This window comes from Bradyrhizobium sp. RDI18 (assembly GCF_043203335.1).
Taxonomy (GTDB): Bacteria; Pseudomonadota; Alphaproteobacteria; order Rhizobiales; family Xanthobacteraceae; genus Bradyrhizobium; species Bradyrhizobium retamae.
Map to the genome: position 1 here is coordinate 336,595 of NZ_JBICRN010000008.1, position 55,663 is coordinate 392,257.

53 protein-coding genes and 6 pseudogenes (2 of these 59 running past the window's edge) are annotated in these 55,663 nt (G+C 62.8%); 33 read left to right on the forward strand and 26 right to left on the reverse strand.

The annotated features are described in order from the left end of the window. The 3 genes and pseudogenes from ACFXS9_RS10310 to lptF all read right to left on the reverse strand — a co-directional run. Positions 1–522 (reverse strand): annotated as a pseudogene (locus ACFXS9_RS10310) (LPS-assembly protein LptD) (it extends 1,875 nt beyond the left edge of the window). A gap of 98 nt (positions 523–620) precedes the next feature. Further along, complete coding sequence (gene lptG, locus ACFXS9_RS10315) at positions 621–1,718, reverse strand: LPS export ABC transporter permease LptG (protein WP_392688269.1); 1,098 nt, start codon at positions 1,716–1,718, stop codon at positions 621–623. After that, positions 1,715–2,883 (reverse strand): annotated as a pseudogene (gene lptF, locus ACFXS9_RS10320) (LPS export ABC transporter permease LptF). The gene lptG and the pseudogene lptF overlap by 4 nt, the downstream one beginning before the upstream one ends. Before the next feature lie 360 nt (positions 2,884–3,243). On the opposite strand from lptF, the gene ACFXS9_RS10325 reads away from it, so the two are divergent. From ACFXS9_RS10325 to ACFXS9_RS10335, 3 genes are all read left to right on the forward strand, one after another. Beyond that, a complete protein-coding gene (locus ACFXS9_RS10325) occupies positions 3,244–4,746 on the forward strand; it encodes a leucyl aminopeptidase (RefSeq protein WP_392688272.1) in 1,503 nt (500 codons plus the stop codon). A 14-nt stretch (positions 4,747–4,760) separates the two neighbouring features. Next, on the forward strand, positions 4,761–5,213 hold the full coding sequence (locus tag ACFXS9_RS10330) for a DNA polymerase III subunit chi (protein WP_392688275.1): 453 nt from the start codon (positions 4,761–4,763) through the stop codon (positions 5,211–5,213). Positions 5,214–5,336: 123 nt separating this feature from the next. Next, entirely contained in the window at positions 5,337–5,870 is a 534-nt protein-coding gene (locus tag ACFXS9_RS10335) for a hypothetical protein (RefSeq protein WP_082637716.1), read from the forward strand. A gap of 25 nt (positions 5,871–5,895) precedes the next feature. Here ACFXS9_RS10335 and ACFXS9_RS10340 read toward each other — a convergent pair whose 3' ends face one another. Both ACFXS9_RS10340 and ACFXS9_RS10345 read right to left on the reverse strand, forming a co-directional pair. Beyond that, complete coding sequence (locus ACFXS9_RS10340) at positions 5,896–7,758, reverse strand: ABC-F family ATP-binding cassette domain-containing protein (RefSeq protein ID WP_392688279.1); 1,863 nt, start codon at positions 7,756–7,758, stop codon at positions 5,896–5,898. Positions 7,759–8,210: 452 nt separating this feature from the next. Continuing rightward, positions 8,211–8,489 (reverse strand): sulfur globule protein precursor, encoded by a 279-nt coding sequence (locus ACFXS9_RS10345; protein WP_392688282.1) that lies wholly within the window; start codon positions 8,487–8,489, stop codon positions 8,211–8,213. Between the two features lie 325 nt (positions 8,490–8,814). Between ACFXS9_RS10345 and ndk the strand changes: the two genes are divergently transcribed. The 7 genes from ndk to ACFXS9_RS10380 all read left to right on the forward strand — a co-directional run bounded on the left by ndk (position 8,815) and on the right by ACFXS9_RS10380 (position 14,106). Next, positions 8,815–9,237, forward strand: a complete 423-nt coding sequence (gene ndk, locus ACFXS9_RS10350; protein WP_392688285.1) for a nucleoside-diphosphate kinase — start codon at positions 8,815–8,817, stop codon at positions 9,235–9,237. A gap of 62 nt (positions 9,238–9,299) precedes the next feature. Next, a complete protein-coding gene (locus ACFXS9_RS10355) occupies positions 9,300–10,136 on the forward strand; it encodes a TerC family protein (RefSeq protein ID WP_392688288.1) in 837 nt (278 codons plus the stop codon). A 271-nt stretch (positions 10,137–10,407) separates the two neighbouring features. Then, complete coding sequence (locus ACFXS9_RS10360; RefSeq protein WP_392688291.1) at positions 10,408–10,659, forward strand: hypothetical protein; 252 nt, start codon at positions 10,408–10,410, stop codon at positions 10,657–10,659. Positions 10,660–10,670: 11 nt separating this feature from the next. Next, positions 10,671–12,755, forward strand: a complete 2,085-nt coding sequence (locus tag ACFXS9_RS10365; protein WP_392688293.1) for a xanthine dehydrogenase family protein molybdopterin-binding subunit — start codon at positions 10,671–10,673, stop codon at positions 12,753–12,755. Positions 12,756–12,871: 116 nt separating this feature from the next. Continuing rightward, on the forward strand, positions 12,872–13,186 hold the full coding sequence (locus ACFXS9_RS10370; protein WP_028346460.1) for a helix-turn-helix transcriptional regulator: 315 nt from the start codon (positions 12,872–12,874) through the stop codon (positions 13,184–13,186). A gap of 2 nt (positions 13,187–13,188) precedes the next feature. Continuing rightward, positions 13,189–13,653: an SRPBCC family protein gene (locus ACFXS9_RS10375; RefSeq protein ID WP_392688296.1), complete on the forward strand. Its 465-nt coding sequence runs from the start codon at positions 13,189–13,191 to the stop codon at positions 13,651–13,653. A gap of 36 nt (positions 13,654–13,689) precedes the next feature. Then, positions 13,690–14,106: a GFA family protein gene (locus ACFXS9_RS10380; RefSeq protein ID WP_392688299.1), complete on the forward strand. Its 417-nt coding sequence runs from the start codon at positions 13,690–13,692 to the stop codon at positions 14,104–14,106. Positions 14,107–14,154: 48 nt separating this feature from the next. On the opposite strand, the gene ACFXS9_RS10385 is transcribed toward ACFXS9_RS10380, so the two are convergent. Then, positions 14,155–14,670 carry a hypothetical protein gene (locus ACFXS9_RS10385; RefSeq protein WP_392688302.1) on the reverse strand — a complete coding sequence of 172 codons (516 nt, stop codon included), beginning with the start codon at positions 14,668–14,670 and terminating at the stop codon, positions 14,155–14,157. 148 nt (positions 14,671–14,818) lie between these two features. Between ACFXS9_RS10385 and ACFXS9_RS10390 the strand changes: the two genes are divergently transcribed. Further along, complete coding sequence (locus ACFXS9_RS10390; RefSeq protein ID WP_392688305.1) at positions 14,819–15,049, forward strand: DUF6894 family protein; 231 nt, start codon at positions 14,819–14,821, stop codon at positions 15,047–15,049. Positions 15,050–15,068: 19 nt separating this feature from the next. On the opposite strand, the gene ACFXS9_RS10395 is transcribed toward ACFXS9_RS10390, so the two are convergent. Further along, positions 15,069–15,272 (reverse strand): hypothetical protein, encoded by a 204-nt coding sequence (locus tag ACFXS9_RS10395; protein ID WP_392688308.1) that lies wholly within the window; start codon positions 15,270–15,272, stop codon positions 15,069–15,071. A gap of 134 nt (positions 15,273–15,406) precedes the next feature. Between ACFXS9_RS10395 and ACFXS9_RS10400 the strand changes: the two genes are divergently transcribed. Together ACFXS9_RS10400 and ACFXS9_RS10405 are read left to right on the forward strand one after the other, a co-directional pair. After that, complete coding sequence (locus ACFXS9_RS10400) at positions 15,407–16,141, forward strand: Crp/Fnr family transcriptional regulator (RefSeq protein ID WP_392688311.1); 735 nt, start codon at positions 15,407–15,409, stop codon at positions 16,139–16,141. 199 nt (positions 16,142–16,340) lie between these two features. Next, entirely contained in the window at positions 16,341–16,556 is a 216-nt protein-coding gene (locus tag ACFXS9_RS10405; protein WP_392688322.1) for a hypothetical protein, read from the forward strand. A 20-nt stretch (positions 16,557–16,576) separates the two neighbouring features. Here ACFXS9_RS10405 and ACFXS9_RS10410 read toward each other — a convergent pair whose 3' ends face one another. The 5 genes from ACFXS9_RS10410 to ACFXS9_RS10430 are packed head-to-tail and all read right to left on the reverse strand — an operon-like array spanning position 16,577 to position 18,559. Then, on the reverse strand, positions 16,577–17,035 hold the full coding sequence (locus ACFXS9_RS10410; RefSeq protein ID WP_392688345.1) for a DUF1801 domain-containing protein: 459 nt from the start codon (positions 17,033–17,035) through the stop codon (positions 16,577–16,579). A gap of 16 nt (positions 17,036–17,051) precedes the next feature. Continuing rightward, on the reverse strand, positions 17,052–17,522 hold the full coding sequence (locus tag ACFXS9_RS10415; protein ID WP_392688348.1) for a DUF1801 domain-containing protein: 471 nt from the start codon (positions 17,520–17,522) through the stop codon (positions 17,052–17,054). 25 nt (positions 17,523–17,547) lie between these two features. Continuing rightward, positions 17,548–17,754, reverse strand: coding sequence for a hypothetical protein (locus ACFXS9_RS10420; protein WP_392688350.1), 207 nt, complete (start codon positions 17,752–17,754; stop codon positions 17,548–17,550). A gap of 53 nt (positions 17,755–17,807) precedes the next feature. Beyond that, entirely contained in the window at positions 17,808–18,239 is a 432-nt protein-coding gene (locus tag ACFXS9_RS10425) for an SRPBCC domain-containing protein (protein WP_392688351.1), read from the reverse strand. Further along, complete coding sequence (locus ACFXS9_RS10430) at positions 18,236–18,559, reverse strand: helix-turn-helix transcriptional regulator (RefSeq protein ID WP_028346443.1); 324 nt, start codon at positions 18,557–18,559, stop codon at positions 18,236–18,238. The genes ACFXS9_RS10425 and ACFXS9_RS10430 overlap by 4 nt, the downstream gene beginning before the upstream one ends. A 271-nt stretch (positions 18,560–18,830) precedes the next feature. Between ACFXS9_RS10430 and ACFXS9_RS10435 the strand changes: the two genes are divergently transcribed. Further along, on the forward strand, positions 18,831–19,466 hold the full coding sequence (locus ACFXS9_RS10435) for a class I SAM-dependent methyltransferase (protein ID WP_392688354.1): 636 nt from the start codon (positions 18,831–18,833) through the stop codon (positions 19,464–19,466). Between the two features lie 10 nt (positions 19,467–19,476). On the opposite strand, the gene ACFXS9_RS10440 is transcribed toward ACFXS9_RS10435, so the two are convergent. Beyond that, positions 19,477–19,881 (reverse strand): four-helix bundle copper-binding protein, encoded by a 405-nt coding sequence (locus ACFXS9_RS10440; protein ID WP_392688357.1) that lies wholly within the window; start codon positions 19,879–19,881, stop codon positions 19,477–19,479. 220 nt (positions 19,882–20,101) lie between these two features. On the opposite strand from ACFXS9_RS10440, the gene ACFXS9_RS10445 reads away from it, so the two are divergent. From ACFXS9_RS10445 to ACFXS9_RS10465, 5 genes are all read left to right on the forward strand, one after another. Continuing rightward, positions 20,102–20,473, forward strand: coding sequence for a hypothetical protein (locus tag ACFXS9_RS10445; protein WP_392688359.1), 372 nt, complete (start codon positions 20,102–20,104; stop codon positions 20,471–20,473). A 78-nt stretch (positions 20,474–20,551) separates the two neighbouring features. Continuing rightward, positions 20,552–20,959: a FixH family protein gene (locus tag ACFXS9_RS10450; protein ID WP_392699715.1), complete on the forward strand. Its 408-nt coding sequence runs from the start codon at positions 20,552–20,554 to the stop codon at positions 20,957–20,959. Next, positions 20,956–22,359: an efflux RND transporter periplasmic adaptor subunit gene (locus tag ACFXS9_RS10455; RefSeq protein WP_392688361.1), complete on the forward strand. Its 1,404-nt coding sequence runs from the start codon at positions 20,956–20,958 to the stop codon at positions 22,357–22,359. The genes ACFXS9_RS10450 and ACFXS9_RS10455 overlap by 4 nt, the downstream gene beginning before the upstream one ends. After that, on the forward strand, positions 22,356–25,547 hold the full coding sequence (locus ACFXS9_RS10460) for an efflux RND transporter permease subunit (protein WP_392688363.1): 3,192 nt from the start codon (positions 22,356–22,358) through the stop codon (positions 25,545–25,547). The genes ACFXS9_RS10455 and ACFXS9_RS10460 overlap by 4 nt, the downstream gene beginning before the upstream one ends. Positions 25,548–25,555: 8 nt before the next feature. Then, positions 25,556–26,311, forward strand: coding sequence for a c-type cytochrome (locus ACFXS9_RS10465; protein ID WP_392688365.1), 756 nt, complete (start codon positions 25,556–25,558; stop codon positions 26,309–26,311). 140 nt (positions 26,312–26,451) lie between these two features. Here ACFXS9_RS10465 and ACFXS9_RS10470 read toward each other — a convergent pair. Next, positions 26,452–27,080: pseudogene (locus ACFXS9_RS10470) on the reverse strand (cation transporter). A 200-nt stretch (positions 27,081–27,280) separates the two neighbouring features. On the opposite strand from ACFXS9_RS10470, the gene ACFXS9_RS10475 reads away from it, so the two are divergent. Continuing rightward, positions 27,281–27,892, forward strand: a complete 612-nt coding sequence (locus tag ACFXS9_RS10475; RefSeq protein WP_392688367.1) for a class I SAM-dependent methyltransferase — start codon at positions 27,281–27,283, stop codon at positions 27,890–27,892. A gap of 144 nt (positions 27,893–28,036) precedes the next feature. On the opposite strand, the gene ACFXS9_RS10480 is transcribed toward ACFXS9_RS10475, so the two are convergent. From ACFXS9_RS10480 to ACFXS9_RS10490, 3 genes are all read right to left on the reverse strand, one after another. Then, on the reverse strand, positions 28,037–29,344 hold the full coding sequence (locus ACFXS9_RS10480) for an amidohydrolase family protein (RefSeq protein ID WP_392699717.1): 1,308 nt from the start codon (positions 29,342–29,344) through the stop codon (positions 28,037–28,039). 134 nt (positions 29,345–29,478) lie between these two features. After that, positions 29,479–29,799 (reverse strand): hypothetical protein, encoded by a 321-nt coding sequence (locus tag ACFXS9_RS10485; RefSeq protein WP_392688369.1) that lies wholly within the window; start codon positions 29,797–29,799, stop codon positions 29,479–29,481. Between the two features lie 561 nt (positions 29,800–30,360). Beyond that, on the reverse strand, positions 30,361–32,469 hold the full coding sequence (locus ACFXS9_RS10490) for a methyl-accepting chemotaxis protein (protein ID WP_392688371.1): 2,109 nt from the start codon (positions 32,467–32,469) through the stop codon (positions 30,361–30,363). A 437-nt stretch (positions 32,470–32,906) separates the two neighbouring features. Between ACFXS9_RS10490 and ACFXS9_RS10495 the strand changes: the two genes are divergently transcribed. The 5 genes from ACFXS9_RS10495 (at position 32,907) to ACFXS9_RS10515 (ending at position 38,704) form a co-directional block, all read left to right on the forward strand. Then, positions 32,907–34,202 (forward strand): NAD(P)/FAD-dependent oxidoreductase, encoded by a 1,296-nt coding sequence (locus ACFXS9_RS10495; protein ID WP_392688374.1) that lies wholly within the window; start codon positions 32,907–32,909, stop codon positions 34,200–34,202. A 21-nt stretch (positions 34,203–34,223) separates the two neighbouring features. Next, entirely contained in the window at positions 34,224–35,177 is a 954-nt protein-coding gene (locus tag ACFXS9_RS10500; RefSeq protein ID WP_392688376.1) for an alpha/beta fold hydrolase, read from the forward strand. 332 nt (positions 35,178–35,509) lie between these two features. Next, positions 35,510–36,616 carry a TRAP transporter substrate-binding protein gene (locus ACFXS9_RS10505; protein ID WP_392688378.1) on the forward strand — a complete coding sequence of 369 codons (1,107 nt, stop codon included), beginning with the start codon at positions 35,510–35,512 and terminating at the stop codon, positions 36,614–36,616. A gap of 103 nt (positions 36,617–36,719) precedes the next feature. Further along, positions 36,720–37,283, forward strand: coding sequence for a TRAP transporter small permease subunit (locus ACFXS9_RS10510; protein ID WP_392688380.1), 564 nt, complete (start codon positions 36,720–36,722; stop codon positions 37,281–37,283). After that, positions 37,280–38,704: a TRAP transporter large permease subunit gene (locus ACFXS9_RS10515; protein WP_392688383.1), complete on the forward strand. Its 1,425-nt coding sequence runs from the start codon at positions 37,280–37,282 to the stop codon at positions 38,702–38,704. The genes ACFXS9_RS10510 and ACFXS9_RS10515 overlap by 4 nt, the downstream gene beginning before the upstream one ends. A 21-nt stretch (positions 38,705–38,725) precedes the next feature. On the opposite strand, the pseudogene ppx reads toward ACFXS9_RS10515, so the two are convergent. From ppx to ACFXS9_RS10535, 4 genes and pseudogenes are all read right to left on the reverse strand, one after another. Further along, positions 38,726–40,227, reverse strand: a pseudogene (gene ppx, locus ACFXS9_RS10520) (exopolyphosphatase). A gap of 12 nt (positions 40,228–40,239) precedes the next feature. Continuing rightward, positions 40,240–42,430 (reverse strand): annotated as a pseudogene (locus ACFXS9_RS10525) (RNA degradosome polyphosphate kinase). Positions 42,431–42,576: 146 nt separating this feature from the next. Next, positions 42,577–43,253 (reverse strand): annotated as a pseudogene (locus ACFXS9_RS10530) (chromosomal replication initiator DnaA). 122 nt (positions 43,254–43,375) lie between these two features. Next, positions 43,376–43,918: a CDP-alcohol phosphatidyltransferase family protein gene (locus ACFXS9_RS10535; RefSeq protein ID WP_392688385.1), complete on the reverse strand. Its 543-nt coding sequence runs from the start codon at positions 43,916–43,918 to the stop codon at positions 43,376–43,378. Positions 43,919–44,067: 149 nt separating this feature from the next. On the opposite strand from ACFXS9_RS10535, the gene purM reads away from it, so the two are divergent. From purM to ACFXS9_RS10550, 3 genes are all read left to right on the forward strand, one after another. Then, the gene (gene purM / locus ACFXS9_RS10540) at positions 44,068–45,141 is read left to right on the forward strand and encodes a phosphoribosylformylglycinamidine cyclo-ligase (protein WP_392688388.1); all 1,074 of its coding nucleotides are present in this window, start codon (positions 44,068–44,070) and stop codon (positions 45,139–45,141) included. Further along, complete coding sequence (purN, locus tag ACFXS9_RS10545) at positions 45,138–45,791, forward strand: phosphoribosylglycinamide formyltransferase (protein ID WP_392688391.1); 654 nt, start codon at positions 45,138–45,140, stop codon at positions 45,789–45,791. Before purM ends, purN begins: the two co-directional genes overlap by 4 nt. A gap of 65 nt (positions 45,792–45,856) precedes the next feature. Continuing rightward, on the forward strand, positions 45,857–46,588 hold the full coding sequence (locus tag ACFXS9_RS10550) for a glutathione S-transferase family protein (RefSeq protein WP_392688394.1): 732 nt from the start codon (positions 45,857–45,859) through the stop codon (positions 46,586–46,588). Positions 46,589–46,651: 63 nt separating this feature from the next. Here the strand turns inward: ACFXS9_RS10550 and ACFXS9_RS10555 are convergent, their stop codons facing one another. Continuing rightward, entirely contained in the window at positions 46,652–46,855 is a 204-nt protein-coding gene (locus ACFXS9_RS10555) for a cold-shock protein (RefSeq protein WP_065732889.1), read from the reverse strand. Between the two features lie 358 nt (positions 46,856–47,213). Between ACFXS9_RS10555 and ACFXS9_RS10560 the strand changes: the two genes are divergently transcribed. After that, positions 47,214–48,353, forward strand: a complete 1,140-nt coding sequence (locus ACFXS9_RS10560) for an autotransporter outer membrane beta-barrel domain-containing protein (RefSeq protein WP_392688396.1) — start codon at positions 47,214–47,216, stop codon at positions 48,351–48,353. A 111-nt stretch (positions 48,354–48,464) separates the two neighbouring features. Here ACFXS9_RS10560 and ACFXS9_RS10565 read toward each other — a convergent pair whose 3' ends face one another. Together ACFXS9_RS10565 and ACFXS9_RS10570 are read right to left on the reverse strand one after the other, a co-directional pair. Further along, the gene (locus ACFXS9_RS10565) at positions 48,465–48,860 is read right to left on the reverse strand and encodes a rhodanese-like domain-containing protein (RefSeq protein WP_392688399.1); all 396 of its coding nucleotides are present in this window, start codon (positions 48,858–48,860) and stop codon (positions 48,465–48,467) included. A 54-nt stretch (positions 48,861–48,914) separates the two neighbouring features. Further along, positions 48,915–49,499, reverse strand: a complete 585-nt coding sequence (locus tag ACFXS9_RS10570; protein WP_392688402.1) for a carboxymuconolactone decarboxylase family protein — start codon at positions 49,497–49,499, stop codon at positions 48,915–48,917. A gap of 235 nt (positions 49,500–49,734) precedes the next feature. On the opposite strand from ACFXS9_RS10570, the gene ACFXS9_RS10575 reads away from it, so the two are divergent. Beyond that, positions 49,735–50,766 (forward strand): AraC family transcriptional regulator, encoded by a 1,032-nt coding sequence (locus tag ACFXS9_RS10575; protein WP_392688405.1) that lies wholly within the window; start codon positions 49,735–49,737, stop codon positions 50,764–50,766. Between the two features lie 166 nt (positions 50,767–50,932). Here ACFXS9_RS10575 and rnd read toward each other — a convergent pair whose 3' ends face one another. Beyond that, positions 50,933–52,081, reverse strand: coding sequence for a ribonuclease D (rnd, locus tag ACFXS9_RS10580; RefSeq protein ID WP_392688408.1), 1,149 nt, complete (start codon positions 52,079–52,081; stop codon positions 50,933–50,935). 248 nt (positions 52,082–52,329) lie between these two features. Here rnd and ACFXS9_RS10585 point away from each other — a divergent pair, with 248 nt between their 5' ends. Genes ACFXS9_RS10585 through ACFXS9_RS10595 form a run of 3 tightly spaced genes read left to right on the forward strand, consistent with a single transcriptional unit; the run spans position 52,330 to position 53,502 of the window. Then, positions 52,330–52,572, forward strand: coding sequence for a hypothetical protein (locus ACFXS9_RS10585; protein WP_392688411.1), 243 nt, complete (start codon positions 52,330–52,332; stop codon positions 52,570–52,572). After that, the gene (locus ACFXS9_RS10590) at positions 52,541–53,299 is read left to right on the forward strand and encodes an IS110 family transposase (protein WP_392688414.1); all 759 of its coding nucleotides are present in this window, start codon (positions 52,541–52,543) and stop codon (positions 53,297–53,299) included. Before ACFXS9_RS10585 ends, ACFXS9_RS10590 begins: the two co-directional genes overlap by 32 nt. Next, on the forward strand, positions 53,296–53,502 hold the full coding sequence (locus ACFXS9_RS10595; RefSeq protein WP_392688417.1) for a hypothetical protein: 207 nt from the start codon (positions 53,296–53,298) through the stop codon (positions 53,500–53,502). Before ACFXS9_RS10590 ends, ACFXS9_RS10595 begins: the two co-directional genes overlap by 4 nt. An 811-nt stretch (positions 53,503–54,313) precedes the next feature. Here ACFXS9_RS10595 and ACFXS9_RS10600 read toward each other — a convergent pair. Beyond that, positions 54,314–55,663: the 3' portion of a YdiU family protein gene (locus tag ACFXS9_RS10600; protein WP_392688420.1), read on the reverse strand. It continues 123 nt past the right edge of the window; the window shows 1,350 of its 1,473 coding nt (coding positions 124–1,473); its start codon lies off the right edge, out of view — the gene reads right to left on this strand; it ends in the stop codon at positions 54,314–54,316.

Genomic DNA, 55,663 nt, shown 5'->3' on the forward strand with positions numbered 1-55,663 from the left:
TGCCATAGCGGCGGCTTCTTCGGATTGTCCTTGCACGGCGCGCAGGCGGTATAGACGCCATTTTCGAACACGGTGTAATTGCCGGCAGAACGGTCGGCGCGCGTCGCCGCCATGCGCGTATCGTCAGCCGTATCGACGCGCAGCAGAATCGACGAAACCGTCACGGTAGTCGTCGCTCAGATCCATGATGTTTGCGTAGGTGACTTTGCCTTCCGCATCCGTCAGGCGGATGTTGCCTTCTGCATGCAGCCGCTTGGTCTTCTGGTCGTAGATGACCTTGTCGGCCTCCACGCTGGTGCCGTTGTAGAACATCTGCACGTTGCCGACCGCCGACACGCGCTGGTTGTTGTAGTCGTAGTCCACCTCGACGGCTTGCACGAGCATCCTGCCGTCGTTGTTGACAGGGCGCGGCGGCGGCTTGGGCGGACGCGGATTGTAGGTGAAGCTTTGCGCCGCGGCGGGGGCCGTCAGGACAAGCTCAATCGTGCCGCCGAAAACCAGTCCGGCGAGCAGGGCAAACATAGGTACGCCAACGGCGGCCAAGCGGGCTCGATAGCGGCGCACGGTGGTGCGCCGCCTGAACGCAGGCGACCTCAACTGGCGGGCGGCGACAACGGCCACTACCCGTCCTCCTGGTACAGCAAGGCTAAGAAGCCGGTGAGGCCGCCCACACAGACAGGCAACCACGCCGCAGCGATGGGATGCATCAACTCAGCCTTGCTCAAATCCTCAGTAACTTTCGATAGAACGTAGAGCAGAAACCCTGCGCCCACGCCACTTAAAACCATCTTTTGCACGCCGCCCATCCGGAAGAAGCGAAGGCTGACGGAAGCCGCCAACATCACCATTGCAGCCAGCAAAAATGGCTGTGCGATGAGCTTATGGTACTGCAGACGGTAGCCTGCAGTCGCGAAGCCGGAGCTTTCGGACGAGCGGATATAGCCGGGCAGTTGCCAAAAAGACACGGTTTCGGGGGTGGAGAAACTGTTGCGAACCTGGGCCGGGGTCAGGGTGGTTGAGAGGTAATAGTTCTCCTGATCAACCGGAGGTTTATCCAGGGAGTATCGGCGTACCGATTTGAAGGCCCAGCGGCCCTCTTCGAGGGAAGCTTCGCGCGCCTCGATTCGCTCCTTGAACTGGAGATCGGTATCAGATCGGAACACGGTCAGCCCCGTCAGCCGGACACCCTGCTGCTCGCTGCGGGCCGCATTGATGATCGACTGGCCGTCGCTGTTGATCTGGTTGAGCCAGAAGCCGGATGCATCCTGAATGCCGCCACCGGGCGCCGAGCCGAACAGTTCGGCTTCCATCCGCTTGGACAGTTCGCGCAGGTTCGCCGACATCGGGTTGTAGGCAACCGTCGCCAGGGTGCCGAGAATGATCGAGCTTGCCAGCGCCGGCGAAATGAACTGCCAGGCGGATACGCCGGCAGCACGCGCCACCACCAGCTCCAGCCGCCGCGACAGCGCGAGATAGCAGGTCATCGCGCCGATCAGCACACAGAACGGCATCAGCTTTTCGAGCAGTTGCGGTACCCGGTACAGCGACGTCTGCGCCACTGTTATCGCCGATGCCGATACCAGCCCGGAGGTCTTGCGGACCATTTCGATGTAATCGACCAGCACGAGCAGCACGAAAATGCTCGCAAACACGCCCACCGCCGAGATCAGGAAGCGGCCGGCAAAATATCGCCCGAGCGTGTTGGTCATCATGCTCATGCGGTGGCGGGCCGTCCAAAGAGCCGAGCGAGGCGTGCGTTCGACCTGTTGATGGCCTCCATCAGCGCGGCCGGCGGCTCCACCACGATGCCGCCGATGATCATCCACAGCCCGACGCCAATCGCGCCGAACAGCATCGAATACTGCACGAGAGCCATGCTTGGCGTCTTCACCGTCATTACCGAGCAGGCGATCCCGCCATGCGCAGGCCAAACACCGCCACGATGGAGCCGCCGATCGAAAAATTGCGGCTCTGGCGAGTGGTGCGCGGCGTGCCGAGGAACGCAAAGGTCAGCACTGCGAAGGCGAAGGGATAGACCGGCGCCAGGAAACGGTCATGCAGCTCGGCGTGAAACTGTCCGGACAATTGCTTGAAAACCGGATCGTTCTCCGAGGGCGAGATCAACTCCCAGAGATAGCGTTCGCGGATCCCCAGTGCGACGTCGCGGCCGCGATTGGAGAATTTCGACATGTCGAAAGCGTAACGAACGAACGCCACAAAGGCCGGATCGCGCTTTCCCGCCTCGAAACGTTCGAGATTGCCGTCTTCGAGCACCAGATAGGAGCCGTTCTCGTTCTTCAGCACTGTGCCGTGGTCGGCGATGATGGTGACGCGCTCCTTCGGATCGCGGCGGTCGTCGACGAAAATGCCGGCGAGCACGCCGCCCGGCTGGCGTTCGCGGATCCGAATAGTCAGGTTCTGGTCGAGCTGGGCAGATCGGCCGGGCTGCAGGATATTCGTCAGCACGTCGGCCGTGATTTCGGCATCCCATTGCTTGATCCGGCGCATGCCGTCGGGCGCGAGATAGGAGCCGATGAAGGCAACCATCAGCGCCACCACGCAGGTGGCATAGAAAAATGGGCGGAACAGCCGGAAAGGCGAGAAGCCGGCGGCGTTCATCACGATGATTTCAGAATCGGTGGCGAGCTTGTTCAGCGTGTGGGAGATCGCGATCATCAACGCGATCGGGGCGATGATCAAAACCAGCGCCGGAATCACCAGGCTGGTGATGCCGAGAAAGGTGATGATGGTCTGGCCCTGGCTGGTCATCAGGTCGATGCCGCGCAACGCCTGCGTAATCCAGATCACGCCGGTGAGGCTGACCAGGACCAGCGCAAACGACGCGAGCGTCGTGCGGAAAATGTACCTGTCGATCGACCCCATCGTTACCGTACGATCCCACTCTTGCACGCCCAAAGGGCAGCTTCCGACCAATCCCTGTTTGAGGGTTCCCCATGGTCGGGCCGCCAATCGTCAGCCATCTACATTCTCACTACCATCCCTTTGATCCGTCAACAAAATGGCCGGGCCGTGGCGTCCCCTCGATACGGTTAAGAATTCATCTCATGTGGCGTTTCATGTGGCGTTCCAGCCACGGCAGTGCTTGGCAGTGGTGCGGCAGACAGGCCATAGTGCCGAAAACATCAGGTCCTGAACGATTTGGGCCGTTACCGAAGAGAACATTCCATAATGCGGACCGATTTTGGCCGCGCAAGACAGCCCTGAATTCTGGAGGATTTACCTATGACCGACGCCGTCAAGGTCGGCTTTGTCGCTTTTTCCGCTGCCCCCCGCGCCGTTCTCGTGGTGTTTTGCGACGAGGCATTGAAGTTCGGCGAGACGACGCGGAAGGCGCTGGGAAAGGCAGCCGATACGGTCAAGCGGGCGGCGGCGGCCAATCAGTTCAAGGGCAAGAGCGGATCGACGCTCGACATTCCGGCGCCGGATGGAATCAAGGCAGAGCGCCTGATCGTCGTCGGTGTCGGCAAGACGGCCGATATCAAGGAGAAGGATTTTCTCAAGTTCGGCGGGGTGACGGCGGGCAAGCTCAACTCCGCCAGCACAGCGGTCACCGTGATCGCCGAATTGCCTGAGGGGCCGATGCAGCCCGATTCGGTCGCGGCGATCGCGTCGGGCATCCGGTTGCGCGCCTATAAGTTCGATCGTTACAAGACCAAGAAGAAGGACGGCGAGAACGGCGCGCTGCGCGCCGACGTTTCAATTGCCGTTGACGATGTCGCCGCCGCGCGAAAGGCGCTTGCGCCCGCGTCCCATGTCGTCGACGGCGTGATCATTGCGCGCGAACTCGTCAACGAGCCGCCGAACGTACTCTACCCCGTGGAATTCGCGCGCCGCGCGAGCCAGCTCAAGAAGCTCGGCGTCGATGTCGAGGTGCTCGACGTCAAGGCGATGAAGAAGCTCGGCATGGGCGCCTTGCTCGGCGTCGCACAGGGCTCGACCCAGCCCGGCCGCACCGTGATCATGCGCTGGAACGGCGGCAAGAAGGGCGATCAGCCCGTTGCTTTCGTCGGCAAGGGCGTCTGCTTCGATACCGGCGGCATCTCCATCAAGGGCGCCGCCAGCATGGAGGACATGAAGGGCGACATGGGAGGCGCGGCCTGCGTGGTCGGGCTGATGCATGCGCTCGCGGCGCGCAAAGCGAAGGTCAACGCGGTCGGCGCGATCGGCCTGGTCGAGAACATGCCCGACGGCAACGCCCAGCGTCCCGGCGATATCGTCACCTCGATGTCGGGGCAGACCATCGAAATCATCAACACTGATGCCGAAGGCCGACTCGTGCTGGCCGACGTGCTCTGGCACGTGGCGAAGAAGTTCAAACCCAAATTCATGGTCGATCTCGCAACGCTCACCGGCGCGATCATGGTCGCGCTCGGAACCGAGTATTCCGGTATGTTCTCCAACAATGACGAGTTGGCGGAACGGCTGAGCAAGATCGGAAATGAAACCGGCGAGCGGGTCTGGCGCATGCCGCTCGGTCCTGAATACGACAAGCTGATCGATTCGCAGTTTGCCGACATGAAGAATACCGGCGGGCGCCACGGCGGCTCGATCACCGCCGCACAGTTCCTGCAGCGATTCGTCGACAACACGCCGTGGGTGCATCTCGACGTCGCGGGAACCGCGATGGGCGCGCCGAAAACCGACATCAACCACAGTTGGGGATCCGGCTACGGCGTTCGTCTGCTGGACCGGCTGGTCGCGGAATATTACGAAGCCACGAAATAGTTCGGTTGCAGGCGATGACGGAAGTCCTGTTCTACCATTTGCAGGCCATGTCGCTCGAAAGCGTATTGCCGCCGCTGTTGGAAAAATCGCTCGAGCGCGGCTGGCGCGTCGTCGTGCAATCGACTTCGCCGGAGCGCACCGATGCGCTCGATGCGCATTTGTGGACCTACAGCGACGATTCGTTCCTGCCGCATGCCACATGGCGCGCCGGCGATGCCCAGGACCAGCCCATCATTCTCTCGATCGAGGAGAGCAATCCGAATGGGGCCAATGTCAGGTTCCTGATCGACAACGCGGCGTTGCCGGTCGACTGCGATAGCTACGAGCGGGTGGTGCTGGTCTTCGACGGTGACGATGCCGATGCGCTGACGGCTGCGCGCGGGGCCTGGGCCGATTGCAAGGCGCGGGGATTCGAGGTGACCTACTGGCAGGCCGACGAGCGGGGCCGGTGGCAGCGGCGGCAATAGCGATCCACAGGAATTAATGATAATCAGCGGTTTCTGCGCTGGACCTTGCGGGTAGCCATGGTCGTGCCGCAAAGTGATGGTCGGACAAATGGTTACAGTGAGGATGGGGGCCTGGGGTTTAGCGTGCGACGCGGAACAATCGATCGAAAGCCACTGCTGACGTTGTTGCTGCTCGGACCTGCGCTTGCGGGCTGCTCGGGTACAGATCTGCTGTCGAAGGATGCAGACTGGTTTTCGCGCTCCGGACGCGTGTTCATCCGTAACGTCTCGATCGAAACGCCGCCGCTGACCCCGACCAAACCGGTCACGCCGGATGAACTCGTCAGTGCCGACGGCGCTTGTCCCGGCATGGCGGGACCGGGCACCGACGCCAATGCGTTGGCGAATGGTGCTGCGGGCAACCCGCCTCCATCGACGACGGGAACGGTGGCGCTCGGCCATACCGAATGCGACGTCGTGCGCGGCATCGGTGCGCCCGACAATGTCAGCCTTTCCAACAACCCGCGCGGCGACCGCGTGGCGGTCGTCAACTATTCGCGCGGCCAGCGGGCCGGCATCTACACGTTCACCGCCGGACGCCTGACCTCGATCGAGCGTGCACCGGAGCCGGCGGCGCCGGCGAGGGGCGCCAAGCCGAAGAAGAAGCCGGCGGCGTAAATTCGCCGACGACGATCCGTTTTAGCTAGCCTGCCGCTTCGTCAAATTCCGAACTGGCTTCCAGCCAATCTTCCTCGGCCCGCCGCAGCGCGCTTTCGGCGCCGGCGCGCGCCTTGCTGAGCTGGGCGGCCTGCTTGGGATCGCGCGTGAACAGATCCGGCAGGGCAAGCGCAGTGTCGATCTTGGCGATGATGCCGCTGATCCGCTCGATTTCGGCCTCGGCTTCGACGATCCGCTGCTTCAGCGGTGATCGCCTTTCACTCCTGGCGCGCTCGGGCTTCACGCTTCCCTTGACACGCTCGCTGCCGCGCTCGCGCTTGTCCCCGATCGACAATACCATTCGCCTGTAATCGTCGAGGTCGCCGTCATAGGTTGTCACCGTCTGATTGGCGACGACCCACAATTGATCGGCGCAGGCTTCGATCAAATAGCGGTCGTGCGAGACCATGATGACGGCGCCGGGGAAATCGTTGATCGCTTCGGCGAGCGCCGCGCGGCTGTCGATGTCGAGGTGGTTGGTCGGCTCGTCGAGGATGATCATGTTCGGGCCAAAGAAAGTGGCGAGGCCGAGCAACAGCCGCGCCTTCTCGCCGCCCGAAAGGCTCTTGACCAGGGTGTCGCCGGCCTTGCCGGCAAATCCGATCGCGCCGGTGCGCCCGCGCACCTTGGTTTCCGGCGCATCGGGCATCAGCCTGCGGACATGATCGTAGGGCGACGCATCGAGGTTGAGCTCGTCGACCTGATGCTGCGCGAAATAGCCGACCGAGAGTTTTTCCGCCCGTGTGATCCGGCCGGAGAAAGGTTGCAGCTTGCCCGCCAATAGCTTGACCAGCGTCGATTTGCCGTTGCCGTTGGAGCCGAGCAGGGCGATGCGGTCGTCGGTATCGATGCGCAGCGTGACGCGGTTGAGCACCGGCTTTTTCGGATCGTAGCCGACCGAGACGTCATCCACCGCGATGATCGGCGGCGACAGCATTTTCTCCGGCGTCGGGAACGTGATTTCGCGCACATCCTGGGTCACCAGCGCGGTGACCGGCTTCATCCGTTCCAGCATCTTGACGCGGGATTGCGCCTGTCGGGCTTTCGAGGCTTTTGCCTTGAAGCGATCGACGAAGGCCTGCAGCCGCTTGCGCTCGTCGGCCTGGCGCTTGGCGTGCTTGGCGTCCAGCATTTCGCGCATGGCGCGCTGTTCCTCGAAGGAGGAATAGGTTCCCTTGTAGAGGGTCAGCTTGCCGCGATCGAGGTGCAGGATCTGATCGACAGACGTGTCGAGCAGATCGCGGTCGTGGCTGATGACGATGACAGTGCGTGGATAGTTCGCCAAATGGTCTTCCAGCCACAGCGTGCCTTCGAGGTCGAGATAGTTGGTCGGCTCGTCCAGCAGCAGCAAATCCGGCGCCGAGAACAGCGTCGCCGCCAGCGCCACCCGCATGCGCCACCCCCCGGAGAATTCCAAGCACGGCCGCGCCTGGTCCGCGGCGGAGAATCCGAGGCCGCTCAGGATTGCCGCGGCGCGCGCCGGTGCGGAGTGCGCGTCGATGTCGACCAGCCGGGTCTGGATTTCGGCGATGCGGTGCGGATCGGTGGCGGTTTCGGCCTCACGGAGGAGCGTATCGCGCTCCAGATCGGCCTTCAGTACGACATTGATGAGACTCTCCGGGCCGTCTGGCGCCTCCTGCGCCAGGCTGCCGACGCGCCAGCGCGGCGGTAGCGTAATGCTGCCGGATTCGGTCGGCAGGTCGCCCCGGATCGCATGAAACAGCGTCGATTTGCCGACGCCGTTGCGCCCGACGAAGCCGACGCGAGCACCGGGCACGATCTGCACCGTGCTGTTGTCGATCAGGAGCCGCCCGGCAATCCGGATCGAAATGTCTGTGATGGAAAGCATGCGGCGTTGTCACCGGAGCCGGTGTCAAACGCAACCCATTTATCGGCAAATCAGCTACCCAGCGGCCCTCAATGCAACTCGCTGTCGCGGCGACGCAGCTCGTCGACGAGTTCTCGTAGACGCGGTGGCAGTTCAGTTTCGGGGCGCAAGTTTTGCTGAAGCCGTTCGCCGATGGCGTCGCAGATCGATACGCATGTCTTGTGATCGAGTTGTTCGAAATCTCTGACGATTCGGCCATCCATCGACGGGTCTCTTCGCGAGTTCCACCTCGCGGCGTTCGCAAGGCTTGATAACAATGATGAAGGATCAAGTCACAACCGCGAAATTTGTTTCCCGTGCAGAGCCCCATGCGTTCGCGTGCAAGTGGTCCAATCATTGCTGGCTGTTCGCTTCCGCACAAAAAAAGCCCCGGCGGCGGCCGGGGCGTCAGTCAGGGAGAAGCTCCAAACAGCTCAGTAGCAGCGGTTCACCAGCCGCCAGCGCGGTCCCCAGGGGGTCGGAACCAGACGCCGCACGTAACAGCCGCCATGGCCACCGAAATAGGCCGGGCCGCCGATGACGACGCGCGGGCCCCAGCCCCAGCCGTGATGGCGATGATGCCAGCCGTGATGATGGTGATGATGATGGTGCCAGCCGTGACGCCAGCCACCGGCCGAGGCCGATGTCGGCGCCAGCGCAGCCGCGCCGAGCGAAGCCGCGGCCACTGCAACGAGCGAGAGTTTGCGTAACATGATCGTCTCCTCAAGGTTCAGGCGCGAAAATGCGCGCCATCGGTGAGATCGCCTCCCGTAACGCCCCGGGCCTCGCGGATGCGCGCCCGGTGTCCGATCGTCGGAAAATCTACGACCGCGAAGCTGAATGACGGCGTGACGCAGGTTACAGAGTGGGTTCACCTCCATGAAATTGCGGCAATCTTCGCCCCTACAGGGTGACGTGCCGCACGAAAAGGCGCCCAAAATCGGGGGCAGGCGCGTCACGGGTCGCTTGCCGTCGCGAGGTGGCGCCGATATAAGCCCCGCAACTCTCCAATCAGCGTGTTTTGCAAGGACGTAAACAATGGCGATTGAACGCACCTTCTCGATCATCAAGCCGGACGCGACCGCGCGCAATTTGACTGGCGCCGTCAACGCGTTGATCGAGAAGGCCGGCTTGCGGATCGTCGCCCAGAAGCGCATTCGCATGACCCGCGAACAGGCGGAAACCTTCTATGCCGTTCACAAGGCGCGTCCATTCTTCGGCGAGCTGGTCGACTTCATGACCTCCGGTCCGGTCGTCGTGCAGGTGCTGGAAGGCGAGGGCGCTATTGCCAAATACCGCGACGTCATGGGGGCCACCGATCCGTCCAAGGCCGCGGAAGGTACGATCCGCAAGGTCCACGCGCAGTCGATCGGCGAGAACTCGGTGCATGGTTCGGACGCGCCGGAGACCGCCGCGATCGAAATCGCGCAGTTCTTTTCCGGTAACGAAATCGTCGGCTAATCGATTGGAAGAGCGGCCGCAATAGCCGCGCGCAACGGCTGAAGACGCCTGGGGGAAACGCTGTGAACTGGCTCTTGCAAATCTTCGATCCTGCAACGCTCTCTGCGTTCTTCACCCAGTTCCAGGCCGAGATGCAGCAACCCGCCTTCTGGGTCGCGCTCGGCAAGATCATGTGGATCAACATCCTGCTGTCGGGTGACAACGCGCTCGTCATCGCGATGGCGTGCCGTGGGCTGCCGCCACGTCAGCGGTTCTGGGGCATGATCCTCGGCGCCGGCGTTGCCGTGCTGCTGCGCATCATCTTCACCGGCATCGTCGTGACGCTGATGGGGCTGCCATTCCTCAAGCTGGTTGGCGGCCTGGCGCTGCTCTTCATCGCGGCAAAGCTTCTGGTGCCTGAACACGAGGACGAGGGCGACGTCGACGCGGCTGCGCATCTATGGGCAGCGGTGCAGATCGTGGCGATCGCCGACATCGTCATGAGCCTCGACAATGTCATCGCGGTCGCCGCGGCCGCCAATGGCAGCATCCCGCTGCTCGTCATCGGCCTTGCCATCAGCGTTCCCCTGATCGTCGCAGGTGCTGCGCTGATCATGGCGTTGCTGACGCGTCTTCCCGCGCTGGTGTGGGCCGGCGCAGGCTTGCTGGGCTGGGTCGCGGGCGAGGTGATGGCAACCGACCCGGCGCTGCAACCGTCTCTGCACGCATTCTTCAACGGTCCGGTCGGTGTCGGCCTCGATGGGGTCCTCAAATCGATCGGCATGGCGCCGCAGTTCGCCAATGGCGGCCATGGCGGCGAGGTGATCCTTGGACTCATCGGCATCGCCGTGGTGCTTTTGGTGGGCTCGGTCTGGCGCAAGCGCAGGCTGCAGGGCGCGGAGCACTCGGCGACGGCGTAGGCAAGGGCCTTGCGATCTCGCGGCATGGATGGCGAGGTCGGCACGGTCATTGTATCAGATGAGAACGGAAGGCTGCCGGGTGCACGGTGCACCCCCAGCCCGTAAGCAGGCGGTCGTCATTGCGGTCGCACCGAAACGCCCGGCATTCCCTACGCAATGGTCTTGACGAATCTCGTTGATTTCATTGGTGATTTCGCATCTGACCGATGCCGGCCAGGATGACGGGGGCTTCCGATTGCCTTTGCCGCCGCCTAACTCCATACAGCTTCACATGACCGAACCGTTATTGGGGCGCAGCCTCGACCGCCTTGAAGACGCGCGCTTCGTGCAGGGGCGCGGGCGCTACGTCGCCGATCTCGTGGCGCCAGACGCGCTTCATGGCGTCGTCGTTCGGTCGCCGCACGCGCATGCGCGCATCACCGCGATCGGCATCGAAACAGCGCGCAGGATGCCCGGCGTCGCGGCCGTGCTCACGGGGCCGAATTGGCATCCGACGATATCGGCCCGTTGCCGTGCGCGGTGACCAGTATCCCGATGACCAAGCCGCTCGTGGTGCCGCCCTGTCACGCGCTGGCGCGCGGCGTGGTGCGCCATGTCGGGGAGCCGGTCGCGTTCGTGGTTGCGGAAACCATTGAAGCCGCGCGCGATGCCGCCGAGGCTATCGTCGTCGACTATGAGCCGCTGCCGCCGGTTGTCGCGATCGCAGCCGCGATTCTGCCGAATGCCCCGTCGATCTGGCCGGAGGCTACTGGCAACATCGCGTTCCAGTTCAACCGCGGCGAGATCGGCCCAGTGGAAGCGGCGATCCGCGACGCCGCGCACGTCGTGGAATGCGAGCTGGTCAACAACCGCGTCGTCGCCGCGCCGTTGGAGACACGCGGCGCGATAGGGCAGTTCGATGCCGCGAGCGGCCGGCTGCACCTGACCGCCTCGGCCGCCGGCGCCCATGCCATCCGCGACCTGCTCGCCGACGGTGTCTTTCGTATCGGCCGGGAAAAACTTCGCGTCAGCATTCCCGACGTTGGCGGCGGCTTCGGGATGAAGAACGTGCTCTATCCGGAATGGGTGCTGGTGCTGTGGGCGGCGCGCCGCCTCGGCCGTCCCGTCACGTGGATCGGCGATCGCAGCGAGGACTTTACCGGCTCCGCGCATGGCCGCGACAGCATCATCAGGGCACGCCTGGCGCTCGATCGCGATGGCCGCTTCCTGGCGCTCGACACCAGGGTGTTCGCCAATCTCGGCGCCTATGTCTCGACGGTGGCGCCGGCCGTGCCCACCATGGCGATGGCAAGCGCGATGGGCGGCGTCTACGACATTCCGCTGATCGCATTCGAGACCAAGGGCGTGTTCACCAATACGACGCCGGTCGATGCCTATCGCGGCGCCGGCAAGCCGGAGGCGAACTATCTGATCGAGCGCTGCATCGATATCGCAGCCGCCGAGCTCGGAATGGATGCGCTGAAGCTGCGGCGCAAGAACATCATGCGTCGCTTCCCTTACAGCAGCGCGATGGGACTTTCGGTCGAGCAGGGCAGCTTTGCCCACGCGATCGATCACGCCGCCGCTGCCGCGGAGGGTTTCAAGGCGCGCCAGAAAAATTCACGCAAGCTGCGCCGGCTGCGCGGCCTCGGGCTTGCCTGCTTTCTCGAGACAGCGCGCGGCCAGCCCAATGAAGTGGCGGAAGTGCAGTTCGGTGACGATGGCCTGATCGACCTGAAGGTCGGCACGCATTCCAGCGGCCAGGGCCATGAGACCACCTACGCCCGGATCGCCGCCGACGCGCTCGGCCTGCCGCTGGAGCGCTTCCGGTTTCGGCAGGGCGATACGAACGATCTCGATTCCGGCGGCGGCCATGGCGGGGCGCGCTCCATGCACCAGGGTGGCACCGCACTATTGATGGCGGCGGAAGGCCTGATCGAAAATGCGCGGCGGCTTGCCGCGCGCCTGCTGCAGGCCGGCGTGGATGCGGTTCAGTATGAAGCAGGCCAGTTGCGCGTGGCTGCGACCGGGCAGGAGATCGGCCTCGATGAGGTGGCGCGCGCTTCCTATCAGCTAGCCGGCGACGATGTCGCACCCGGCCTGGCGTACAGGGCGACCCATCTGTGCGACCGCTATACGTTTCCCAACGGCTGCCATGTTGCGGAAGTCGAGATCGACACTGAGACCGGCGAGGTGAGGCTCGATCGCTACGTCATCTTTGATGATTACGGCCGCCTGCTCGATCCCCGCCAGACGCTGGGGCAGGTGCATGGCGGCGTCGCGCAAGGCATCGGGCAGGCGTTGTTCGAGCACGCGCTGTTCGATGCGGAGACAGGACAGATTCTGTCGGGCTCGCTGATGGATTATGCGCTGCCGCGCGCAGGCGATCTTCCCGCGTTCGAGGGCGATCTCACGCCTGATTTTCCAAGCCGTGCCAACCGGCTCGGCGTCAAGGGAAGCGGTCAGGCGGGCGCCATCGCAGCACCCGCCACCATCATGAACGCCGTGATGAACGCGCTGGCGCCGCTCGGCGTGCGCCATCTCGACATGCCCGCAACGCCCTCCCGCATCTGGCGCGCGATCCAGGCCGCAGAAGCGCGATCGCGTCAGCGCACGGACACCACGTCCGCCGATCAATAGTCCTGATCGTCCGTCCCTAATCACAGCAAGGTGACGAATGACTTGCTGGATGGGCTTGGCTGTTGCTTGACATGCAGGTGTTTACCTGCATATTATGTTCTTCATAGAGTGAGACCATGCAGGCCGACAAGGTTTTCAAAGCGCTGGGCGACCCGACACGCAGAAAGCTGCTTGATCTTCTCTGTGAGAAGAACGGGCAGACGCTCGGCCAACTTTGCGAAAACCTGGACATGGCCCGGCAATCCGCCACGCAGCACCTCGAAATCCTGGAGGCGGCCAATCTGGTGAGCACGGTCAGGCGCGGCCGGGAGAAGCTGCACTTCATCAATCCGGTGCCGCTTCATGAGGTCTACGAGCGGTGGGTGCGGAAATTCGAACGACAGCGGCTCAGCCTGCTGCACGATCTGAAGAAAGAACTCGAAGGAGAATGACAATGACCAAAGAGACGACCAGTTTTGTCTACGTGACCTATATTCGCTCGACGCCGGAAAAGGTGTTCGAGGCCATCACGAAGCCGGAGATCGCAAGGCGATACTGGGGCCACGAGAACGTCTCTGACTGGAATCCCGGATCGAAATGGGAGCACGTCCGCGCCAATGATCAACGGACCGTCGAACTGGTCGGCAAGGTCGTCGAGGTCTCGCCACCAACCCGTCTCGTCATCACCTGGGCGAATGCGTCGCAGGCCTCCGATCCTTCCGCCTACAGCCGGGTGACGTTCGAGACCGAGGAATACGAGGACATGGTCCGGCTGACGGTCACACATGACGAACTCGTAGCCGGCAGCGGGATGGCGAACGGCATCAAGAAAGGTTGGCCGGTCGTGCTCGCCAGCCTGAAATCCTTGCTGGAAACCGGCCACGGCCTCGACGTCTTCGCTAAGCCGAAATCGGCCTGATCCCTTGTCGTGTCAAGCAGAAGCGGGAGAATGACCATGACCAAGCCCTTTATCGGCGGGTGTGCGTGCGGCGCGATCCGTTTTGAGACGAGCAGCGAACCTATCGTCGAGAGCCACTGCCAATGCCGCGATTGCCAGAAACGAAGCGGCACGGGCCATGGATCCTACCTGGTCTTTCCCCGGCGAGCCGATGTGGCAATTACGGGCGAAGCGAAAGAATGGCGGGTGGCGGACGACAATGGAAATGAAAAGGTCCACGCCTTCTGCCCGACCTGTGGAGCGCCGGTCTACCTGACATTCGTCGCCAACCCGGAACCGATAGCGGTCCACGCGGCCAGCCTGGACGACCCAAGCCAGTTCAATCCGCAAGTGATTACGTACGGCATCCGCGGCCATGCCTGGGACATAATGGATTCCTCGCTGCAGAAGTTCGAGCGAATGCCGCCTGGCTAAATGTTGCCGGGAGCCACACGAACGCCGGCGGCTCTGATCGGGCCTTGGCTAGTACAGCCGCATCGGCAGCGGCAACTGGACGTCCTGATAGCGGCCTTCGTAGCGATCGACAAAATCCTGCAGGAAAAACGGAATGTCGCGTAGCTGGAGGTCGCAGCGTCGCCGCAGCTCGTGCGCGACTTCCACCGAAGCGTCACGACACCACCCCGCGGCGACGTTGAAAGCAACCACCCGGATCGGATTGGTGTACTGGCCGGTGAGCAGGTCCATTACAACCGGCTCGAATCCCGGGCTCTCGGAACTGACTTCTGCCCAGACCCGGCCGTGCTCGCGGGAGTCATGCTCGACGATATAGACGTCGTGTTCGTCACCGTGTGGCACAATCGACGGACCCGAGCCGACGGTACGCATCAACAACTCCCGGACTGCAGAGCGGAGAATCAAGCCCGCTTTTTTCAATTCGTTCCATATCAGAGAGGCGGACGGCCGCGCACCGCGCCGCTGTTCTTGCTCGATCGCAAGCATGCGCCGCGCGGCGGCGACTGCGTTCCGGCGCAGGAACATTTAGCAGGGTCGTGACTTCACTACTGTGTCATGCAGCCGACGCAGAAAACGGACATCGCGGTGAGGAAGCCATCCCGAAAAAAGCGACCGCGAAGCTCAAAGGCGTACGGATCGAGCGAAAGGCTGCCCGACATTAGGAACAGTCCTCATGCCGCGTTACTTCTTCAACGTGTATCACGAAAGGGCTGAACCGGACGAGGAAGGCGAAGAACTGCCCGATCGGCAAGCCGCCTGGCGGGAGGCGACCGTGACGGCGGGACAGATCATCCAGGATCTCGATGGACGGCTGCGTCCGGGCAAGGACTGGCGGATGGAAGTCACCGATGAGTTCGCAAATCCGGTGTATGTCATTCACGTCTGCGCCGGCAAAGCGCGATAGGGGTCGCAAGACCGCAGCGCTATTTCGGGCGCTGCAATCCAGGTGACGTCAACCAGCGTTCGATGGCCGCTGCCGACTCGGTCGCGACCGCTGCCCGTATCAATCGATCACGCTCCTGTCCTGGAGGTGAGCTCTCGGCCTTTTCGCGGGCGCGAAAGGCAATTTGTTTGAGGCGCTCCTGAAGCGACAGTGTGGGGCGGCCGCGATTACGCTTTTTCTTCATGGACGGATCTCCTGGCTGGCTTCGATCCTTCCACGTTCCGGCAACCCTATCCTTAACCTTTGTTTGGAACCGGCATCGGGCAAGTTTCGTTTCACTCAGAGGCAGAAGATCATTCAATCGAACGGGACAGGCGCGTGGATCGCGATTCGGTGTTGGCAAGCTTGTTGCGGCGGCTCAATACCGTCTCGAAACTCGATCCGGCTGACATTGCCGCGATCCGTTCGCTTCCGATTGCAGTTCGCTACTGGGAAGGCGCAAGAGCCATCGTATCTGACGGTGAACGTCCGTCGGGATGCTGCCTGATCATCGAGGGCTTCTGTATCCGTTCCAAAACGACAGAGGCCGGCCAGCGGCAAATTCTCTCGATTCATATCCCCGGCGAGATTCCCGACCTTCAGAGTTTGCACCTGCGCAGGATGGACCATGATCTCGCAACGCTGGTGCCCTCGACCCTAGGGTTCATCAGTCATGCCTCGCTGCTAGACCTGACGCACGCCAGACCCAATGTTGCAGATGCGCTCTGGCGCGACACCTTGATCGATGCCGCGATATTTCGGGAGTGGATCGTCAATGTCGGACAGCGGCCGGCGCCGGCCCGGCTTGTCCATATCGCGCTCGAACTTCGCGAGCGCCTCCTTGCAATCAGGGGAGGCGCGTCGCCTGCCACGTTCGAATTCCCGCTTACCCAGGAGCAGATCGGCGAGGCGCTGGGCATCACGCCGGTGCATGCGAACCGCATCATCAGGCAATTGCGTGAGGACGGGATCGTCGATGTCGGCAGAGGGCAAGTGCGCGTGCTGGACGAAACAAAGCTCGCGGAATTGGCACAGTTTGACGACCGTTACCTGCACCAGGATCCGGCCGCTTGAAGCGTCCGAACGTGCGGTGGCGGCGGTCCAGCCGCGTTCGCTCGATCGGACGCGGCGATTTTGTTCACCTCATTGGAACGATTCGAGTTCGGGAAAATTATGCAATACGTGTCAGGGATAGACACATGAACTCGAGCGGCTGCCGATGCGGTCCCGTCTACATGGCGCATCGGCGACCGCTTTCTTTTAGCCGCCGGCCATGAAGGATTTTGCAAACGCGTCGTTCCCGCCCGAGGTCATCTCGGTGATGGAGCAGGCGCTTGACGCCGCCGTCGCTACGCTCCCGGAGCCCGCCCATTCTCACCACGTTCAATTGATCGCGGAAGCGATCCTGCGCGCCGCTCACAGCGGAGAGCGTGACCCGGTTGTCCTGCAACGGCTCGCATTGCTGGAGCTGCAGCTTCATCCTCGGTGATGGCCAACGCCGTCGTTTGCTCAAGCGCTCTTTGATTTCTTCCGAACGCTGGGTCGTGCGGCTGCTCGCTTCGACGTATTCAGTGCTACAGCCTCGCGAATGAGCGCCTTCAATGCCTTTTCGTCGATCTTGTCGCCATCATGGAAATCGATGGCGCGCCGGGTGTTGCCTTCCAGGCTGGAGTTGAAGAGGCCTGACGGGTCCTCCAGCGAGGCGCCCTTGGCGAAGGTCATCTTCACGGCCGCCTTGTAGGTCTCTCCGGTGCAGATGATGCCGTCGTGCTCCCACACCGGAACGCCGCGCCACTTCCACTCCTCCACCACTTCGGGATCGGCCTGCTTGATGATGCTTCGAATCCGCGCGAGCATCTCGCCGCGCCAGTCGCCCAGCTCCTTGATTCGCGCATCGATGTGCTGAGAGGGAGAGCTTCCGCCTTTTCCTTCGCTCGCGCCGCTCTTCTTCATTGTTGCTTTCTTCATGGCTGTTGTCATTCGCTCACAATCGTTCGCCGGGCAATTGGCTCGCCTGCTTCACCCAGGCAACAAGCTGCGCTTCGTCAAGGCCGTCCTCATAGATGTCGAGATAGCGCACTTCCTTGTGCTTTGACTCGCCGGGCGGGACAGGGCGGAGAGACGTGCCGCGGAAGAAAGTCACTTTGACGTACTTCGTGAAGCAATGAAAGCTGAGGAACCAGCCGCCTTGGTCCTCGACGCCATAAAAGGGCGAATTCCATTTGACCGCCTTGTGCACGCCGGAGACCGTGCGGACGATCAGCGCGTCGAGGTGACGTCCGACGTCGCGTTTCCAGCCCGGCATGGCCGCGATGTAGGCCTGCACGGGGGCATCGCCGTATCCCTTTGCGATCTGAGGATTGCCGCCTGAGAGCAGGACGGGCTTTGCGGTAGCCTGCTTGGCGGCGGCCTTCTTTGCGATCTTCGCCGGCCTTCTCGACGTCGTTTGCGCCATTGTGTTCGCTCCTGTCGCCGGTACGTCAGCCACTGCGCCATTTGGCGGCGTAGGGCAGCACGAACATGTACAGGCCGGTGAACATCAGTAAAAAGAGCGGCGGCAATGGGGAGTATACCATCCACGGGGAAGGCTCCCCCAGTACCATGGCAATGAAATTGGCGACGACGGTCACCATGAAGGCAATCGACAGCCAGCGGTGAATCTGCCGAATCCACGTGTTCCAGTTCAATGAGCCCTCCTTTTGCAGACTTTTGCAGACGAGCCGGAGCGTGACGCGGCGGTTCAATCCGTCCGCGCCACGAGTTCTTCCAGCTTCGCGAAAAATTGCTTCCATCCGGCGTGGGCGCCGCCATAGGCCTGCTTCTGATCCGGCCGGAAACCGGTCTGCTCCATGCGCAGGAGGGTGCCTGTGGGCGTTGGCGTCAGCGTGAAAGTCACGACACTTTCTAGATTGAAGGCCGCATCGTCGTGCTTGAAATTCCAGGTGTACGACAGCGCCTTGTTCGGCTCGATGGCAAGGACCTCGCAGTCCAGGACGCCACCCCAATCGCCGCGAAGATTGAAATGGTGACCCACGACGGGCTTGAAGTCGTTCTTCATCAGCCACTCCTCGATCAGGTGCGGTAGCGTCAGCGCGCGCCACAGCTTTTCCGGCGGGTGAGCTATTTCGCGTTCGACGACGACGGAACGCGTTTCGGTCGCACGATTGGTCATTGGTCCATCCGTTTGAGCAGATCTTCGAGATCGTCGAACCGCCTCTGCCAGAACCCGGCCATCTCGCTTGTCCAGTCGATCAGCGGGGCGAGGGCGCCGAGCTGTGCGCTATAGTGGGTCTGGCGGCCTTCGTGGCGATCGCGCACCAGCCCCGCCTGTTTCAGAACGCCAAGATGCTTCGAGACCGCCGGCTGCGAGATCCCGGCTCGGGCTGTCAGGGCCCCGACCGTCTGTTCTCCTTCGCGGCACAGCCGCTCGAAGATCGCCCGACGGCTCGGGTCGGCGAGTGTTCTGAACAGCACATCATGAGCGTTGGGCATTGGAAATCGATAACTTGTTGGTTATTGATAGATGCATAACCGACGGGATATGTGTTGGTCAAGTGGGAAAAAAACGGCTGAAACCGTCACCAACAATGCAATTTGACGTCAGTAAGCTACCGTTGAACGCATGCCGTGTAGGTTATGCATTATCTTGATCTTGCGAAGTCGAGCTGCGGGCGCGAGCGCCGACGGCATGGTCGCCCCTCGTTGTCGAGGACGGTACGGATAACCAGATACTCAGCGTCATATGCGGCGAGGGAAGGGTCCTATGGGAGATGCCGGCCGTCAGGCCCATTGGGAGAACGTCTACACGACAAAGGGCGAGAACGAGGTTAGCTGGTTTCAGCAAAGCCCGACTCCTTCGCTCGACCTGATCGTGCAGGCGGGGGTGACGCACAAGTCGGCCATCATCGACATCGGCGGCGGCGCTTCGCGGCTGGTCGACAGTCTCGTCGAGCGGGGACTTGAGGATGTCACCGTGCTCGATCTTTCCGCCGCGGCGTTGGCCGCTGCCAAGCGCCGCCTGGAGAGCCACCTTGGCGCCAGCGCCGAGCGGGTTAGCTGGATCGTCGCGGACGCGACGACCTGGGAGCCGGTCAAGCCCTACGACATCTGGCACGATCGGGCAGCGTTCCACTTTCTCACCGACCCAGGCGATCGCGCCGCCTACATTGCGCGCCTCAAGCGGGGCCTGAAGATCGGGGGGCACGCCATCATCGCTACCTTCGCGCCTGACGGCCCTGAAAAGTGCAGCGGTCTGCCGGTCGCGCGCTACGACAGCGAGAGTCTCGGACGGACGCTCGGCACAGCGTTCAAGCTGGTTCATACGCAGCGGCACGAGCACGCTACGCCGTGGCAGTCCCGGCAGGCCTTTCAGTTCAGCGTGTTCCGGCACGAGGGCTGATCGCCGCGCGCTAATGCGCCATGCCGCGTGAGACCTCCTGGCAAGCTTCCATGCAGCGGCGGCAGCTTTCCGCGCAGATGCGGCAATGTTCGTGCGTGGCTGCGTGCCGCTGGCATTCCTCCGCGCATAGCCGGCATGCGGCGGCGCAGACGCTGAGCATGCGGCGCATCACTTCGTCGTCGAAACCCGTTCGGCGGGTCATGATGCGGCCGGTGATATTGCAGATATCGGCGCAATCCTGATCGAGCCGGATGCATTGGGTCAGCTCCTGAACCATGCGCTCCGACAGGCAGGCGTCGGCGCAGGAGGTGCAGGTCTGGGCGCAGGAGTAGCATTCCTCGATGCAACGGATCAGGGCGTCGCTGATCTGGCCTTGGACGGCCGGGTGAGTGCCAATCATTTCGCGGGCGTACATGGCTGGGCTCCTTGCTGAGGAAAGACCACCGCCGGGGGCGGTCACTGGCTCAAGTCGCGGCATTGAAAAATGTTCTGGGCAACCGGCCAATATGAATTGGGGTCAGGGCTTTGATTCATCGCAATGCGGTCTTCTCCGGCTCGCATATGTTAAGCAAACCCGCGGTTTCGTGATGGAACTCCGCTTCCCATCATGGCCCGGGATGTGCGAAACTGGACCCGTGAAATACTCGATTCACCTTTGCCGGCTGCTGGCGATTTTTGTGATCGTCAGCCTCGTTCTCGCCCCGCTCACGGCACGGGCGAATACGGGCGCCATGGCACCAATGGCCATGACGGCGATGTCCGATGACGCGGCCATGTCTGACGACATGCCGTGCTGCCCGGACAAATCGGCCCCGGTCGATTGCGACCAGTGCCCGCTGATGGCGCTTTGCGTGTCGACGACGTTGCAGGCGCCGCTGCCGGCCGGCATTGCCGAAATCCAGCCCGTGACCCTTCGCACGCTGCTGCCCGGCAGCGATCCGGAAGTAGACAGCCTCGGGTATTCACCCCCTCCAAAACCTCCCCGGTCCCTGGTCCTTTCGGCGTAACGCCGAAGTCTCGCGGCGCTTTGTGGCGCACGCGCCCATGCCGCCATAGCGGCTGACCAGTAGATCGAGGATACCATGATGAAGGCTATTCAGTTTTCGCGCGACCTGCGGGTTGCGCTGACCGGCGCTGCCCTGACATGCGCCGCGACCGTCGCGCTCGCCGATATCAAAAACTACGAGTTCAAGCTCGTCGAACCGACGGTGAAGACCGGTCGCGACAGGACCTTCGCCGTCAAGCTCATCGACAAGGCAACCGGCAAGGCCGTTCCGGACGCGGTGATCTTTGCGACGCGTCTCGATATGGCGCCGGATGCGATGCAAGAGATGGTGACCGAGGTCACGCCGCTGCCGGGATCGGAGCCGGGCACCTACCGCTTCAAGGCCGATTTCAGCATGGCCGGGCGCTGGCAATTGTCGCTCGGCGCAAAAGTGCAGGGCGAAACCGGCACGGTTGACAACAAGCTCGTCATTCAGGCCGACAAATGAACCGGTCAGCTCAGATCGCGCTCGCTGCTGCCGTCACCGCTGCCGTGATCGCCGGCGTTCTCGCGCGTCCCTATCTGTGGCCGCGCGGCGAGACCGAGCATGCCCGCGTCATGGCCCAGGCGAGCGAACCAGCGGGCGCCGCGATCTACTATCAGGATCCGGACGGCAAGCCGTTCTACTCGCTGACGCCGAAGAAGACGCCCGATGGCCGCGACTACCTCGCCGTTCCGCCGGGCGCCGACATCAGTTTTGTCGGTCCGCCGCAGGAAAGCGCGGCGGCTCCGCCGGCCGACCGCAAGATCAAGTACTACCGCAATCCGATGGGGTTGCCGGATGTCTCGCCGACGCCCAAGAAGGATTCGATGGGGATGGATTACATCCCCGTCTATGAGGGCGAGGACAGCGACGACGGATCGGTCAAGGTCTCGCCGGGAAAGATTCAGCGCACCGGCGTCAAATCGGAGCCGGCGGCTACTCGCCCGATCCGGACGGTCGTGCGGGCGCCAGGCACGATCCAACTCGACGAGCGTCGAGTCTCAGTCATCGCGATGCGTGCGGAAACCTACCTGCAAACAGTTGCCGACGTCACGACTGGCACTTTTGTCAAAAAAGGTCAGCCGCTGATGCAGGTTTACAGTCCGGCAGTTTCCAGTGCGGCCGCAGAGTATGTGACGACATTGACGTCCAAGACTACGGCGGGCGAACCGTCCTACGGACGCGGTTCACGGCAGCGGTTGATGAACCTTGACGTGCCCGACGCGGTAATCAGCGAGGTCGAGAGAACGCGGGTCGTCCCGGTGACTGTCGCCTGGTCGGCCCCACGGGACGGCATCGTGCTGGAACGCAACGCCGTCCAGGGTATGCGAGCTCAACCGGGCGACGTGCTCTTCCGCGTCGCCGATACCTCGGTGGTCTGGGCGATAATTGATATAGCCGAGCGTGATCTCGGCTCGCTTGCGGTCGGACAAGGCGTAACCGTGCGCGCGCGCAGCTTCCCGGGGCGGGACTTCTCCGGAAAGATCTCGGTCATTTATCCCCAGGTCAACCGCGAGACGCGGACAGCCCGCGTTCGGATCGAACTCGCAAATCCCGACCTCGCATTGCTGCCGGACATGTATGTGGACGCGGACGTCGAGATTGGCGGCGCGGAGCCTGTCTTGGCCGTTCCCGACAGCTCAGTGCTCGATACGGGGGCGCGCCAGGTCGTTCTGGTTGACAGGGGTGAGGGACGATTCGAGCCCCGCGAGGTCAAGATCGGCCGTCGGGGAGACGGACTGGTCGAAATCCGCAGCGGGCTGAAAGACGGCGAGCCCGTCGTCATATCAGCCAATTTCCTGATCGACGCCGAAAGCAACCTGAAGGCGGCGCTGAAGGGCTTTGCCCAAGGAGCCCAGCCATGATCGCCCGCTTGATCGCTTGGTCGGCTCGTAACCTCCTGCTGGTGCTATTCGGCAGCGGCTTCGCCGCTGCGGCCGGCGTCTACGCGCTCGTCCATCTGCCGCTGGACGCCATTCCCGACCTCTCCGACACCCAGGTGATCATCTACACGGAGTACCCAGGGCAGGCGCCTCAGGTGATCGAGGACCAGGTCACCTATCCGCTCACCACGGCGATGCTTACGGTGCCGAAATCGAAGGTGGTGCGCGGGTTTTCCTTCTTCGGCGTGTCGTTCGTCTATGTTATCTTCGAGGACGGCACGGACATTTATTGGGCGCGCTCGCGGGTGCTCGAATTCCTGAACGCCGCGACCTCACGCATTCCCGCCGGCGTGACGCCGACCATTGGCCCGGATGCGACCGGCGTCGGCTGGGTTTACCAATATGCTATCGTGTCGAAGGAGCTGAACCTTTCCGACACGCGCGCGATCCAGGACTGGAATCTGAAGTTCGCGCTCGCCAAGGCCGAAGGTGTCGCCGAAGTGGCGAGCGTCGGCGGCTTCGTCAAGCAGTACAATGTGATCCTCGATCCGCAGCGCATGCGCGACCGCGGCATCACCATGCAGAAGATGCGCGAGGCGATCCGCGCCAGCAATGCCGATGTCGGCGGCCGCACCGTCGAACTGTCCGAATTCGAATACGTCATCCGTGGCAAAGGCTACCTGAAGAGCATCAACGACCTCGGCAACGTCGTGCTGAAGGTGAGCAATGGCACGCCGGTGCTCCTTCGCGACGTGGCCCGGGTGGAGCTCGGCCCCGACGAGCGGCGCGGCATCACCGAACTGAACGGGGAGGGCGAGGTCGCAAGCGGCATCGTGCTGCAGCGCTTCGGCGTTAACGCGCTCAATGTGATCCAGAACGTCAAGAAGCGTTTCCAGGAAATCGCCAGCAGCCTGCCGAAATCAGTCGAGATCGTGCCGGTTTACGACCGCTCGAACCTGATCTACGCGGCTATCGACACGCTCAAGCACACGCTGTTCGAGGAAAGCGTCGTCGTTGCGCTGGTCTGCATCGTGTTCCTGCTGCATGTCCGCAGTGCGCTGGTTGCGATTCTGATGCTGCCGGTCGGCATATTGATGGCGTTCGGCGCCATGAAGCTGCTGGGGCTCGGCTCCAACATCATGAGCCTTGGCGGCATCGCGATCGCCATCGGCGCCATGGTGGATGCAGCAATCGTCATGATCGAGAATGCCCACAAGCACCTCGAACGAGCGGAGCCCGGAAAGTCCCGGGTGGCCATCCTGATCGAGGCGGCCGCGCAGGTCGGTCCGGCGCTGTTCTTCAGCCTCTTGATCATCACCGTGTCGTTCATGCCGATCTTCACGCTGGAGCAGCAGGAGGGGCGGCTGTTCAGCCCGCTGGCGTTCACCAAGACATTCGCCATGGCCGCCGCCGCGCTGCTTTCGGTGACGCTGGTGCCGGCGCTGATGGTGATCTTCATCCGCGGCAGAATCATTCCCGAGCACAGGAATCCGATCAACCGTTTCCTGATCTGGATCTACCGTCCTGTTATCAGCGGTGTGTTGCGCGCCAAAACGTTGGTCGTCCTGCTCGCACTCGCGATTCTGGCCGTGAGCGCCTGGCCGGCCCGTCAGCTCGGCACCGAGTTCATGCCGAACCTGAACGAGGGAACGCTGCTCTACATGCCGACGACATTGCCGGGCATCTCGATCACCAAATCCGCTGAACTGATGCAGACCCAGGATCGGATCATCCGGTCGTTTCCGGAAGTCGAATCCGTCTACGGCAAGGCAGGCCGCGCCGCGACCGCAACCGATCCGGCGCCATCGGAAATGTACGAGACCGTCGTCAATCTCAAGCCGAAGCAGGAGTGGCGGGCGGGCGTAACGATCGACAGCCTCATCGCGGAAATGGACAAGGCGCTGCAGTTTCCCGGCGTCTCCAACGCATGGACCATGCCGATCAAAGCCCGCATCGACATGCTGTCGACTGGCATCCGCACGCCGATCGGAGTCAAGGTGATCGGCACCGATCTGGTCGAGATCGACAAGCTCGCCAAGCAGATCGAGCAGGTCCTGAAGGGAGTTCCCGGCACCTCGTCCGCGTACGCCGAGCGCGGCATCGGCGGCTACTATTTGGAGATCACGCCGGACCGCGAAGCGATGGCGCGGTACGGCATCATGATTCAGGATGTCCAGGACACCATCGCTACTGCGCTTGGCGGACAGACGGTCACGACGACAGTCGAGGGCCGCCAGCGCTTTTCCGTCAACATGCGCTACCCGCGGGATTTGCGCGACAATCCGAAGGCGATTGCAAGCGACGTGCTGGTGCCGATGCCGGCCGGCGGCGCCGTCCCGCTCGGGGAAGTCGCAAAGGTCGCGCCGGCGAGGGGACCGTCCTCGATCCGCACCGAAAATGGGCAGTTGGCGACCTACATCTACGTCGATATCCGCGACCGCGATCTCGGCGGCTACGTCGCCGAGGCGCAGCGCGCCGTGCAAGCCAGCATCCAGTTCCCGCCCGGCTACTACGTCATGTGGAGCGGCCAATACGAATACCTCGAGCGCGCCACCGCAAGGCTCAAAATTGTCGTTCCCGCGACGCTGCTCATCATCTTCCTGCTGCTGTATCTCAACTTCCGCTCCGTCACCGAGACGATGATCGTGATGCTGTCCCTGCCGTTTGCGCTGGTCGGCGGGCTCTGGCTGATGTGGTGGCTCGGTTTCAACCTTTCCGTTGCGGTCGCGGTCGGCTTCATCGCACTCGCCGGTGTCGCCGCGGAGACCGGCGTTGTAATGCTGATCTACCTAAACCAGGCATTGGCTGAGGCCAGGGCTCGGTGCGACGCCGAGAAGCGGCCGCTGACGAAGCGTGATCTCTACGACGCCATCATGGAGGGCGCGGTGGAGAGGGTGCGGCCGAAGATGATGACGGTTGTGGCCATCATGGCCGGGCTGCTCCCGATCATGTGGAGCAGCGGCACCGGCTCGGAGATCATGCAGCGCATCGCAGTGCCGATGATCGGCGGCATGATTTCCTCGACCTTGCTGACGCTGATTGTGATCCCGGCGGTATTCGGCATCGTCAAGGGCTTTGGATTGCCCGGCGATCCCGAAAGCGGCAAGTCAGTCGCGGCGATTGCAAAGCCATCGAAGAAAGTCTCACGCGTTGTGGAGCCAACCGAATGAGGTGAACCATGACTTACGCAGCGATCTCCGGCACGATGCCGAGCTTCAGGTTGGCGGCTGCTTCGGCCCTTATGGCTGTTCTCAGCTTCTCTTCTCTTCATGCGCAACAAGGCAATGCTGCTCGCGGCGAACGTAATTTCAGGGCATGCGCAGCATGCCATTCGCTGGAGCGCGAGCGCAACATGACGGGACCGAGCCTTGCCGATTTGTGGGGACGCAAGGCCGGTACGCTGCCAAGCTTCGATCGCTTTTCCGATGCGTTGAAATCGTCCGGATTGACGTGGGATGACCGAACGCTCGATCAATGGTTGACCGATCCGAAGCATCTCGTTCCGGGCAACGAGATGACGTTTGAGAGCATCAAGGAAGCTCCGATCCGAGCAGACCTCCTGGCATTCCTGAAAGAAGCCACCAAACCCGGTGCAGCGCCGAGCCAAAGTGCGCAACAGGGGCAGAGGGGCGGCATGGGAGGGATGATGGGTGGTATGATGGGCGGCGGCGCCGATCCAAACCTTAGGTCGCTTGAAGCGGCCATTCAGGTCAAAACCATCAGCTATTGCCGCGACACCTATCGTGTCACCACAGCCGACGGCAAAACACGCGCCTTCTGGGAGCGTAACCTCCGCTTCAGGACCGATACCAGTAAGGATGGGCCCGAGAAGGATGCGCCGGCTCTTTTGGGCGCAGGAATGATGGGTGATCGGGCAGCCGTGATCTTCTCGGCGCCGGAGGAGATCATGAAGTTCGTCGAGCGCCGCTGCTAGACTGTAACCGACCGTGTGGACGATTGCGCTGTGCACGTTGGCGGGGCGCGGTGTTTGGGCCGACAGTTGCGCTGGTAACTCGCAGCATTTTCTGAGGTCGCCGCCGTCTGAGCGAAGGACAGACACTGCACAGCCGCCTTCTACGCTGGTTGAGCCTTCAATTCACCAACGGATTGGCGCACCACCACGAATGCGCCTTGAAGCGCAAGTCCGGCCATGCAGGAAGCGACAATCACGTCCGGCCAACCGGTACCGGTGCCAAACACGCCCAGCGCGGCCAGCAGCACCGCGAGATTGCCTAGAACGTCGTTACGGGTGCAAATCCAGGCCGAGCGCATGTTGGCGTCGCCGTTGCGATAGGCCCGTAAGACCCGAATGACGCAACATTGGCGGCAAGGGCCATGACGCCGACCGCACCCATGGTGAATGCACTCGGCAGCGTCCCCTGTGCTGCGTGCCAGATGGCCATAGCAATTACCCAGAGGCCGAAGGCTCCCATGGTGGCGCCCTTGGCAAGCGCCGCTGACGCGCGATAGCGCAGTGCCATCCCAACCACAAAAAGGCTGATCGCATAGTTTCCCGCGTCGCCGAGAAAATCGAGCGCGTCGGCTTGGAGCGAAGCCGATCCCGCCGCCAAGCCTGCGCCGATCTCGATGAGGAACATGGCGGCATTGATGCCAAGGACCACCCAAAGAACCCGGCGATAAGCCGGATTTCCGCGGTTCCGGTCCAAGTTCAGTGGCGGAGGTGTACAACAAGCATCAGCCATCGCCGGAAGATAGGACCCAAGCGCGTGTTACGCAATTACGTCACCAGGAAAGCGACGGTCGACCCTGGAGCAGTGCGAGTGTTGCGTTGCATATTCATTGGCCAATCACGATCCTGACAAACTGCGTGAATCCGTCACCGGGTTCCGAGCTACGCGCGCTGGCTGATGGGACTCGCGAGCAGAACTGATGGAGACGAGGCATGGGCTTCTACAACGACATTATCCTGCCGAGGGTTTGCGATCTTGCGATGCGAAACAAGCAGCTTCGGCCATATCGTGAGCGGGTGATCGGCGCGGCCGAGGGGCGCGTGCTCGAGATCGGGATCGGTTCGGGCCGCAACTTGCCGTTCTATCGGCCGCCGGTGAGAGAGCTCCTGGCGCTGGAGCCGGCCCCGAAGCTCATCGCAATGGCCCTCGATGCTCTGCATCCCGGTACGCCGGTCAACTTCATCGAGGCTTCGGCGGAAGCCATTCCGCTCGATGACCGGAGCGTCGATACGGTGGTGACGACCTGGACCTTGTGCAGCATTCCGGATGCCGCGATGGCGCTCACCGAAATGCGGCGCGTGCTTCGCCCTGGCGGCAGGCTCTTGTTCGTGGAGCACGGCATGGCGCCGGACAAGAATGTAAGGCGATGGCAGGACTGGCTGACGCCGGCCTGGAAATGCATCAGCGGCGGCTGTCACCTCAATCGACCGATCAGCACGATGATCGAAGCAGCAGGCTTCAGGATTGATCGGGTGGAGACCGGCTATATGCCAGGACCGAAGGCGATGACCTTCATGTATGAAGGCAGCGCCCGGCCGAACTAGGGCGTGGACTCATTAACGCGCAGCCACAGCGTGATTGACGCAAGCTGGATGAAGGTTGCCCACGCGATGAGAGCGACGCGGCAAAGAATGCCGATTGTCGCGACCGCCTAGCTGATAGCCGAGGAAAGCCAGCTCAGCACATCCTCACTTGGCCAGAGTATTCTTGTAAATCGTACCGTCCTTCATAATGATCTTGAAGTTGGTGATGGGATCGGCAATGAGGCTGATATTGTCTAACGGGTTGCCATCGACGAGCAAGAGATCGGCTAGCGCCCCCCGCTGCACGACGCCGAGCTTTCCCGGATAGGGATTTCGTTTTCCGGAGAGTTCCAGCAGCTCGGCGTTGGTCGAGGTTGCCATGATAAGTGCTTCGGCCGGGGCGTACCAGCGAGTGAGCGAGGCCAGAATCGCCCCCTGTTGCCGTGCCAACGCGGCAGAGAACAGGACGTCAGTGCCCCACGCTGTCTTGATCTTGTACTTCTTCGCGAGTTCGTAGGTCCGGCCTATACCGGGCCAGACCTCATCTGCCTTGGCGCGCTGGACTGAGCCCACAGGAAAGCCCAGCCTCAAGTCCTCGGGGAGCGGCTGCATGCTTAACCAGATGCCCTTTTCGGCGAGCAGCTTGGCGATTGCTTCGTCCATCAGCATGCCGTGTTCGATACACTTCACGCCGGCTGCAACAGCCACCTGGATCGCATGTGGCGTAAAGGCATGCGCGGTGACGTACGTGCCCCAATTATCAGCCGCCTCAACCGCCGCGCGCATTTCCGCCCCGGTGAAGGTGGTCACATCGATGGGGCTGAATGGGGACGACACCCCGCCGCCTGCCGTCAACTTGACTTGGGAGGCCCCCTGCATGAGCTGTTCGCGGACGCGCAGGCGCACTTCGTCGGGACTGTCCGCAACCATCGCGCCGCCGGTCTGCTCCATCCGCGTCAGCATGCCGCCGATCGTTCGTGGAAGATCGGTGAGCTGGCGGAAATCCCCGTGCCCGCTCGTGACAGTGATCACGGCTCCGGACGGATAAATCCGCGGGCCCTTGACGACGCCTTCGTCGATGGCGTTCTTGAGACCGAACACCGGCCCGCCGACGTCGCGAACAGTAGTGAAGCCGCGCATCAGAGTGTCGGTCGCCTCGTTGCCAGCCAAGAGATTGAGGTAGCCGACGTCGCCGAACGACTGTGCGGGCGTCACCCGGATCAACGCCGCGTGCCAATGCGCGTCGATCAGGCCGGGCATCAGCGTGCGTCCGCCTCCCTCGATCACCGTCGTGGCGGCGCTTCTATCGACCGGGATCGGTGTCTGAGAAATTGTTTCGATCAAATTACCTCGAACCAGAACGTTTGTCGGTTCGGACAGAGTTGGGCGCTTGCCATCGAAGACCCTGACATTGTTGAAGAGCGTCGTCGCGTGGTTTACTTGCTGGGCTTGCGCTGCACCTGTCGGGAGCACCAGCGCACAAATCTGTACCGCAACCAAGCGGCAGAAATACTTGAGTCCATTTGAGCCTCACGAACGGCGGATCGGACAAGGTATATGCGGGACAATAGGATTGCCGCGTAGTGCAAATGGGTGTGCTTGACTTTTCAGCGATGTATGGAGCGGCGTCCAACCACTCGGCCGGTTCTTGCGTCAATCGTTAGCCTTAAGATGTCGCGCCCCCGGCGCGTTTCGCCAGTGACGACCCAGTATCTGCCGCGCCTGTCGATGTTCCGGATGCGATCGACACCATTGCGTCGCGCGATTCGTATTGCGTCCTGCCGATCAATGCGTCCTCTGCGATCGATGCGAACACCATCGCGATCGATAGTAACGCTTTGCGCAACTGCGTTGGGAATGACGGGAGGAAGCAACTCAGCCAAACTGAGGAATGAGGCCCCCAACAAAACGGCGAGCATTTTGTTCATCGAGCATTCTCCAATATCGCGGCGCTATTGCGCGACCGAGTTGCGCTCGTTAATCACTGCTACTATATCGGGATGTTTCCGCTTGGCAATAGTGCAGGTCCGCCGACCATTGATGCGTTTCGTATGCAAAAGTGCTCTCAAGAAAGGTGCCGAAGCCGGTCCGGACAAGCTCAAGTGTCGGTGAGGGGCGGTGACCTTTCTGGAGCACACGTCTGCTATTGTGAAGGGTTTTAGTCCATTGGCCCTTCTGCGACCTCCGGCGACGTCCGCTACTCCGCTGCTAATGGCGACAAGCGGACATCAGGCGTGCCTGACCCAAGCGCCCCGATTATGAGTACACGGCCTAGTCCTAATGCGTCATAGCTGCTCGATCCCTTCATTCTGAGGAGCCCGCAGAGCGGACGTCTCGAAGAATGTAGGCCACAGACGAGGCCTCATGGTTCTCCCGGCGATGCGAAGCATCGTCCCGAGACGCGCGGAGCCTGTCATCGGGCCGCGCTACGCGCGGACCCGTTGGCGCTCCTCACCATGAGGGACACATGCGCAATAAGACTAGCCAGGCTATGCCGCGCGCACCTGACCAAGAAACGCGTCGACCTGCTCGCGCAATTGCTGCGACTGCCGCGACAGATTGCCGGCGGCGGTCTCGACCTGGCTTGCCGCTGCGCCAGTGGCTGCCGCGCCCTCGGTGACGCCGCCGACATTGGCTGACACTTCCTGGGTGCCGGCCGCAGCCTGTTGCACATTGCGCGCGATCTCCTGGGTCGCCGCGCCCTGTTGCTCGATGGCAGAGGCGATGGTTGTTGCGATCTCGCTGATTTCGCCGATGGTCTTGCCGATCGCCTCGATCGAGACGACGGATTTCTGCGTGGCTCCCTGGATCGCCGATATCTGGGAGGCGATCTCCTCGGTGGCTTTTGACGTCTGCTCGGCCAGGCTCTTGACCTCGGCCGCGACCACGGCAAAGCCCCTGCCGCTGTCGCCGGCACGCGCCGCTTCGATGGTGGCATTGAGCGCCAGCAGATTGGTCTGCGAGGCGATGTTGTTGATCAGCTTGACGATGTCGCCGATCCGCTGCGCCATCGCCGCGAGGCCCTGAATTTCGGCGTTGGTGCCCTGTGCTTCCTGCACGGCCTTTGCCGCGATCGCCGCCGACTGGCTGACCTGCCGGCTGATCTCGGTGACGGACGCGGACAGTTCTTCCGTGGCGGTGGCCACCGTCTGGACGTTGCTCGACGTTTCCTGCGCGCCCGATGCTACGGCCGAGGCCTTGTTGGTATTTTCGGTTGCGACCGCTGCCATCCTTTCGGCGGTGGCGCGCATTTCGACGATCGATGTCGCGACGGCATCGAGCACGCGGCTGGCGCTCTGGTCGAAGCCTGAAGTCAGCGTCTCCATCACCTGTTGACGTTGCTCTTTCTTCTGTTGTTCCGCTCGCTGTTCGGCAGCCAGTGCGTTCGCCCTGACAGCATTGTCGCGGAAGACCGCGACCGATCGTGCCATCTCGCCAACTTCATCAGCCCGCGCCTGCGCAGGAATGTCGATCGACAGATCGCCGCCGGCAAGGCGCTGCATGGCGGCTGTCATGGCGGTCAGGGGACGGATCACGCGCCGGGACAGTACCCAGATCGACCCCATGCCGACAACGATACCGAGCAGCGTGACGAGGGCGACGAGAATGAGCTGGGTTCTTGCCGCCGCAGCCTTGGCCGCCGCGTGGACATTGGTGACGTCGACCGCGGCATCCTTGATCCGGACGATGGATTCCAGCGCAGGGTTCGACGCGTCGTACCATTGCTGCACCGTCATCGGATAACCGGCGCCCGCGATGCCTGCCTTGTAGATCGTATCGGTTTGAGCCTTGAAATTGCCGAGGAAGTTTTGCTCGGCGGCGGCAACGGCAGAGACAAGCGGCGACGCCGCACCGGCGGTTAGATCGCGTATCGTCTGCCAGTTCGACTGCACCTGCCCGCGCCAATTGGCGATGTCACGCTGCTGCTCGGTCGATAGCGCGCGGCCGGCCGAGATATTGCCGGCGTGAACGGCGCGTTCGCGGCCGGCATATTCGCGCATCAGGAAAGCGCTCTGCTTGACCATCGTAAGCTCGCCGACGATGGCGTCTTCCCTGCTGATTTCGCGCGAGGCAATGGTCCAGAGCGATTGAATCCGGGTCAGGAGGTCAGAGACGGCCGGGTACCAGGATTTGAGCAGTTCGGCATCGCGCTGCTCCTTCGGAACTTGAAGGGCGGAATCTGCGCTGCGGCGGAGCTGCCTGACACGTTCATAGGCCTGCTCGACGTCGGTAATCAGCTTCTTGCCTTCCGGCGTCGCGGTGGCGGCAATCTGCCGGAGCGCCGGGGCCAGCACGGCATCGCCCTGCGAACGGCGCTTCTGGATCACTTCGCCGGTCTGAGCATTTGCCGGAGCAGGGGCCTGCAGTGCCGTATTGGTCTGTCCGCGTTCAAGCTGAATGTTCTCCAATCCCTTGAGCAGGTGATCGGCGTTTGCATTCACCTCGGCAACGCGGACGGCGGCCGTGTAGCTGCGCCAGGCATCTGCGCCGGTAATGGCGCAGGAGATCAGGACCAGTACCGCGAGCACCCCGACGATCACGGCGAGGGTGGTCTTGACGGTGAGCGTGCCCGAAAGGGCCTCGCGCTTCGAGTGCATGGGGATACCTTCCGGCTGGCGGCCCCTTGATGACGGCCTCTTCGTTACTACCAGCCGGCCGTTACCAAGCCGCTAACTGGAGCACTGGGTTGTAATGCCAAAGTACTGTCTTGAAAGCCTTTTCGACATTTTCTGATACTCGTTCGGACAAGCCACGTCCCTCAAGTTGCAGGCGCGGACAGGGTCGGCAGCATGCCGCGCGAGGACGAAGCTCCGACGATCGAAAGCGATGCGATGACCCAAAGAGTCACCTCCTGGTGGCAGGCTCCCACCCCAAACTTGTGACGCCTTTCACTATTGCCCCAAAAAAGATCAGATAAGCTTGGTCGGTCCGAGCAACTGCGTCGGGCGTACGTGGCCTTTTGAATTTTTTCCGATCACATCGACGTACTCCTTTCCAGGAGGAACACGTGTCAGATTTTACAAGAAATCATGCCGTGGTTATTGGCGCCGGCATGGCCGGGCTTACGGCTGCTCAGGCGATCTCCAGGCATTTCAGGAAAGTCACGGTCATCGAGCGGGACGTGCTTCCCGCCGAGCCCGCGCCCCGTAGCGGCACGCCGCAGGCCCAGCATGCCCACATGCTGCTCGCGGGCGGGCTGAGGGCCCTGCAGACTCTGTTTCCGGGCTTTGAGAAGGATCTGGCGGGAGCCGGCGCAGTGAAGATCCGCGCCGGGAAGGACCTCCGGTTCGAGCGCCCCGGATTCGACCCATTCCCCGTTCGCGATCTCGGCTTCGATATTTTCAGCATGTCGCGCCCATTGCTCGAAGCTGTTACTCGACGACGCATTCAGAAAACCCCGAACATAGGCATTTGCGTACGTTCCCGCGTAACCAGGCTTGTCGCATCGCGTGATGCAACGCGGATCGAGGCGGTTTGTTGCGACAGTGAAGATGGTCGTGCTGTGACGATGGAAGCTGACTTGGTAGTTGAAGCTTCTGGCCGCGGCGGCCTGACGCTGCAACTGCTCGAAGAGCTTTCTTTGCAGAAGCCCGAAGAAACCGAGATCGGCATTGATCAGGCCTATGCGAGCACCATTGTCGAGCGGCTCGATCACGATGCCGACTGGCTGGGCAATATCATTCTGCCGTCTGCACCGGGCAGCAGCCGCGGCGCGTTCCTGTTTCCAATCGAAAAGCAGCGATGGCTGCTTTCCATCGGAGGCAATCATGGCGACACGCCTCCGGGCGACCGTGCGGGATTTATGGATTTCGTCAGGAGCCTGCGTACCCCGACGATCTATGACGCGGTCAGGGACGCGCGCCCGCTGACTGATATCGTCCGCTACCAGTTGCCTTGCAGCACGCGGCGACATTTCGAGCGCCTCGAGTCTTTTCCGGCGGGGCTGCTTGCGACGGGCGATGCCCTCTGCCGCTTCAATCCAGTGTTCGGCCAGGGTATGAGCGTGGCAGCGCAGGAAGCCGTGATCCTGGACCGGTTGTTGACAGAAGATGCCCCCATGGAGCGCCTGGCGCGTGACTTCTTCGCTGCCATCCAGGACACCATCGCGACGCCATGGGGCGTTGCCGTCAGCGATTTTGTCTATCCCGCCACGCGCGGCGTGCGGCCCGCCGATCTCGCGCAGCGCCTGCAATATGGTATGGCTTTGACGAAGCTCGCCGCGCAGGATCCCGAGGTGCACCGGCTGACCGTAGAAGTCTCGCAGCTCCTCAAGCCGCAGGCTGCGCTGCGTGAGCCAGCGCTCGCGGCGCGCGTGATGTCGCTAATATGACGGGCAATGTGGGGGACCGCGATGGACTTTGTCACCGTGCCGAACGGAGCGATCAAGCTCAACGTGGCCGTCAGCGGCTCGGGCCCGCTGATTGTCTGCGTACATGGATTCCCGGAGCTCGGGTACTCCTGGCGGCACCAGATCGCGCACTTTGCGGCGCGAGGTTTTAGGGTAGCCGCGCTTGACGTGCGCGGCTACGGACGGAGCTCCAAGCCGAGAGAGATCACGGCATACACGCTACGTCATCTCGCCTCGGACGTCGTTGCTGTGATCGAGCATATGGGAGATGGCCCGGCCGTTCTGTTCGGCCACGACTGGGGCGCGCCCATCGTATGGCACACGGCGCTCCTTCACCCCGACAAAATCAGGGCGGTGGCTGGTCTGAGCGTGCCGTTCCGTCCGCGCGGACCCGTGCCTTTCATCGAACTTGCGCGATCGATCTACAAGGGACGCTTCTTCTACCAGATCTATTTCCAGCAAGAGGACGTGGCGGAGGCCGAACTGGAGACGGACATCGCCGGTGCCCTGCGCAAGGTGTATTTTGCACTGTCCGGGGCTGCGCCTCACAACAAGTGGCTCGAGCCGAAGCCGGCGGAGGCACGGCTGCTGGATGGGCTCGTCGATCCGCAGCCCTTTCCAGGCTGGATGAGTGAGACCGATCTGGCGGTCTATGTCGAAGCGTTTCGGGCCGGCGGCTTTCGCGGTCCACTCAACCGATACCGCGCACAGACACTCGACTTTGCCGAGCTGGCCGAATTGAGCGGACGCAGTATTGAGCAGCCATCGGCCTTCATCGCCGGCGAGCGTGATCCAGTGCGCGCCTTCGTCCCGGGCGTGGATCTTTATGCCGACCCCGGCGTTGCTTGCTCCGATTTCCGCGGCTCCACCATCATCCCCGGTATCGGACATTGGGTGCAGCAGGAGGCGCCAGAGGAGACTAACGCGGCGCTCGAGGCGTTCGTGCGGGGGCTGTAGCGCGGTCGGCGCCTCGCGCGACAAGACATTGGATCGTCTAAGTGGTGCTGGCGGCCGCTGCAGCATCGAGAGCCGGCTGCTCGAAGTCGACTGACGTAGGCAGGAGGATCGTGCGGTGCAACAAGCAGCGGTAAAATCCATCAGCGCGACTCCGCGCAAAAGCACAGCCACGCTGCAGCAGTCTGCCGGCGCTTGCTGCAGTCAGAAAGCAAGATGACAACCTGAGGCGATGGTGGCAGAATGGTGGCAGACGTGGTTTCAAGCTTGGCGACTGAGAAGAAACGAAGAAAAGCGATCGCCAAGGTCACGTTGTCCAAGGGAGGAGAGGACTCATGAAACGCTTGTTTCTGGGATTAACCGCCGTTGCCCTGATCGCATCGGCGTTTGTCGGATCCACCACTACAGTCATGGCGCAGACGAAGGTGCTGAAGATGCAGGCCACATGGCCGGCGTCGCTTACGCTCTATGATAACTTCACCTATTTCGCAGAGCGGGTGAACAAACTATCGGCCGGCGCGCTGAAGATCGAGGCGATGCCTGCCGGCCAGGTGGTGCCGGCGTTCGAGGTGCTGGACGCGACCAACAAGAAGGTGCTCGACGGCGCGCATGCGTGGGCCGGCTACTGGACCGGCAAGAACAAGACCGCGATTCTGTTCACCGGCGGTCCCGGCGGCACGTTCGGCATGGACTACATGGACGTGATGGGCTGGTTCTATCACGGCGGCGGCCTCGATCTGTACAACGAGTTCTATCAGAAGGAGCTCAAGCTCAACGTCGTCGTATTCCCCATCCTGCCTGCTGGGCCGCAGGCTTTCGGCTGGTTCAAGAAGCCGATCCAGACGGTCGAGGACATGAAGGGAATGAAGTGCCGCCAGACCGGCATGGCGGGCGAAGTCTGGCAGGCGCTCGGCTTCACGGTGGTCAACATGCCGGGCGGCGAGATCATTCCCTCCGCGCAGCGCGGCGTGATCGATTGCGCGGAATGGGTCGGCGGCATCGAGGACATGCAGCTCGGCTTCCACAACGTCTGGAAGTACCACTATTCGCCCGGCCTGCATGAGAACGTGACGGTCGGCGAAATCGTGATCAACGGCGATGTGTGGAAAGAGCTCAGCCCGCAACACCAGGAGATCATCAAGTCGGCGGCCAACGAGACATTCCTCGTCTGGTGGACCAAGTGGCAGCGCCAGAACGCCGATGCGTTGACCGAGATGCAGCAGAAGCACGGCGTACAGATCCTGCGCACGCCGACCGAGATCCTGCTGACCTTCATCAAGAAGTGGGACGAGATCGCGGCGGCCGAGGGCGCCAAGAACCCGTTCTTCAAGAAGGTGCACGACTCGCAGAAGGCCTATGCCAGCGCCGTGGTGCCGTACAAGCGGTCCTATTTCCCGCCGTACTCCTTCATGGCGAATTACTACTTCCCCGTCGAGAAATAGGGCTTCGTCCGAGGGCGGCCGGTTTCGGCCGCCCCATTCACGCGCAGCCGGCCTGCGTCGCGCCGCAAGGCGCGCCGCACCGGCGTCGGCGGTAGGGGGAGGGATGGCTGAGATAACTGACAGACAGTCGCCGGCGCTGCTGGCCATAATCCGGATCATCGACGGCTTCACGGATTGGACCGGCACGATCATCTCGTGGCTGGCGGTGCCGCTTGTTCTGGCCGTCGCCTACGAGGTTACAGCGCGCTATTTGTTCAACGCGCCGACCATTTGGGCCTACGACGCAACCTACATGCTCTACGGCTCGCTGTTCATGCTCGGCGCCGCTTACGCGCTGCACAAGGGCGCTCACATCCGCACCGACTTCTTCTGGGAGAAGTTCTCCGTCCGCAGGAAGGGCTGGATCGATACGATCTCCTATATCGTCTTCTTCTTCCCAAGCCTGATCATGCTGTTGCTGATTAGCTGGAACGAATTTCACTACGCCTTTCAGATCAACGAGACCTCGGACCAGACACCATGGCGACCCGTGCTGTGGCCGTTCAAGTTCGTCGTGCCACTCGCCTGCTTCCTGCTGCTCATCCAGGGCGTGTCCGAGTTGATCAAGAGCATCTACATGATGCGCACCGGTGTCGAGCTCGAGCACAAGGAGAAGGTCGAGATATGACCGCAGAAGCGCTGATCGGCCTCATCATGCTTCTGGTCCTGCTTGGAGCGATCTTTATCGGCGTGCCGATATCGTTCACATTGCTGTTTCTCGCCTTTTCGTTCGGCTACTGGGGCATGGGCTCAACGGTCTTCGAACTAGGCTACTTCCAGACCATCGGAATGATGAAGGAGGAACTGCTGGCCGCCGTGCCGCTGTTCATCTTCATGGGCTTCATCACCGAGCAGGCGGGTCTCATGGAGCGCCTTTTTACGGCGTTCCGCATGCTGCTTGCGCCGGTGCGCGGCGCGCTCTTCCTCGTGGTCATCCTGACCTCGACGGTGTTCGCGATGGCGACAGGCATCGTTGGAGCAGCGGTCACCGTTCTTGGCATCATGGCCTCGCCGATCATGACGAAGGCGGGTTACGACGCCAAGCTTTCAGCGGGCACCATCACCGCGGGCGGCACGCTCGGCATTCTCATTCCACCGTCGGTGATGCTGATCGTGATGGGGCCGGTGCTCGGGGTGTCGGTCGCCGATCTCTATGCCGCAGCCTTCGGGCCGGGCTTCCTGCTGGCCGGCCTCTACATCGCCTATCTGATGGGCCGCGCCTTCCTGAATCCCAAGCTCGGGCCGCCGGTGCCAATGGACGAGCGGATCTATTCTGCGTGGTACATTGCGCGCGAGGTGATTATCGGCACGCTGCCCCTGCTCGGGCTCATCACAGCGACGCTCGGCTCGATCATCGGGGGGCTTGCGACACCGACGGAGGCTGCCGGCATCGGCAGCGTTGGCGCGCTGATCCTGTCCATCGCATATGGCAGGTTCTCGCTCGGCGGACTGCAGCGCGCGCTGATCTCGACGATGGCGACATCGAGCATGGTGCTGCTGCTCGCGGTCACGTCGAATATTTTCGGTGCGGTGTTCGCTCGCCTCGGCTCGGCGAACTGGATCACCGAGACGATGCTCGGCCTCCAGTTGCCGCCCAGCCTTATGCTGATCGTCGTGCTCGTGCTCATTTTCCTGCTGGGTTGGCCGTTCGAATGGCCAGCCATCATCCTGGTGTTCCTGCCGATCTTCTATCCCGTCGTGAAGGGCATGGGCATCGATCTCATATGGTTCGGCGCGCTGGTTGCGGTGGTGCTGCAGACCGCCTTTCTTTCGCCGCCGGTTGCCATGTCAGCGTACTATCTCAAGCAAGTGGTCAAGGGCTGGAGCCTCGCGACGATTTACGCCGGCATGTTCCAGTTCATGATCCTGCAGGTGATCTGCGTTGGGCTGATGATTGCTTTCCCCGGCATTGCGACCTGGTTCCCGCACACGCTGCACGAGGCGTCGCGCAGTCAGGTGATCCCGGAGGAGTACAAGAAAATCCTGGAGCAGCAGAGGCGGGCCCCGTCCTTGGAAGACGAAGACTGGTCGACACCAAAAAAGAAGTAGCCGGATGTTGTTGCGTCCGTCTTACTTTCGCACGATCGATCCGGCGCGCCCGACGAGCCGCGCCAGTTGCTTGAAGCGGCTGCCGACGCGGTCGGCAACGAGATCGACCATGCGATGCTCGAACACCAACATCAGCTTGCGGCCGTTGGTGCGGAAATGCGTCGCGGGCAACACACCGGTGCGCGCCGCCGTTATCAGGTGCGCGACGCGGAACGCCGCGCCGAGAAGGCGCGCACGCTCATCCATCGCCGGCGGCACCAGCCCGCGGACGCGTTCCGGCGGCTCGTTCTCTTCGCTTAAGCCCGCATAGCGATAGAACACCGACAGCGCGACAAAGGCGCGGCCCTGATGGCTGATCGAGCCGAAATTGCCGTTGGTGATCAGGCTCAGCGTTTCCTCGCCGCGGTGGTCGGGGTGCACGCGCCATCCGATATCGGAAAGCAGGCAGGCGGCGTGGCGCAGGCGGCGGTCCTCCTCGGTCTCGCGCAGCTTCACGACCCGCACCAGCCGATCGGTCCATGCGACCAGTTCCTCGGCGTGGCGTGCGGAGCGCGACAACAGTCCGTTCAGGGTTTGGGCTGCGCAGATGAATCCGTCCTTGGCGCGCTCCTGCGGCGGCAGCATTTCGTAGAGCAGGCCCTCGCGGACCCCGAAGGTGGAAAACACGATCGTCTTCGGCCGGCCGACGCGGATGATGTATTCGAGCACCAGCGCCGCATAGGTCAGGAGCGGGCGCCGTGCATCCGCGACGACTTCGATGTCCGCGAGCATGTTGGCGGCCGCCAGCCGGCGCAGGCGGCGGGCGAAATCGAGCGCGTCGGCGGCAGGTAATGAATAGCCGTGCATCACGCGTAGCGGATAGCCGCTTTGGACGATGTGAATACGCGCCAGCGCGCGCCAGGTGCCGCCGACCGCATAGAAGGTGCGGCCATAGCCGGCCTTGAGCTGGGCGACGCCGGACAGATCGTCGCGAACGATGCGCTCGGCGCGCTTCAAGGATTTCTCCGAGAGATCCTGCAACGCCAGGCTTCCCAGCGGCAGCGTGACGCCGCTGTGGACCCGGTTTTTCTCCACATCGATCAGTTCGAGCGAACCGCCGCCGAGGTCGCCGACGATGCCATCGGGATTGTGGATGCCGGAGATGACGCCGAGCGCGGACAGTTTTGCCTCGCGGGGACCGGACAGGATCTGAATCGGCGCGCCGCAGATGCGCTCCGCCTTGGCAATGAAGTCGGGACCGTTCTTGGCGTCGCGGCAGGCGGCGGTGGCGATGGCGAAGACGCGCTCCACCTGCTGGATGCGGCACAGCGCGCGAAATCGCCGTAGCGCCGTCAGCGCTTTGGTAACCGCATCCTCGGCCAACAGGCCGGTGCTCTGCACCTCGCGGCCGAGCCCCACAGCGCCTTTTCGTTGAAGATGGTGACGAGGCTGCGCGCCATCGTCTCATAGACGACGAGACGAACCGAGTTCGAACCGATGTCGATGACGGCGACGCTGGAAGCGCGCTTGCGCGGCCGCTTCACAGCGGCGCTCCCTTATGACGATTGCTGACGTTCGGTACGGCGCGTGAGGCGGCGCGGCGAAGATTCCTTGAGAGACTTTCCACGTCCAGACAGGCTCGGATTCGTCATGAAATAGTTGTGCAGATTGAACGGCTCTTCGCCTTTCGCGGCCTTCATACGCGTTGAGGACCCATCCGGCAATAACTGCCAGCTCTGCTCGGTATCCTTCAGGTTCGCGACCATGATCTGTTCGAGAACCTGCTGATGTACCGTGGGATTTTGCAATGGACAGAGGACTTCGACGCGGCGGTCGAGGTTTCGCGGCATCATGTCGGCGGACGAGATATACACAGCCGCTTTCGGGCCGGGCAGCCCTTGCCCCATACCAAAGCAGTAGATTCGGCCGTGCTCCAGGAAGCGGCCGATGATCGACTTGACCCGGATGTTTTCGGAAAGTCCTGGAATGCCCGGCCGCAGGCAGCAGATGCCGCGTACTACCAGTTCGATCGACACGCCGGCCTGTGACGCCTCGTACAGCGCGTCGATAACATCGGGATCGACCAGCGAATTCATCTTCATCCAGATCGCCGCCGGCTTGCCGTGTCGAGCGTGATTGGACTCGCCTCTGATGTGTTCGATGATGCGCTTGCGTAGCGTCAGCGGCGACACCGCCATCCGCTCGATGTCGCTCGGCTCCGCATAGCCGGTGATGTAGTTGAACACCCGCGCCGCGTCGCGGGCGATGATCGGGTCCGACGTGAAATAGGAAAGGTCGGTATAGATGCGCGCGGTGACCGGATGATAATTGCCGGTGCCGGTATGCACATAGGTCGTCAGGCTACCGCCCTCGCGCCGCACTACCATCGACAGCTTGGCGTGCGTCTTCAGTTCGAGAAAGCCGTACACGACCTGCACGCCGGCGCGTTCGAGATCGCGCGCCCAGCGGATGTTGGCTTCCTCGTCGAACCGCGCCTTCAGCTCGATCAGCGCGGTCACCGACTTGCCGGCCTCCGCGGCTTCCGCAAGGGTACGCACGATCGGCGAATTGTTCGAGGTGCGGTAGAGCGTCTGCTTGATGGCGACGACGTCGGGATCGCGGGCGGCCTGCTGCAGGAACTGCACGACGACGTCGAAGGATTCGTAGGGGTGATGGACGATCAGGTCCTTTTGCCGAATCGCCGCGAAGATGTCGCCGGCGTGGTCGCGCACCCGTTCGGGATGCCGCGGCACATACGGCGCGAATTCGAGGTCGGGCCGGTCGAGCCGGGTGAGCTGCGAGAGCTCGTTCATCGCCAGCACACCGTCGACCAGAAACACCTCGTCGTCGGCGGCGGAAAGCGCTTGCTGCACGAAGATGCGCAACGCTTCCGGCATCTTGGCTTCCATCTCCAGCCGGATCACCGAACCGCGCCGCCGCCGCTTCAGCGCAGTCTCGAACACGCGGACCAGATCCTCGGCCTCTTCCTCGATTTCGAGTTCAGGTCGCGGATGATGCGGAAAGCGCCCTGGCCCTTGACGGTGTAGCCGGGGAACAGGCGGCCGATGAACAGGCCGGTGGCCTGCTCCAGCGGGATCAGGTGCACCGCGCCGTCCTTGGGCATGCGGATGAAGCGGTCGATCTTGCCGGGCATGCGGATCAGCGCGTTCATCGCCTTGCCGTCGGAAGTCCGCAACAATTGCAGCGCGATGGTGAAGCCGAGGCTCGGGATGAACGGGAACGGGTGCGCGGGATCGATCGCCAGCGGCGTCAGCAGCGGGAAGATGCTGCGGAGGAAGTGATCCTCGAGCCAGCCCCGCTCCGCCTTGGTGAAGTCGTGGCCGTCGACCAGCATGATGCCGGCGTCCGACAGGGTGGTGCGCAGATCGCGCCAGATCGCCTGCTGATCGGAAGCCAGTTCCGAAACCGTCTTGTTGATGAGAGTGAGCTGCTCGGACGGCGTCAGGCCATCGGGGCTGCGTTCGGCGATGCCTTCACGGACCTGCGCCTTGATGCCGGCGACGCGAACCATGAAGAACTCATCAAGGTTATTGGCCGAAATCGACAGGAATCGCACCCGTTCCAGCAACGGATGGCCGGGATTGACCGATTCCTCGAGCACCCGGCGGTTGAAATGCAGCCAGGATAGTTCCCGATTGATGAATCGCTCCGGGCTCGTGACGATCGTGGACGGAGCCTCGGCAATCGGCTCTTTTTCTTTATTTCAACGGCTTGTACCAATTCCATAAGGCTTTGATCCATCGCGAGCGAGGCAGGGCCGACTTTAAGGGAATGCGGCCCACAGCATGTGATACGCCGATGACGTTTCAATGACATTGACGTTCCGCGCAGAGCCGGCGTCAAGGTGGCAGGACGCAGCAGGAACTGCCCGATCAGGCGTTGCGCAAGAGTTCCGCGGCCAGCGCCCGGGTGACCGGCCGGCCGAGCCGCAGCGCCTCGGTATCCAGGAGCTCGATCGCTTGGCGGGCAGCGGCATAGGAGCGTTCGATTCGGGTGGCGAGGTAGCTCACCACCGTCTCGTCGATGCTCAATTGGCGGTCCGCGCAGAATTTGACGATCAGGCCACGAAACAACAGGTCATCCGGCGGCAATAGCGACACGAGGGGGCGGCGCGCAGCCGCGACCGGAGATCGCGCAGCTCGATCTCGAACGCCGCCGGTGGAACGCGTCCGGTGATCAAGACGAAGGCCCCGTCTTCGCGCGCCAGGTTCAGGAGGTGAAACAAGGCGCGTTCGTCGAAGTCGGCCGGCCTCAGATCCTCGACCACCAGTGCCCCGGTGGCGAGCGCGCCGGGGACGGCAGCGGCGTTAAGCGCGTGCGCCGAGATCGAGCGCGCGCCGGCCTGTTCGGCCCAGATCGCGGCGAGATGGCTCTTGCCCGAGCCCTCTGGCCCCACCAGCAGCATGATGCGGTTCGGCCAGTCCGGCCAGCTTTCGATCAGCGAGAGTGCGGCTGCATTGGCCGGACCCTCGAGGAAATTGTCGCGGGTCAGACTCTCCGCATGCGGCAGCGCAAAGGCAAGCTGACGAGGTTGAACGCGAACTACCACGCAAATCTCCAGGCCGGAATCTTCAGGCCTTCATGGCGCTTTCGAGCGAAAGCCTGTCCCGGACTTGATCCGGGGCAGGCACGCTTGCGAGAAGAAAAAACGCGTAAAAACAAAAGAACAGCCTAGCGCGCTTCGATCGTGCTCATGTGCCGCACCCATTCGACGAGATAGAGCGAGACGGAAACCAAAGTAAAGACCGTAACCAAACCCATCAGGATCACGTCATAGGGCGCCGGCTTGAAATTGAAACCGAGCGACGCCAGCACCAGCGCCGCGAACGCCACCTGCGCCACCGTGTTGAGCTTCGATACCATCAGGGGCTTCATCGGGATCGGCTTGTCGAACAGCCATGACACGATCACGGCCGTCACGATCATGATGTCGCGCGACACCACGAGGATGACGAGCCAGCGCGGCACCGCACCCCAGATGCCGAGCGCCACGAAGATGGAAACCAAGAGTGCCTTGTCGGCAAGCGGGTCGAGCAGGGCGCCCAGTTCACTCGACATGTTGAAGCGCTTGGCGAGGAAACCATCGACGGCGTCGCTGACCCCGGCAATGACAAAAATCGCAAACGCGATTTCCATCTGGCTGGAAACGATCGCCCAGACGATGACCGGCACCAGAATGATGCGCCCCAGCGTAATGATATTTGGAATGCTCAACTCGGTCGCTTCCCGGCTCCCGGCCTAAATCCGGCCCCTGGCGGGTACAGCCGGCTCTTATCTACATAGTATATGCGCCAAGCGCTTGCGAGCCATTGCAGGATCGCGGAATTCCTCGTAACCAGCCGTCATCATACTGGAATTTGGGCATGAACGACCGCAAAAACGGGCTGACTTACGCGGATTCGGGCGTCGATATCGATGCGGGTAACCGCCTGGTCGATCTCATCAAGCCGATGGTGCGCGCCACCGCCCGGGCCGGCGCAGACGCCGAAATCGGCGGTTTTGGCGGCTTGTTCGACCTCAAGGCGGCGGGTTTCAAGGACCCGGTGCTGGTGGCGGCGACCGACGGCGTCGGCACCAAGGTCAAGATCGCGATCGAGACCGGCCTGCATGGCGGTATCGGCATCGACCTGGTGGCGATGTCGGTCAACGACCTTGTCGTGCAGGGGGCGGAACCGTTGTTCTTCCTCGACTATTTCGCCTGCGGCAAGTTGGACCCCGAGGCCGCGGCGGCCATCGTGGCAGGCGTCGCCGAGGGCTGCCGGGAGTCCGGCTGCGCCCTGATCGGTGGCGAGACCGCCGAGATGCCGGGGCTCTACAAGGACGGCGACTACGATCTGGCGGGCTTTGCGGTGGGGGCTGCCGAGCGCGGCGCGCTGTTGCCGGCCGCGGACATTGCCGTGGGCGACGCCGTGATCGGATTGGCCTCATCCGGTGTTCATTCCAACGGCTTTTCGCTAGTCCGGAAAATCGTCGCACAATCCCGCGTGGCTTTCGATGCGCCGGCGCCGTTCTCGCCGGTCATGACGTTGGGCGGCGCGCTGCTGACGCCGACGCGGCTCTATGTGAAATCCTGCCTGCGCGCCATCCGCGAAACCGGCGCGATCAAGGGGCTTGCCCACATCACCGGCGGCGGCTTCACCGACAACATCCCACGCGTGCTGCCAAAGCACCTCGGCGTCGGCATCGATCTGGCGCGGCTGCCAGTGTTGCCGGTGTTCAAATGGCTGGCGGAGCAGGGCGGCATCGCCGAACTCGAAATGCTGCGCACCTTCAATTGCGGCATCGGCATGGTTGCGATCGTCAAGCCGGATGCGGTCGAGAAGGTGACGCAGATCCTGACCGAAAGCGGCGAGACCGTCGCCTTGCTCGGCGAAGTGATCCCGGCTGCGAGCGAACATCGCGTGGCCTACAACGGCCATCTCGATCTCGCGCAATGAAGCGCCGGGTCGCCATCCTGATCTCGGGGCGCGGGTCGAACATGGCCGCGCTGATCGATGCGGCGAAGGTTGCGGATTTTCCGGCCGAAATCGTCGCCGTCATTTCCAACCGGCCCGATGCGCCTGGCCTGGAGAAGGCAGCCGCGAGTGGCATCCCGACACTGGTCGTCGAGAGCAAGCCGTTCGGCAAGGACCGCGCGGGCTTTGAGGCCGTCCTGCAGCGGATGCTGGATGAAAAGCAGGTCGAACTGATCTGCCTCGGCGGATTCATGCGGCTGTTCACCGCCGAATTCGTGCAGCGCTGGTACGGAAAAATGCTCAACATCCATCCCTCGCTGCTGCCATCCTTTCCGGGTCTCGATCCGCACGGTCAGGCGCTGCAGGCCGGGGTCAAGATCTCGGGCGCGACCGTGCATTTCGTGATTCCCGAAACTGACGCCGGCCCGATCGTGATGCAGGGCGCGGTGACGGTGGCCGACGACGATACGACAGAGACGTTGTCGCAGCGCATTCTCGACATCGAGCATCGCATCTACCCCGAGGCGCTGCGCTTGCTCGCGAGCGGAAAGCTCCGATTCGAAGGCGACATCTGCAAGGTCGCCGATGGGGCCGACCGCGACGGCACCCTGATTTCGCCGCGGACGATCTGATATTATCCGCAAGGTGTGCGCGAACGAGCGCGGCGACCGCGCCCCGCTAATCTATCGAGGTTTCCATGATCACTCTCTATGGCTCCGGGCCCAATTTCGGCCTTCCCGACGCAAGCCCGTTCGTGACCAAGGCCGAGACCTTGCTGCGGATGTCGAAACTACCGTTCAGAAAAGCGCCGATGAGCTTTTCGAAGGCGCCCAAAGGCAAAATTCCCTACATCGAGGACGACGGCCAATTGCTCGGCGATTCCACGCTGATCCGCTGGCATCTCGAAAAGAAATACGGCATCGATTTCGACCAGGGCCTCAGCGCCGAGCAACTCGCCATCTCCTGGGCCTTCGAGAAGATGGTGGAGGACAATCTCTACTGGGCCAGCGTCTACTTCCGCTGGATGATCGAGGACAATTTCCGCAAAGGTCCGGTCAATTTCTTCAGGGGCGTGCCGGCGCCGGTCCGGCCGGTCGTCGTTTCGATGGTCCGCCGCCGGCTGCGCAAGACGTTGCACGGCCAGGGAATCGGCCGTCACTCCAAAGACGAGATCACCGCGATCGGGATCCGCTCGATTGACGCGATGGCGGCCTATCTCGGCGACAAGCCGTTTTTCATGGGCAGGGAGCCCGCCGGCATCGACGCCACGATGTTCGCCTTCGCGGTCTGTGCGATTTGTCCGGCGTTCGAGTCGGATTTGCAGCGGGCGGCCGCAAGCCATGCCAACCTGCGGCGCTATGTCGGTCGGATGACCGCGCGATTCTATCCGGAACTCAGCGAGATCGCCGGCTGCGAGGCGGCGGCCTGAATTCCAGGGCAGGGCGCAAACAAAATCCCCGGCGGGGCCGGGGGCAATTTGCGTGGACGAAGTCTACGTGACCTTGAGGTTTTCCGCGGACGTCTTGCCGCGGTTTTCGACAAGGTCGTACTCGATGTGCTGGTTCTCGTTGAGAGTGGTGAGCCCCGCACGCTCGACGGCCGAGATGTGGACGAACACGTCCTTCTCGCCGACCGCCGGCTTGATGAACCCATACCCCTTGGTGGGGTTGAACCACTTGACGCTGCCCTTGTGCATCGCCATCGCCTGTCTCCAAGTTTGGTCTAGATATAAAAAAGACGCGGCCACGTTTTCCACGTGCCACGCCACAAACGGGCTTCCCGGTAGCTGCTAGATTTCCTGCTCGCGAAACGCACAGTCGAACGGCCTGAATCCGATTGCGCTGGGATTGCAACACGAAATTTAGGCGTTCGCAAGGTTCTGGCGCGCTCCCGCAAATCGTCCTGGTGTCGCGGGCTGTGGCAGCCGAACCACAATGGCGCGTATTCGGCAGTGCGCCGATTGACCGTTTGCGCGAACTAGGGGCAAATCGTTGCGGTTTATCGGCATTTGCGCATTTTTCGGGCTCGCACTTTCGCCCTCTGGAATGGATTGCATGCGCGGCTCACGGCGGCCTTCGCGAGCATGGAGAATCGGAACTGGGCGCGCGCTCGCATCTCTGGCCGCGCTTGCGTTCGCTCTCATCACCGCCGTGCCCGCCGCCCACGCGCAATCGCCGACGCCCACGCCCACCCCGACACCCACACCTTCGCCGACGCCTAGCCCGACCCCGACCGTGATCAATTCGACGGTCTCATCGGGCGCGACGCTGACCAATCTCGGCAGCAATTTCCTGGAACGGCTGGGCAGCCAGTCGAGTAATGGCTTCAACCGCCTGCAGCGGACCAATCCGGGCGGCGGCGGCGCCTCCGAGAGCACGGAAGCGCCGCGCTACCGGACCTGGTTCGAAGGCTACGGCAACTGGACCAGGAACGGCGCGGTCGGCGATTTCGTCGGCGACAGCAGAAAGACCTGGGGCGGCGTGGCCGGCATTGGCGCGCGGGTGATGCCGGGCGTCAATATCGGCTTCTCGGTCGACCAGAGCCGTTCGGCGATCGACATTCCGCTGGCGCTGCAGTCGGCTACGATCGACCTCACGCAAATCGGCTTCACGGCCTCTATCGACAGCGGGCCATGGACTTGGGCCAGCGCGGTCGTGCACGGCTTTGGCAACATCAATTCGCGCCGAGACACGGGGCTCGGGATTGCGACCGCCGGATACAATGCGCGGCTCGACGGCGTGTTGAGCGAGATCAGCTATTACTGGTTCAAGGACCAGGCCCGCATCGTGCCCAAGGCCGCGTTCGAATATGTCCGCGCCCGGACCGGATCGCTGCAGGAGATCGGCGGCCTCGATCCCGTGGCGGCAACGGGCGCCACCGTGGAGCGCGCACGGCTGCTGATCGGCGCGGAGATCGGCCATTACTGGATCTTCGACGGCAAGATTTTCGACCTGTCGGGCTACGGCAAGTTCGTCGACAATGTCGTGCAGAATTTCTCCGACATCACCGTCACCCTTGGCGCCCAAAGCCTCACGCTGCAGGGCATCGGCGAGAGCCGGTATGGCGCCGACGCCGGCGCTTCGGCCTCGCTGAGCCTGACCAATACCGCACGGCTCTACGTAAACTACGACGCCAAGCTCCGCGCCGCGATGCAGTCGCATCAGGGCACGGTGGGGCTTGAGTTGAAATGGTAGCGAACTGTACCAGTTGGCCTCCGCGCCATTCACGGCCGGGCCTGCCACTCTGGCGGCGGCCCCGGATTTTTCGCGCTCGTTCACTCATTCAAGTGATGACGATTGCGATTGTCACATGGCAGGCTCTATCGGCTTATCGATCGCCCCGCCGCTCTCGGCCCAGTCCTTGAAGGCGCCTAGATTGTAGACATTGGGGTACCCCATATCCTTGAGCACCTTGCCGCCAAGCGCGGATCGTCCGCCGGACGCGCAATAGAGGATGACCGTCTTGTCCTTGGCAAAATTCTTGTCGTGGTAGGGCGTCTCGGGATCGGCTCGGAACTCCAGCATGCCGCGGGAGACATGGATGGCTCCTGCGACCTTGCCGCTCTTCTCCACTTCCGGCGCGTCACGCACGTCGACGACGAGGGTGTTTCCTTTCGCAATCATCTCCTTGGCCTGCGCGGGCGTGACGCGCGGCACCGCTGCGTTGGCGGCTTCCATCATCTGTTTGACGCTGGTGGTCATAGTCATCTCCTCTTCATGCTCGGTTTGAAAGTCCTGGGTTGAAAAATCTCTTCATCAGATCGCTCGGCCGACCGTCATCGCCTTGCGAAAATCGGCGTCTGCGTCGATGAAGGCCGGCTCCGGGCCGGCGCCGACCGCATCGAAGAACCGTGCGACGAAACAGCGGAACGCGGCGCAGAGCGCGATGTCGCAGATCTGGACGTCGGTGAAGCCCACCGCCCGCAGCCGCTCGATGTCTTTCGCCGTCACGCGGGACGCGTCGCTTGCGATAGTCTCGGCATAGCGCAGCATTTCGACGTCCCGTTCGCTTAGTCGCGCCGAGGCGAAGTTGCGTCGCACGGCCATGACCGCTTCCTTCGAGCCGAGGTCAGCGAGAAGCTGCTTGCCGTAGACGTGCGAGCAGTAGGTGGACGGCACCTGCTTTGCGGCGACGAATGTGATCAGCCGCCAGTCGCGCGGACTTAGCGAGAAGCCGGTGCGGATCTTGTCGGCGAACTCCTGGTAGATCGGCAGAAGATCCGGCCGCGCGGTCCAGCAGCGCGTCGCGGACATTACGAACCCGCTCTGGGCTTTCTGCGCTGCGTAGAGCTCGGCGATGCGGCCTGTCGCCTGAGTTTCGTCAACCGTCTTGAGAAACATCTAAAACCTCCGTTCGTGAAACAACTTCCGCGGCCAGTGCCGCATAAAATCCGGCCGGTTCTGCCGCGACGGACCGGCTATGGCCCGATCGACCGCATCGGGCGGGCCGGGAAAGCTCGCTTCAACCGAACCGGACGGTGAACTAAGGCCGGGCCAGCGTTGACACAATGATTGGGGCGCTCAGATCTTTGCCGAGACGCTACGCACCGTTTAGTGATCCAGCCCCGGAGGCCAAATGGACGTTTTGTCCGAGGTTCTGCGCGTCATCCGTGTGTCGGGCGCCGTTCATTTCAATGCCGAGTTTACGCGGCCATGGTCGGTCGTGACCTCCCCACCGGACTTGCTGGCTTCGCGGCTGATGCCGGGCGCGGAAGCGATCACGCTGTTTCATCTGGCGATGAACGCCGGCTGCTGGATCACATGCGGCAAGCTCGAACCGATCAGGATTGAGGCCGGCGACGTTCTGGTGTTTCCGCGCGGCGATCAGCACGTCATGACCAGCGATCCGGGGCTTGCTCCCGTCACGATTGCCAGCATCTTCCCCAAGGCTTCGGCCGAGCAGATCACCTGGGTGAAGCATGGCGGGGGCGGGGAGGAGACGCGCTTTGTTTGCGGCTACCTGCATTCCGACCAACGGTTCGGGCCGCTGCTCGATGCGATGCCGGCATTCATTTGCGTCCGCCTCCGCGACGGCAAGGTCATCCTCGACGCATTTTCTGATACCGCGCGCTATGCGGAGCCGGTCACGCTCGATCAGGAGGCCGGCTGGTGGCAGGCTGCGACCGGTCAGCTCATCGCCGAAGCGATGCGGCCAGGTCCCGGAAACCGCGCCATGCTCGCGCGCTTGTCCGAGCTGCTCTTCATGGAGGTCGTGCGCTGGCAGCTTATCCATGTCGCCGGGGGGCGTCGCGGCTGGCTGGCGGGCCTCAACGATCCCCATGTCGGCCGGGCGCTGACGCTGCTTCACGCCGAGCCGGCGCGGCCCTGGACCGTCGAGGAACTGGCAGACCGCGCGGCGATCTCGCGCGCCGCGCTGGGCAAACGCTTCGTCGAGCTGGTCGGCGAGGCGCCGATGACGTATCTGGCCGGATGGCGGATGCACCTCGCCAGGCGACTGCTTCGCGATAGCAGCCTCAGCCTTGCCGAGATCGCTTCCCGTGTCGGCTACGAATCCGAAGCCGCCTTTAACCGCGCCTTCAGCCGCCTCGTCGGCGCGCCTCCCGGCACATGGCGGCAGAGCAAGGGGCTGTCGCAGGCCAGTGCATGAGGCATGCTGTGCCGCGATCTGATCGAGGGATGGCGTGGTGCGCAGCCGCAGACGTGCGGTCTCGGAATCTCGATGCCGATCGTGCCGCCGGTTGACGCTTCGGATCGGGAAGCCGCCCACCTGTTGGCTTACTTGAGCCGCATCCGGGGGACGTTCTCGGAAGTTGTTACGTCCGGTCGACCCGGACGACCCTGCCTTTTTCGATCGCGAGCGCCAGCCTGCCGTGCTTTAGCGCCAGCGCCGCTTCGCCGAATAATTCGCGGCGCCAGCCGTGCAGGGCAGCGACGTCGGCGTGGTCGTCGGCGGCGATCTGGTCGAGATCGTCGACGGTCGCGATCACCTTGCTCGCGACGGCGTGGCGCTCCGACGTCATCCGCAGCAGCACTTTCAGGAGCTCGACGGTCGCGGCGCCATTCGAACTGCCGCGCGGTTTTTCGATCTTCGGCAGCGTGGCGTGATCGCGGGCGAGGCCGCGCTGCACGGCGGCGATGATGTCGCTGCCCCATTTGGAGCGGTCAAAGCCTTTCGGCAGCGAGCGCAGGCTGGCGAGACGCTCGAGCGAGGTCGGCGCGTGGGTGGCGATGTCGCCGACTGCATCGTCCTTCAGCACGCGTGAGCGCGGCACGTCGCGGCTTTGCGCTTCCTGCTCGCGCCAGGCCGCGACTTCCATCAGCACGGCAAGCTCCTTCGGCTTGCGGACCCGGCTTTTGAGCCGCTCCCAGGCGCGCTCGGGGTGGAAATCGTAGGTCCTTGGCGAGGTCAGGACTTCCATCTCCTCGCTGACCCAGTCGCTGCGGCCGCGCTTCTTCAGGTCGGCATCGAGGGCGGCAAAGACGTCGCGCAAATGGGTGACGTCGGAGATCGCGTAATGCATCTGCTCCGGCGTCAGCGGCCGCCGCGACCAGTCGGTGAAGCGGTGGGTCTTGTCCGGGCGGTGGCCGGTGACGCGCTCGACGAGCTGGTCATAGGCGATGCTGTCGCCATAGCCCAGCACCATCGCCGCGACCTGCGTGTCGAAGATCGGGTGCGGAATGGTGCCGGACTGGTGCCAGACGATTTCGATGTCCTGGCGGGCGGCGTGGAATACTTTCAGCACCGCCTCGTTGCCCATCAGGTCGAAGAACGGCTTGAGGTCGATGCCCGGCGCCAGCGTATCGATCACGACGGCTTCCTCCGGGCTTGCCATCTGTACGACGCAGAGCAGGGGATAGTACGTCGTCTCCCGCAGGAACTCGGTATCGACTGTGATGACCTTGTGTTGGGCGAGCCGGGAGCAGGCGGCGGCGAGGTCGGAAGTGGTGGTAATCAGATCCATGAACAATCCATGACGCGTCGGACAGGCGTTCTGCCGAAAACGCTGATATGTCAAGGGTGTCGCGGAGGATTTGAGCCTTGCATTTGAGCCTGAGCACGGCTTTTTTGCGTCGTTTTGGCGGGCTGGACCCGGAACGTCATCGCCCGGCTCGACCGGACGACCCAGATGCTATGAGGGGGTGGCGGCAGGGTCAGCGGCGGCGAGGGTATCGACACCTCGGGCGCCGTGGTCACGCAATGGAGCACCCCATGTCGCAACCGTTTGACGTCAGCAGGTCCCTCACCGCCTTTGAGCAGGATAACACACTCGTTGCAGTTATCGAGATGAGCCAGTCGAAGTGGCTGGTTGCAGCTATGATCCCCGGTGTCACACGCCGGCCGCTGAAGAAGCTTGATGCAGACGCGAACGCTCTGCTGAAGCTGCTGCAGCGCTGGTGCGAGGAAGCGCACAAGGCGGGACGTGCGATCAAGCAGAATCGTCTGCGCCTATGAGGCTGGACGGGATGGATTCTGGCTGGCCCGCTGGCTGCAGGCCCGCGCCATCGAAGCTTACGTCATCCATCCTGCGAGCATCGCGGTGTCTCGCGAGCACCGGCGTGTCAAAAGCGATCGGATCGACACGGAACTGCTGATGCGTTCGCTGCTGGGTTGGCTGCGTGGTGAGAAGCGCCATTGCAGCATGGCCACGATCCCGACCATGGCGGAAGAAGACGCTCGACGACCGGGCCGCGAGCGGGAGAGCCTGGTGAGCGAGCAGACGCGGATCGTCAACCGGGTCAAAGCCGTCCTCGCCTTGTTCGGCATCGGCGGGTTCAATCCGAGGCTTCGCAAGGCGGCGCAGCAACTGGAGACACAGCGTACCGCGGAAGGAACGCCGCTGCCGGACAATGCCAGGGCGGAACTGCGCCGCGATCTGGAGCGGCTATGCCTGGTGCGCGACCAGATCCGCGCCATCGAAAGCGCACGGCTGCAGCGCCTCACCGCTGCGCCGGCCACATCTCAAGGACCCCATGCGATGGTTCGTCTGATCGCAAGGGTTCTGGGCATTGCCATCGAGACCGCCGACATGCTGGTGAATGAGATTCTGTCGCGCAATCTGCGCGATCGCAGAGCTGTCGCGCGCTATGCCGGGCTGACCGGCGCGCCGGACGAGAGCGGTCAGCGCCGGCGCGAGAAGGACTGGCCCGCGCCGGCAACGGCCGGGTTCGCCGGGGGATGATCCAACTGGCCTGGCGCTTTCTGATCTTTCAGAAGGGCAGCCGGCTCGCCAACTGGTTCCGTGAGCGCACCGCCGATGGCCGACGCACCACGCGCAAGACCATGATCGTGGCACTAGCGCGTAAGCTACTCATCGCCCTGTGGCGGCTGGTGACCACCGGTCAGGTGACGGAGGACATCAAGTTGCGTCCCGCCGGCACCTGACCGTGCAGCTTCCCTTAACCCCACACCACTGACGGTTTGGCAGCCCGGCTTGCGGTCTGCCAACGGCATCCGAGGTGGCGATGATCCGCAGGAATACATGGCCTTTGCGCCGCGACCCAGAATGGACCCGCCGCCCCGGAGCTCGCCCCGATGCGCATGCATGCATCATGGTTCTGATCCCGATCGATCAACCGAATACAAGTCTGCGACGCGATATCGCGTCCAAGGCGGCTCGCCTCGGAAGTCGTCCTCATCTCGCCATCGACATCTCCGCGTGCCGACCTCAAGCCTGCCGCCAAGCTCGCGACCGTCAAGGGCTGCGTCGCTACGCGATGGCCTCCGGCCACCCTTGACGGTCGCTGCGCCAAGGCGGACAGCCCGTCTTGAGGTCGGCCCGCGGAGATGTCGGCCTCCCTCGGAGATCAACGCAATGACCTAGCAACGACGACCATTGACCAAGCCCCATACAAGTATTCCAGAGACGCTGGTGATTAATCGAGAGGCCGCGATGTGCTGGATACCCGCCTTCGCGGTATGACGGTGCTGCCTGGAAGTCGATCACTCGTAGCGCACCTGCCGCGGCCGGCGCCGACCGGACGGGATCGCGAGCACGACAAGGCAGAGCGCAATCATCGCCATTCCCATGAGTTCGAAAGCAAACGCGTCCACGGCAATTCTCCCCAGTAATCCATTAGAATTGTGGGGAGTGCGTTGAGCGTTTCTTAATTTGTGGAACTGCGGTAGATGCGCATGCCACGATGGTGGACGCGCGCTTAAGGAATTGGGTTAACGCGGAGGCTTCGTCCTGCCCTCACGTCCCGCAGAACGTCCGCAGCACGCGCTGCTCGGGGAGCGGCGGCTCTGTGTAGGCCGCAAACTCTGGCTGATCATCGTACGGCTTCGACAGCACCGTCAACAATTCCTCGAACGGCGCGTAGTCGTTGTTGACGGCGGCCGCGATCACGGCTTCGACGCGGTGGTTGCGCGGGATGAAAGCCGGGTTGACCGCGCGCATCGCGGCCTGCCGTTCGCTCGCGGATTGCGGCTCGTCGGCGAGGCGCTGGCGCCAGCGTGCGGCCCACTCGTCGTAAGCGGCGGGATCGGTGAACTGATCGCGCGCCTTGTTCTCGGCGGGATCTCCGGCGGCATCGGTGAGCCGGCGGAAGGTGAGAGTGAAGTCGGCGGTGTTCTTCGCCATGGCGTCCAGCAGATCCTGGATCAAGGCTTCGTCGCCGTCGCGTTCGGTGAACAGGCCGATCTTTTTGCGCAGTCCGGCCTGATAGGCGGCGGTGAATTTCTCGGCGAATTCGCCGAGGATGAATTGCGCCTGTTCGATCGCCTTGTCCTGGTCGTCGGAGAACAGCCGCAGCAGGCATTCGGCGAGCCGCGTCAAGTTCCATAGGGCGATACGCGGCTGGTTGGCGTAGGCGTAGCGACCCATCTCGTCGATCGACGAGAACACCTGCGCGGGGTTGTATTCGTCCATGAAGGCGCAGGGGCCGTAGTCGATGGTCTCGCCGGAGATCGAAGTGTTATCGGTGTTCATCACGCCATGAATGAAACCGACCAGAAGCCAGCGCGCGACGAGATCGGCCTGGCGGGCGACGACGGCTTCGAGCAACGCATGATAGGGACGCTCGGCCTTCGCGATATCGGGATAGTGTCGCGCGATGACGTGGTCGGCGAGCGCCCGCACGCCGTCAGTGTCGCCGCGCGCAGCGAAAAACTGGAAGGTGCCGACGCGGACATGGCTTGCGGCGACACGCGTGAGCACCGCGCCGGGCAGCATGGTCTCGCGCATCACGTCCTCACCTGACATCACGGCGGCGAGCGAGCGGGTGGTGGGGATGCCGAGGGCATACATCGCCTCGCTGACGATATATTCGCGCAAGACCGGCCCGAGCGCGGCGCGGCCGTCACCCCGGCGCGAAAATGGCGTGGGCCCGCTGCCCTTGAGCTGGATGTCGCGGCGGATGCCGTCCTTGTCGATGACCTCGCCGAGCAGGATGGCGCGGCCATCGCCGAGCTGGGGCACGAACTGGCCGAACTGGTGGCCGGCATAGGCCATCGCAATCGGATCGGCGCCCTCGGGCACGCGCTTTCCGGCGAGGATTTCCGCGCCTTCGAGGCTCTCCAGCACATCGGGATCGAGGCCGAGCTG

Coding starts and splice junctions, on each gene's coding strand:
- ACFXS9_RS10380 (WP_392688299.1), top strand. CDS start 13,690: ATGACCAAGCCCTTTATCGGCGGGTGTGCGTGCGGCGCGATCCGTTTT.
- purN (WP_392688391.1), top strand. CDS start 45,138: ATGAAGCGCCGGGTCGCCATCCTGATCTCGGGGCGCGGGTCGAACATG.
- ACFXS9_RS10595 (WP_392688417.1), top strand. CDS start 53,296: ATGATCCAACTGGCCTGGCGCTTTCTGATCTTTCAGAAGGGCAGCCGG.
- ACFXS9_RS10505 (WP_392688378.1), top strand. CDS start 35,510: ATGAAACGCTTGTTTCTGGGATTAACCGCCGTTGCCCTGATCGCATCG.
- ACFXS9_RS10435 (WP_392688354.1), top strand. CDS start 18,831: ATGGGAGATGCCGGCCGTCAGGCCCATTGGGAGAACGTCTACACGACA.
- ACFXS9_RS10375 (WP_392688296.1), top strand. CDS start 13,189: ATGACCAAAGAGACGACCAGTTTTGTCTACGTGACCTATATTCGCTCG.
- ACFXS9_RS10490 (WP_392688371.1), bottom strand. CDS start 32,469: ATGCACTCGAAGCGCGAGGCCCTTTCGGGCACGCTCACCGTCAAGACC.
- ndk (WP_392688285.1), top strand. CDS start 8,815: ATGGCGATTGAACGCACCTTCTCGATCATCAAGCCGGACGCGACCGCG.
- ACFXS9_RS10345 (WP_392688282.1), bottom strand. CDS start 8,489: ATGTTACGCAAACTCTCGCTCGTTGCAGTGGCCGCGGCTTCGCTCGGC.
- ACFXS9_RS10550 (WP_392688394.1), top strand. CDS start 45,857: ATGATCACTCTCTATGGCTCCGGGCCCAATTTCGGCCTTCCCGACGCA.
- ACFXS9_RS10440 (WP_392688357.1), bottom strand. CDS start 19,881: ATGTACGCCCGCGAAATGATTGGCACTCACCCGGCCGTCCAAGGCCAG.
- ACFXS9_RS10465 (WP_392688365.1), top strand. CDS start 25,556: ATGACTTACGCAGCGATCTCCGGCACGATGCCGAGCTTCAGGTTGGCG.
- ACFXS9_RS10560 (WP_392688396.1), top strand. CDS start 47,214: ATGCGCGGCTCACGGCGGCCTTCGCGAGCATGGAGAATCGGAACTGGG.
- ACFXS9_RS10510 (WP_392688380.1), top strand. CDS start 36,720: ATGGCTGAGATAACTGACAGACAGTCGCCGGCGCTGCTGGCCATAATC.
- ACFXS9_RS10570 (WP_392688402.1), bottom strand. CDS start 49,499: ATGTTTCTCAAGACGGTTGACGAAACTCAGGCGACAGGCCGCATCGCC.
- ACFXS9_RS10500 (WP_392688376.1), top strand. CDS start 34,224: ATGGACTTTGTCACCGTGCCGAACGGAGCGATCAAGCTCAACGTGGCC.
- ACFXS9_RS10485 (WP_392688369.1), bottom strand. CDS start 29,799: ATGAACAAAATGCTCGCCGTTTTGTTGGGGGCCTCATTCCTCAGTTTG.
- ACFXS9_RS10450 (WP_392699715.1), top strand. CDS start 20,552: ATGAAGGCTATTCAGTTTTCGCGCGACCTGCGGGTTGCGCTGACCGGC.
- ACFXS9_RS10330 (WP_392688275.1), top strand. CDS start 4,761: ATGACGGAAGTCCTGTTCTACCATTTGCAGGCCATGTCGCTCGAAAGC.
- ACFXS9_RS10455 (WP_392688361.1), top strand. CDS start 20,956: ATGAACCGGTCAGCTCAGATCGCGCTCGCTGCTGCCGTCACCGCTGCC.
- ACFXS9_RS10360 (WP_392688291.1), top strand. CDS start 10,408: ATGACCGAACCGTTATTGGGGCGCAGCCTCGACCGCCTTGAAGACGCG.
- ACFXS9_RS10430 (WP_028346443.1), bottom strand. CDS start 18,559: ATGCCCAACGCTCATGATGTGCTGTTCAGAACACTCGCCGACCCGAGC.
- ACFXS9_RS10585 (WP_392688411.1), top strand. CDS start 52,330: ATGTCGCAACCGTTTGACGTCAGCAGGTCCCTCACCGCCTTTGAGCAG.
- ACFXS9_RS10390 (WP_392688305.1), top strand. CDS start 14,819: ATGCCGCGTTACTTCTTCAACGTGTATCACGAAAGGGCTGAACCGGAC.
- lptG (WP_392688269.1), bottom strand. CDS start 1,718: ATGAGCATGATGACCAACACGCTCGGGCGATATTTTGCCGGCCGCTTC.
- ACFXS9_RS10325 (WP_392688272.1), top strand. CDS start 3,244: ATGACCGACGCCGTCAAGGTCGGCTTTGTCGCTTTTTCCGCTGCCCCC.
- ACFXS9_RS10575 (WP_392688405.1), top strand. CDS start 49,735: ATGGACGTTTTGTCCGAGGTTCTGCGCGTCATCCGTGTGTCGGGCGCC.
- ACFXS9_RS10475 (WP_392688367.1), top strand. CDS start 27,281: ATGGGCTTCTACAACGACATTATCCTGCCGAGGGTTTGCGATCTTGCG.
- ACFXS9_RS10410 (WP_392688345.1), bottom strand. CDS start 17,035: ATGAAGAAAGCAACAATGAAGAAGAGCGGCGCGAGCGAAGGAAAAGGC.
- ACFXS9_RS10395 (WP_392688308.1), bottom strand. CDS start 15,272: ATGAAGAAAAAGCGTAATCGCGGCCGCCCCACACTGTCGCTTCAGGAG.
- ACFXS9_RS10565 (WP_392688399.1), bottom strand. CDS start 48,860: ATGACCACCAGCGTCAAACAGATGATGGAAGCCGCCAACGCAGCGGTG.
- ACFXS9_RS10370 (WP_028346460.1), top strand. CDS start 12,872: ATGCAGGCCGACAAGGTTTTCAAAGCGCTGGGCGACCCGACACGCAGA.
- ACFXS9_RS10415 (WP_392688348.1), bottom strand. CDS start 17,522: ATGGCGCAAACGACGTCGAGAAGGCCGGCGAAGATCGCAAAGAAGGCC.
- ACFXS9_RS10515 (WP_392688383.1), top strand. CDS start 37,280: ATGACCGCAGAAGCGCTGATCGGCCTCATCATGCTTCTGGTCCTGCTT.
- ACFXS9_RS10365 (WP_392688293.1), top strand. CDS start 10,671: ATGACCAAGCCGCTCGTGGTGCCGCCCTGTCACGCGCTGGCGCGCGGC.
- ACFXS9_RS10555 (WP_065732889.1), bottom strand. CDS start 46,855: ATGCACAAGGGCAGCGTCAAGTGGTTCAACCCCACCAAGGGGTATGGG.
- ACFXS9_RS10425 (WP_392688351.1), bottom strand. CDS start 18,239: ATGACCAATCGTGCGACCGAAACGCGTTCCGTCGTCGTCGAACGCGAA.
- purM (WP_392688388.1), top strand. CDS start 44,068: ATGAACGACCGCAAAAACGGGCTGACTTACGCGGATTCGGGCGTCGAT.
- rnd (WP_392688408.1), bottom strand. CDS start 52,081: ATGGATCTGATTACCACCACTTCCGACCTCGCCGCCGCCTGCTCCCGG.
- ACFXS9_RS10385 (WP_392688302.1), bottom strand. CDS start 14,670: ATGTTCCTGCGCCGGAACGCAGTCGCCGCCGCGCGGCGCATGCTTGCG.
- ACFXS9_RS10460 (WP_392688363.1), top strand. CDS start 22,356: ATGATCGCCCGCTTGATCGCTTGGTCGGCTCGTAACCTCCTGCTGGTG.
- ACFXS9_RS10340 (WP_392688279.1), bottom strand. CDS start 7,758: ATGCTTTCCATCACAGACATTTCGATCCGGATTGCCGGGCGGCTCCTG.
- ACFXS9_RS10405 (WP_392688322.1), top strand. CDS start 16,341: ATGAAGGATTTTGCAAACGCGTCGTTCCCGCCCGAGGTCATCTCGGTG.